This is a genomic window from Pseudaestuariivita rosea, assembly GCF_017592335.1.
In the GTDB taxonomy this organism is placed as follows: Bacteria; Pseudomonadota; Alphaproteobacteria; order Rhodobacterales; family Rhodobacteraceae; genus Parasulfitobacter; species Parasulfitobacter rosea.
Window position 1 is genome coordinate 1 of sequence record NZ_JACNMP010000019.1, and the last position, 55,873, is coordinate 55,873.

59 protein-coding genes and 1 tRNA gene (1 of these 60 cut by a window edge) are annotated in these 55,873 nt (G+C 55.6%); 29 read left to right on the forward strand and 31 right to left on the reverse strand.

What is annotated here, in order from left to right:
* Positions 1 to 124 precede the first annotated feature (124 nt).
* The 4 genes from H7848_RS12955 to H7848_RS12970 form a co-directional block, all read right to left on the reverse strand.
* Entirely contained in the window at positions 125 to 1,018 is an 894-nt protein-coding gene (locus H7848_RS12955; protein WP_208352199.1) for a calcium-binding protein, read from the reverse strand.
* Positions 1,019 to 1,136: 118 nt separating this feature from the next.
* Positions 1,137 to 1,643: a DUF1643 domain-containing protein gene (locus H7848_RS12960; RefSeq protein WP_208352200.1), complete on the reverse strand. Its 507-nt coding sequence runs from the start codon at positions 1,641 to 1,643 to the stop codon at positions 1,137 to 1,139.
* Between the two features lie 36 nt (positions 1,644 to 1,679).
* Positions 1,680 to 2,021, reverse strand: coding sequence for a DUF2794 domain-containing protein (locus H7848_RS12965; RefSeq protein ID WP_208352201.1), 342 nt, complete (start codon positions 2,019 to 2,021; stop codon positions 1,680 to 1,682).
* A gap of 235 nt (positions 2,022 to 2,256) precedes the next feature.
* Positions 2,257 to 2,532 (reverse strand): I78 family peptidase inhibitor, encoded by a 276-nt coding sequence (locus H7848_RS12970; RefSeq protein ID WP_208352202.1) that lies wholly within the window; start codon positions 2,530 to 2,532, stop codon positions 2,257 to 2,259.
* A 96-nt stretch (positions 2,533 to 2,628) separates the two neighbouring features.
* Here H7848_RS12970 and H7848_RS12975 point away from each other — a divergent pair, with 96 nt between their 5' ends.
* Positions 2,629 to 3,741 carry an S-(hydroxymethyl)glutathione dehydrogenase/class III alcohol dehydrogenase gene (locus H7848_RS12975; protein ID WP_208352205.1) on the forward strand — a complete coding sequence of 371 codons (1,113 nt, stop codon included), beginning with the start codon at positions 2,629 to 2,631 and terminating at the stop codon, positions 3,739 to 3,741.
* A 55-nt stretch (positions 3,742 to 3,796) separates the two neighbouring features.
* Here H7848_RS12975 and H7848_RS12980 read toward each other — a convergent pair whose 3' ends face one another.
* The 4 genes from H7848_RS12980 to H7848_RS12995 all read right to left on the reverse strand — a co-directional run bounded on the left by H7848_RS12980 (position 3,797) and on the right by H7848_RS12995 (position 6,985).
* A complete protein-coding gene (locus H7848_RS12980) occupies positions 3,797 to 4,924 on the reverse strand; it encodes a saccharopine dehydrogenase family protein (protein ID WP_208352208.1) in 1,128 nt (375 codons plus the stop codon).
* Positions 4,921 to 5,982, reverse strand: a complete 1,062-nt coding sequence (locus H7848_RS12985) for a saccharopine dehydrogenase (RefSeq protein WP_208352209.1) — start codon at positions 5,980 to 5,982, stop codon at positions 4,921 to 4,923. The genes H7848_RS12980 and H7848_RS12985 overlap by 4 nt, the downstream gene beginning before the upstream one ends.
* Before the next feature lie 12 nt (positions 5,983 to 5,994).
* A complete protein-coding gene (locus tag H7848_RS12990) occupies positions 5,995 to 6,654 on the reverse strand; it encodes a histidine phosphatase family protein (RefSeq protein WP_208352210.1) in 660 nt (219 codons plus the stop codon).
* Positions 6,655 to 6,718: 64 nt separating this feature from the next.
* On the reverse strand, positions 6,719 to 6,985 hold the full coding sequence (locus H7848_RS12995; RefSeq protein ID WP_208352211.1) for a hypothetical protein: 267 nt from the start codon (positions 6,983 to 6,985) through the stop codon (positions 6,719 to 6,721).
* A gap of 210 nt (positions 6,986 to 7,195) precedes the next feature.
* Here H7848_RS12995 and H7848_RS13000 point away from each other — a divergent pair, with 210 nt between their 5' ends.
* The 4 genes from H7848_RS13000 (at position 7,196) to H7848_RS13015 (ending at position 10,603) form a co-directional block, all read left to right on the forward strand.
* Positions 7,196 to 7,603 (forward strand): universal stress protein, encoded by a 408-nt coding sequence (locus tag H7848_RS13000; RefSeq protein WP_208352212.1) that lies wholly within the window; start codon positions 7,196 to 7,198, stop codon positions 7,601 to 7,603.
* A 74-nt stretch (positions 7,604 to 7,677) separates the two neighbouring features.
* Positions 7,678 to 8,304 (forward strand): DUF1007 family protein, encoded by a 627-nt coding sequence (locus tag H7848_RS13005; protein WP_208352213.1) that lies wholly within the window; start codon positions 7,678 to 7,680, stop codon positions 8,302 to 8,304.
* A complete protein-coding gene (locus H7848_RS13010; RefSeq protein WP_208352215.1) occupies positions 8,292 to 9,212 on the forward strand; it encodes a nickel/cobalt transporter in 921 nt (306 codons plus the stop codon). The genes H7848_RS13005 and H7848_RS13010 overlap by 13 nt, the downstream gene beginning before the upstream one ends.
* A gap of 38 nt (positions 9,213 to 9,250) precedes the next feature.
* Entirely contained in the window at positions 9,251 to 10,603 is a 1,353-nt protein-coding gene (locus H7848_RS13015) for an MATE family efflux transporter (protein WP_208352218.1), read from the forward strand.
* A gap of 171 nt (positions 10,604 to 10,774) precedes the next feature.
* Here the strand turns inward: H7848_RS13015 and H7848_RS13020 are convergent, their stop codons facing one another.
* The 16 genes from H7848_RS13020 to bchF form a co-directional block, all read right to left on the reverse strand.
* Entirely contained in the window at positions 10,775 to 11,881 is a 1,107-nt protein-coding gene (locus H7848_RS13020; protein WP_208352220.1) for a glycosyltransferase 61 family protein, read from the reverse strand.
* Positions 11,882 to 11,994: 113 nt separating this feature from the next.
* Positions 11,995 to 12,480: a c-type cytochrome gene (locus tag H7848_RS13025; RefSeq protein WP_208352221.1), complete on the reverse strand. Its 486-nt coding sequence runs from the start codon at positions 12,478 to 12,480 to the stop codon at positions 11,995 to 11,997.
* A 97-nt stretch (positions 12,481 to 12,577) separates the two neighbouring features.
* Positions 12,578 to 13,792 carry a 5-aminolevulinate synthase gene (hemA, locus tag H7848_RS13030; protein WP_208352222.1) on the reverse strand — a complete coding sequence of 405 codons (1,215 nt, stop codon included), beginning with the start codon at positions 13,790 to 13,792 and terminating at the stop codon, positions 12,578 to 12,580.
* Entirely contained in the window at positions 13,789 to 14,595 is an 807-nt protein-coding gene (gene puhE, locus H7848_RS13035) for a putative photosynthetic complex assembly protein PuhE (RefSeq protein WP_208352224.1), read from the reverse strand. Before puhE ends, hemA begins: the two co-directional genes overlap by 4 nt.
* Positions 14,595 to 15,716: a magnesium-protoporphyrin IX monomethyl ester (oxidative) cyclase gene (acsF, locus tag H7848_RS13040; protein ID WP_208352226.1), complete on the reverse strand. Its 1,122-nt coding sequence runs from the start codon at positions 15,714 to 15,716 to the stop codon at positions 14,595 to 14,597. Before acsF ends, puhE begins: the two co-directional genes overlap by 1 nt.
* Entirely contained in the window at positions 15,713 to 16,009 is a 297-nt protein-coding gene (locus H7848_RS13045) for a hypothetical protein (protein ID WP_208352227.1), read from the reverse strand. Before H7848_RS13045 ends, acsF begins: the two co-directional genes overlap by 4 nt.
* 15 nt (positions 16,010 to 16,024) lie before the next feature.
* Positions 16,025 to 16,489: a photosynthetic complex assembly protein PuhC gene (gene puhC, locus H7848_RS13050; protein WP_208352228.1), complete on the reverse strand. Its 465-nt coding sequence runs from the start codon at positions 16,487 to 16,489 to the stop codon at positions 16,025 to 16,027.
* Positions 16,490 to 16,494: 5 nt separating this feature from the next.
* A complete protein-coding gene (gene puhB, locus H7848_RS13055) occupies positions 16,495 to 17,127 on the reverse strand; it encodes a photosynthetic complex putative assembly protein PuhB (protein WP_208352229.1) in 633 nt (210 codons plus the stop codon).
* A gap of 12 nt (positions 17,128 to 17,139) precedes the next feature.
* A complete protein-coding gene (puhA, locus tag H7848_RS13060; RefSeq protein ID WP_208352230.1) occupies positions 17,140 to 17,910 on the reverse strand; it encodes a photosynthetic reaction center subunit H in 771 nt (256 codons plus the stop codon).
* Between the two features lie 21 nt (positions 17,911 to 17,931).
* Positions 17,932 to 19,368, reverse strand: coding sequence for a PucC family protein (locus H7848_RS13065; RefSeq protein ID WP_208352231.1), 1,437 nt, complete (start codon positions 19,366 to 19,368; stop codon positions 17,932 to 17,934).
* Entirely contained in the window at positions 19,365 to 20,048 is a 684-nt protein-coding gene (gene bchM / locus H7848_RS13070; RefSeq protein ID WP_208352233.1) for a magnesium protoporphyrin IX methyltransferase, read from the reverse strand. Before bchM ends, H7848_RS13065 begins: the two co-directional genes overlap by 4 nt.
* A complete protein-coding gene (gene bchL, locus H7848_RS13075; RefSeq protein ID WP_208352235.1) occupies positions 20,048 to 20,944 on the reverse strand; it encodes a ferredoxin:protochlorophyllide reductase (ATP-dependent) iron-sulfur ATP-binding protein in 897 nt (298 codons plus the stop codon). Before bchL ends, bchM begins: the two co-directional genes overlap by 1 nt.
* A gap of 17 nt (positions 20,945 to 20,961) precedes the next feature.
* Positions 20,962 to 24,513, reverse strand: coding sequence for a magnesium chelatase subunit H (locus tag H7848_RS13080; protein WP_208352238.1), 3,552 nt, complete (start codon positions 24,511 to 24,513; stop codon positions 20,962 to 20,964).
* Positions 24,503 to 26,032 (reverse strand): ferredoxin:protochlorophyllide reductase (ATP-dependent) subunit B, encoded by a 1,530-nt coding sequence (bchB, locus tag H7848_RS13085; RefSeq protein WP_208352242.1) that lies wholly within the window; start codon positions 26,030 to 26,032, stop codon positions 24,503 to 24,505. Before bchB ends, H7848_RS13080 begins: the two co-directional genes overlap by 11 nt.
* On the reverse strand, positions 26,029 to 27,321 hold the full coding sequence (locus H7848_RS13090) for a ferredoxin:protochlorophyllide reductase (ATP-dependent) subunit N (RefSeq protein WP_208352243.1): 1,293 nt from the start codon (positions 27,319 to 27,321) through the stop codon (positions 26,029 to 26,031). The genes bchB and H7848_RS13090 overlap by 4 nt, the downstream gene beginning before the upstream one ends.
* Positions 27,318 to 27,797: a 2-vinyl bacteriochlorophyllide hydratase gene (gene bchF / locus H7848_RS13095; protein WP_208352246.1), complete on the reverse strand. Its 480-nt coding sequence runs from the start codon at positions 27,795 to 27,797 to the stop codon at positions 27,318 to 27,320. The genes H7848_RS13090 and bchF overlap by 4 nt, the downstream gene beginning before the upstream one ends.
* Before the next feature lie 286 nt (positions 27,798 to 28,083).
* Between bchF and H7848_RS13100 the strand changes: the two genes are divergently transcribed.
* The 3 genes from H7848_RS13100 (at position 28,084) to H7848_RS13110 (ending at position 31,827) form a co-directional block, all read left to right on the forward strand.
* Positions 28,084 to 28,884: a cobalamin B12-binding domain-containing protein gene (locus H7848_RS13100; RefSeq protein WP_208352248.1), complete on the forward strand. Its 801-nt coding sequence runs from the start codon at positions 28,084 to 28,086 to the stop codon at positions 28,882 to 28,884.
* Positions 28,885 to 28,919: 35 nt separating this feature from the next.
* The gene (gene ppsR, locus H7848_RS13105) at positions 28,920 to 30,332 is read left to right on the forward strand and encodes a transcriptional regulator PpsR (protein ID WP_208352252.1); all 1,413 of its coding nucleotides are present in this window, start codon (positions 28,920 to 28,922) and stop codon (positions 30,330 to 30,332) included.
* A gap of 79 nt (positions 30,333 to 30,411) precedes the next feature.
* Positions 30,412 to 31,827, forward strand: coding sequence for a GntP family permease (locus H7848_RS13110; RefSeq protein ID WP_237072740.1), 1,416 nt, complete (start codon positions 30,412 to 30,414; stop codon positions 31,825 to 31,827).
* On the opposite strand, the gene H7848_RS13115 is transcribed toward H7848_RS13110, so the two are convergent.
* Positions 31,824 to 32,564 carry a DUF1013 domain-containing protein gene (locus H7848_RS13115; protein WP_208352254.1) on the reverse strand — a complete coding sequence of 247 codons (741 nt, stop codon included), beginning with the start codon at positions 32,562 to 32,564 and terminating at the stop codon, positions 31,824 to 31,826. The two genes, H7848_RS13110 and H7848_RS13115, sit on opposite strands and share 4 nt — an antisense overlap.
* Positions 32,565 to 32,688: 124 nt before the next feature.
* Between H7848_RS13115 and H7848_RS13120 the strand changes: the two genes are divergently transcribed.
* The 5 genes from H7848_RS13120 to H7848_RS13140 all read left to right on the forward strand — a co-directional run bounded on the left by H7848_RS13120 (position 32,689) and on the right by H7848_RS13140 (position 37,446).
* Entirely contained in the window at positions 32,689 to 33,318 is a 630-nt protein-coding gene (locus H7848_RS13120) for a ribonuclease T2 family protein (RefSeq protein ID WP_208352256.1), read from the forward strand.
* A 49-nt stretch (positions 33,319 to 33,367) separates the two neighbouring features.
* Positions 33,368 to 33,904, forward strand: a complete 537-nt coding sequence (locus tag H7848_RS13125; protein ID WP_208352258.1) for an RNA polymerase sigma factor — start codon at positions 33,368 to 33,370, stop codon at positions 33,902 to 33,904.
* Complete coding sequence (locus tag H7848_RS13130) at positions 33,901 to 36,180, forward strand: vWA domain-containing protein (RefSeq protein ID WP_237072741.1); 2,280 nt, start codon at positions 33,901 to 33,903, stop codon at positions 36,178 to 36,180. The genes H7848_RS13125 and H7848_RS13130 overlap by 4 nt, the downstream gene beginning before the upstream one ends.
* Before the next feature lie 680 nt (positions 36,181 to 36,860).
* Entirely contained in the window at positions 36,861 to 37,223 is a 363-nt protein-coding gene (locus H7848_RS13135; RefSeq protein WP_208352261.1) for a hypothetical protein, read from the forward strand.
* Positions 37,224 to 37,305: 82 nt separating this feature from the next.
* A complete protein-coding gene (locus H7848_RS13140; protein ID WP_208352264.1) occupies positions 37,306 to 37,446 on the forward strand; it encodes a hypothetical protein in 141 nt (46 codons plus the stop codon).
* Between the two features lie 234 nt (positions 37,447 to 37,680).
* Here H7848_RS13140 and rlmN read toward each other — a convergent pair whose 3' ends face one another.
* A complete protein-coding gene (gene rlmN, locus H7848_RS13145) occupies positions 37,681 to 38,859 on the reverse strand; it encodes a dual-specificity RNA methyltransferase RlmN (RefSeq protein ID WP_208352267.1) in 1,179 nt (392 codons plus the stop codon).
* 146 nt (positions 38,860 to 39,005) lie between these two features.
* Here rlmN and H7848_RS13150 point away from each other — a divergent pair, with 146 nt between their 5' ends.
* Positions 39,006 to 40,655: an ABC transporter permease gene (locus H7848_RS13150; RefSeq protein ID WP_208352270.1), complete on the forward strand. Its 1,650-nt coding sequence runs from the start codon at positions 39,006 to 39,008 to the stop codon at positions 40,653 to 40,655.
* A 324-nt stretch (positions 40,656 to 40,979) separates the two neighbouring features.
* Here the strand turns inward: H7848_RS13150 and ykgO are convergent, their stop codons facing one another.
* Together ykgO and H7848_RS13160 are read right to left on the reverse strand one after the other, a co-directional pair.
* Entirely contained in the window at positions 40,980 to 41,105 is a 126-nt protein-coding gene (ykgO, locus tag H7848_RS13155) for a type B 50S ribosomal protein L36 (protein WP_010141322.1), read from the reverse strand.
* A 52-nt stretch (positions 41,106 to 41,157) separates the two neighbouring features.
* A tRNA-Val gene (locus H7848_RS13160) sits at positions 41,158 to 41,232 on the reverse strand.
* Between the two features lie 154 nt (positions 41,233 to 41,386).
* Here H7848_RS13160 and H7848_RS13165 point away from each other — a divergent pair.
* A complete protein-coding gene (locus H7848_RS13165; RefSeq protein WP_208352273.1) occupies positions 41,387 to 42,247 on the forward strand; it encodes an N-formylglutamate amidohydrolase in 861 nt (286 codons plus the stop codon).
* A 70-nt stretch (positions 42,248 to 42,317) separates the two neighbouring features.
* Here the strand turns inward: H7848_RS13165 and tldD are convergent, their stop codons facing one another.
* Entirely contained in the window at positions 42,318 to 43,739 is a 1,422-nt protein-coding gene (gene tldD / locus H7848_RS13170; RefSeq protein WP_208352275.1) for a metalloprotease TldD, read from the reverse strand.
* A 185-nt stretch (positions 43,740 to 43,924) separates the two neighbouring features.
* On the opposite strand from tldD, the gene coxB reads away from it, so the two are divergent.
* From coxB to H7848_RS13230, 12 genes are all read left to right on the forward strand, one after another.
* The gene (gene coxB, locus H7848_RS13175; protein WP_208352278.1) at positions 43,925 to 44,842 is read left to right on the forward strand and encodes a cytochrome c oxidase subunit II; all 918 of its coding nucleotides are present in this window, start codon (positions 43,925 to 43,927) and stop codon (positions 44,840 to 44,842) included.
* A gap of 44 nt (positions 44,843 to 44,886) precedes the next feature.
* Positions 44,887 to 45,825, forward strand: coding sequence for a heme o synthase (gene cyoE, locus H7848_RS13180; protein ID WP_208352280.1), 939 nt, complete (start codon positions 44,887 to 44,889; stop codon positions 45,823 to 45,825).
* Positions 45,822 to 46,010: a hypothetical protein gene (locus tag H7848_RS13185; RefSeq protein ID WP_208352283.1), complete on the forward strand. Its 189-nt coding sequence runs from the start codon at positions 45,822 to 45,824 to the stop codon at positions 46,008 to 46,010. The genes cyoE and H7848_RS13185 overlap by 4 nt, the downstream gene beginning before the upstream one ends.
* The gene (locus H7848_RS13190; RefSeq protein ID WP_208352338.1) at positions 46,010 to 46,579 is read left to right on the forward strand and encodes a cytochrome c oxidase assembly protein; all 570 of its coding nucleotides are present in this window, start codon (positions 46,010 to 46,012) and stop codon (positions 46,577 to 46,579) included. Before H7848_RS13185 ends, H7848_RS13190 begins: the two co-directional genes overlap by 1 nt.
* Before the next feature lie 18 nt (positions 46,580 to 46,597).
* Positions 46,598 to 47,401, forward strand: coding sequence for a cytochrome c oxidase subunit 3 (locus H7848_RS13195; RefSeq protein WP_208352286.1), 804 nt, complete (start codon positions 46,598 to 46,600; stop codon positions 47,399 to 47,401).
* 99 nt (positions 47,402 to 47,500) lie between these two features.
* Positions 47,501 to 48,502: a hypothetical protein gene (locus tag H7848_RS13200; RefSeq protein ID WP_208352288.1), complete on the forward strand. Its 1,002-nt coding sequence runs from the start codon at positions 47,501 to 47,503 to the stop codon at positions 48,500 to 48,502.
* An 85-nt stretch (positions 48,503 to 48,587) separates the two neighbouring features.
* Positions 48,588 to 49,505 carry a manganese-dependent inorganic pyrophosphatase gene (locus H7848_RS13205; RefSeq protein ID WP_208352290.1) on the forward strand — a complete coding sequence of 306 codons (918 nt, stop codon included), beginning with the start codon at positions 48,588 to 48,590 and terminating at the stop codon, positions 49,503 to 49,505.
* 104 nt (positions 49,506 to 49,609) lie between these two features.
* Positions 49,610 to 50,479, forward strand: coding sequence for a TIGR01459 family HAD-type hydrolase (locus H7848_RS13210; RefSeq protein WP_208352292.1), 870 nt, complete (start codon positions 49,610 to 49,612; stop codon positions 50,477 to 50,479).
* 93 nt (positions 50,480 to 50,572) lie between these two features.
* On the forward strand, positions 50,573 to 51,016 hold the full coding sequence (locus H7848_RS13215) for a MaoC family dehydratase (RefSeq protein WP_208352294.1): 444 nt from the start codon (positions 50,573 to 50,575) through the stop codon (positions 51,014 to 51,016).
* A gap of 38 nt (positions 51,017 to 51,054) precedes the next feature.
* Positions 51,055 to 51,993 (forward strand): bifunctional riboflavin kinase/FAD synthetase, encoded by a 939-nt coding sequence (locus tag H7848_RS13220; protein WP_208352297.1) that lies wholly within the window; start codon positions 51,055 to 51,057, stop codon positions 51,991 to 51,993.
* Entirely contained in the window at positions 51,986 to 52,459 is a 474-nt protein-coding gene (locus H7848_RS13225) for a YcgN family cysteine cluster protein (RefSeq protein ID WP_208352300.1), read from the forward strand. The genes H7848_RS13220 and H7848_RS13225 overlap by 8 nt, the downstream gene beginning before the upstream one ends.
* Positions 52,459 to 53,508, forward strand: a complete 1,050-nt coding sequence (locus H7848_RS13230) for a threonine aldolase family protein (protein WP_208352304.1) — start codon at positions 52,459 to 52,461, stop codon at positions 53,506 to 53,508. The genes H7848_RS13225 and H7848_RS13230 overlap by 1 nt, the downstream gene beginning before the upstream one ends.
* A 16-nt stretch (positions 53,509 to 53,524) precedes the next feature.
* Here the strand turns inward: H7848_RS13230 and H7848_RS13235 are convergent, their stop codons facing one another.
* A complete protein-coding gene (locus H7848_RS13235) occupies positions 53,525 to 54,127 on the reverse strand; it encodes a thymidine kinase (RefSeq protein ID WP_208352306.1) in 603 nt (200 codons plus the stop codon).
* Between the two features lie 274 nt (positions 54,128 to 54,401).
* Here H7848_RS13235 and H7848_RS13240 point away from each other — a divergent pair, with 274 nt between their 5' ends.
* Together H7848_RS13240 and arsH are read left to right on the forward strand one after the other, a co-directional pair.
* Positions 54,402 to 54,863: a hypothetical protein gene (locus H7848_RS13240; protein ID WP_208352308.1), complete on the forward strand. Its 462-nt coding sequence runs from the start codon at positions 54,402 to 54,404 to the stop codon at positions 54,861 to 54,863.
* 18 nt (positions 54,864 to 54,881) lie between these two features.
* Positions 54,882 to 55,592, forward strand: a complete 711-nt coding sequence (arsH, locus tag H7848_RS13245) for an arsenical resistance protein ArsH (protein WP_208352311.1) — start codon at positions 54,882 to 54,884, stop codon at positions 55,590 to 55,592.
* Here arsH and H7848_RS13250 read toward each other — a convergent pair.
* Positions 55,589 to 55,873: the final stretch of a beta-ketoacyl-ACP synthase III gene (locus H7848_RS13250; RefSeq protein ID WP_208352313.1), read on the reverse strand. It continues 834 nt past the right edge of the window; only the last 285 of its 1,119 coding nucleotides appear in the window; its start codon lies off the right edge, out of view; its stop codon occupies positions 55,589 to 55,591. The genes arsH and H7848_RS13250 overlap by 4 nt on opposite strands.

The window sequence follows — 55,873 nt, forward strand, 5'->3', positions numbered from 1 at the left end:
TCTCCCGAAGGTCCATCGAAAGTGCCTTACCCACTGCTCGCCCTCCATCTTGTGGTCGGCGACAGTGAATCAGCAAAATAAGCCTATGTGAATCCCCCTTGATTCAGGTCGATTTCATCACGCTCTAGCTCATAAGTGACCCAGCGGAAGTATCCATCTGCGACTGTGCAACCAAAGTAATATCATCAATGGATACATCATTGCCCAGAACCGATGCGATCACGGTGCCGTTTAAAATGATATCAGTCGCGCCGTCTTCGTGGATGCTATCTGCTAATGTGATCTGAGGTTCACCTTGGGTTTCATCGTAAACGACTGTTATTTGATCTTCGCCCGCCGAATAATCGCTAAGACGCGCCACATCGCCGTCCTGATCTTGACCAGCGTCTAAAACAAAATGATCGCGGCCCAGACCGCCGGTACCTGTATCGCTGCGCCCCAGAATTAACGTATCGTCGCCGATACCACCGTCCAGCGTGTCCACACCAGCGTCACCGATCAATGTATCGTCACCTTCTTGGCCCAAAAGCAGGTCGTTCCCTGTGCCACCCGAGAGAGCATCATCACCTGTTGAACCGGCCAGTACATCAGCGCCAGATCCGCCAAAAATCGTATCTTCGCCTTCGCCGCCATGCAATTCATCGTTGCCAGCGGCACCTGCAAGCATGTCGTCGCCTTGATTGCCAGCCACAAAGTCATCACCGTCACCGGCATAAATCAGATCATCGCCTTCATAGCCGAAAATACTGTCATCACCATCCGCGCCATCGACAGCATCATCACTTTCAGATCCGTAGATCAGATCACCATCCTGGCCGCCATGTGTTTCGGTCAGGCTTTCCCTAGCCTCACCGGTGGCAATCAGTTCATCAATAGAGCCAACAATATCCATTTCTTCATCAGGTGCTTGCGGTTCGTCGGAGGATTGATCGTCTTCGACATCATCCGGGTTGACCGACATAACCATGGCTGCGGTCCCGGCCGCAAAGATACCCACTAAACCAAGAATACCAAACATGAACGTTTCACCCCTATGACAGTCGACTGATACTGCACCGAAACATAAAGGCAACGAAAAGCTGGATAAGTGGTTAATTTAATAGCCAAACGTTTTGGATTTTTTGTTACATTTTGTCTTAAAACCAAATCTGAGGGCGCTGGCTGTAAGCGATGTAAAGCGGATGCTTGGGGTGACCTTCTTTGGACAGCCCCAAGTGAAACACCGGAAAGCCTGAGCGCCTTAGAAGCTGTTCGACTTTCGCGCCACGGGACAGATGCCTGCCGTGTGTTCCCCATGCGGCGATGATGCAGTTGGCCCAATCACAGCCTTCCAGAATGGCCTGATCGTTAAAATCCCCAACTGGATCTTTGGCGTTCCTCATCTTTTGTGGGTCGGTGTCGCGCCAGGCAAAGATATTTGTAACGCGAAATGCGCCGTAGCCCAACGCACGCGCACGTCTTTCGCAGCGTTCAACGGTTGGGTCATTCTGAACTTCGGTTGCTGTCGATGGATTCAGCATAACAAACATGACCTTCCGGCCAGTCACATCCCATGTTCGTGTCAGCAGATAGCGATATTTTTCACAGTCGGAATACACCGCGACGGACGGTGCATCGCCTTTCAGATGTTCGCGTGTAATCATGCAGGCTCAGTCACAGAAAATACCAGCAACGGCAAGTCAATCGATCGCACGGATCAACTTGCGTTCTAAAACTCTTAGAACTGTTTTCAGATCGTGTCCGCGTTTCAGAATCTGTCCGTCCATCCCAATCACTGCATACATGCCTTGTTTAGCCTGCAATTTCGGTCGCTTTTCGATACGGTAGAGCGGATTTTCAGCAGTGCGCCGGAAAACCGAAAAAACGGCAACGTCACGCAGGCTTGAAATACCGTAATCGCGCCACTCGCCCGCGGCGACCATCCGTCCGTAAAGCGATAGAATGATACTCAACTCAGTCCTATGAAAGCTGACTTGGCGATGGTTGACGTGCTGGCTGGATATGAGCGGCTGAACTGTCATAGCAGATACAGTTGCGTCAAATCTCGTGTAAATCAAGCCCGCCTTATTTTCGGCGCAAAATAGACCCGGGTTTTGCAAATGGACACCGCAGCAAAGTCGCCTTTTACGTGTATTATTGTTTCAGTAAGCCAAACAATTAGCAAAGTTTTGAACAACTCCCTCGTTCTTATGGCTTTTGGCTTGCAACTACTGTCAGGAGAGACCTTGACCCCCGATTAAACCTCGGGGGTCCTTTTTATCCGCAGCTTAGACGCGTGACCGTTCCCGCGTTATTGACATGAATGTTCATACGCTGAGGCAAGTAATCCTGTGTGACGATAGCACCGGGACGAATGATTCTGACCGGCTGAAGTATCTTCGTTTCTTCAAGATCATCAGTGGTTTGACCAATCAAAAAGGGAAATTCGTCAGCTTTGCAGCTGGCCAGATCCTCGGGCGTTTCTGGCTCGGGCACAGGGGTGCAGGCAGCCAGTGTCATCAAAAGCAAATACCGTTTCATGATGCTGTTCATGTCGACTTTCCCAGTGCAGCGCAAGTGCGGGGTAATCGGATTGTTGTATTCCCGCCGACTTTGCGGCACGTTCGGATGAAACGATAGGGGATGATCATGCGGACAAAAGCTGCTGTTGCGGTCGCGGCAGGTAAGCCATTGGAAATAATGGATGTAAATCTGGACGGACCAAAGGCCGGCGAAGTCCTGGTCGAGATCAAGGCAACAGGCATTTGTCACACAGACGAATTTACCCTGTCGGGCGCTGATCCAGAAGGATTGTTTCCAGCCATTCTGGGTCATGAGGGCGCAGGTGTCGTGCTGGAGGTGGGCGAGGGCGTGACAACGCTGAAGCCCGGTGATCACGTGATACCACTTTACACACCCGAATGCCGCCAGTGTGAATATTGTCTGAACCCCAAGACAAACCTCTGCCAGTCGATTCGCAGTACACAAGGCCAGGGACTGATGCCTGATGGCACGTCACGCTTCACGACGCTGGATGGTGATCCGATCCTGCATTACATGGGCTGTTCGACCTTTGCCAACCATACCGTCGTACCTGAAATTGCGCTGGCCAAAGTGCGTCAGGACGCACCTTTCGACAAGATTTGCTATATCGGCTGCGGTGTCACCACGGGGATCGGTGCAGTGATCAATACGGCCAAGGTTGAACCGGGAAGTAGTGCCATTGTATTTGGTCTGGGCGGAATTGGTCTGAACGTGATCCAGGGGCTTAGACTGGTCGGGGCAGATCAGATCGTGGGTGTGGATGTAAATCCCGGTAAAGTACCGATGGCAGAACGGTTTGGCATGACCCATTATGTCAATCCCAATGAAGTTGATGTGGATCTGGTGCCATATCTGGTCGACCTGACAGGCGGCGGTGCCGATTATACATTTGATGCCACAGGCAATGTCGAGGTGATGCGAACGGCCCTTGAAGCCTGTCACAAGGGCTGGGGTGAAAGCATTATCATCGGTGTGGCCCCCGCCGGGGCCGAGATTGCGACGCGCCCCTTCCAACTGGTCACCGGACGCGTCTGGCGCGGCACGGCCTTTGGTGGCGCCCGTGGCCGGACTGACGTGCCCAAGATCGTCGATTGGTATATGGACGGGAAAATTGAGATCGACCCGATGATCACACACACCTTGGCACTGGATGAGATCAATCAGGGTTTCGATCTGATGCATCAGGGCAAATCGATCAGATCTGTCGTTGTTTATTAGAGCGTGTTGCGCAAAAGTGTGTACCGGTTTTTGCGTAAAAAAATACGCGATCACTTTATAGATGATCGACGATCTGCAGATGTTGTGACATGCGGTCGACTTCGGCCATCCATCGCTGAACAAGACGCAGGTCATTCGGGGCGGGATGAACGCCTGCGCCGATTTCATGCAGTAGTACCGCCTCGACGGCCAAGGACACAGGCACCGATACCAGCCGCGCCATTGCTGATCCTCGCATGTCACCCCAGGCGTCCAGCACATAGGTCTTGTGATAAACCGGAACGCCCTGCTTTTCCGCCAGAAGCGAGACGCACAGAACGACCCGGTCAGGCTCATTTTCTTCATAAGCGTTCGCGGCCCACAGCTGATCCGACAGTTCTTTCAAACGCGCGTCGTCCGCTTGACCGACTTCGGTAAAAATATCTGACCAGGCTTCGGCCCAGCCGTTCAGCCGCAGCGTTCCCCGGACAAATTCCTTGATCGTCCAACCTGGGTCAAAATGATACTGTGCGATGAACGGCAGGCTGTCGCGGTTTGGATAGACCTCAAACGTTTCGGGAACGGGCAGGGGGGCGCTGTAGTCATGCATGGCGTCCCACGGCTGGTGCACCTCAAGTTCCGAATAGGCGCGGATGGACTTTGACGGTGATCGCAAGGCCTTCAGTACCCCGACAGGCGACCAGCTGAATTTATAGCGAAAACTGTTGGGGTGTTTGGGGATACCACCGCAATAGCTGATAAAACTGATATGATTGCCCTGGTGGTAACTGGGTGAGGCACGGTAATCGGCCACAAGGTGGTGCGCCATCAGATGATCGATACCGGGATCAAGGCCGACCTCATTCACCAGCGCGACCCCTACGATTTCGGCGTCGCGGTGCAGCGCTTGCATTTCGGGCGAGATATAGCTGGACGACACAAAATGCGCGTGCGCGTCGATACACATCTTGGCCAGAGGCACGTGCCAATCTGCGGGCAACATTGACACAACGACATCACCAGGCTGCAGACGTTGTTTTAGGGCATCGGGATCGAAGGCCTCAATCTGATCAGTCAGATCGCCTACAACGGCTTGCGCCTTTTCAATCGTGCGGTTCCAGACCACAATGTCCTGTCCGTTTTCGATCAGCCGCCTTAGACCGGGGGCTGTCGATAAGCCGGTTCCGCACCAATGCACTGTCATATCGTAACCCCCGCAACATGCGTATCGAACACGTCTTTCGCCCGCGCCCATACGCCCTGATCCAGGGTGCCGAGCGTCTGAAGCGATGGCAATAGCTGTTCTGCATAATCCTCAGACGACTCGACCGGCAGCATCGATGGCAGATTATCGATAGCCGTGACATCCAGCGGTGGCACGTCATGCACCCGCAAGGCCGGTTCATCCCACGTTGTGACGCGGTTATAGACCTTGATTGGGGAAAAATCGCTGTCAGGGTCGCAGGCAATATCGCCTATAACCGTCAAACGGCGTGGTGCCGTCGTCGCGGATTTAGGCACAAAGACGGGTGCTCCGGGCCGGGCCAGAATGCAATTCAGAAAAATCTCATGACCCAGGATTTCCGGGAAAGGCCCGCCGCTTGCGGTTTCAGCCATGTCCCATTTGGTCGTGGGAACGCCCATATGCGTGCAGAGATCTGCAGCACCAGTACCAACACGCCCCAAAGCACCGATGATGATCGCCGTAGGTCGCGTGAAACCGGCCTGGGTCAAATCCACTTGCAGATCAGCCAGAAGCGCCTTTGAGCTGTCAAAGACCTGAACCGGCCCGGCGATTGTGCCGCGCTGTTGTGCCGCCCAACAACGCAGCGCGACAGCCGCACCAGCGTATCCCGCCCAATATCCAAAAGCGGCGACACGACGGCCGCTTTCATCGACCAGATACTCAAGATCATAAAGCGTGCCGCCGCCCGCCTTAAACCTTGCCAGCAGCCGCTGACCTGCAGGTTGCCCCTTATAAGCGTGGCCAAACATGATATGGCGGTGCTTCAGGGGGCTGCCATCTTCGGGCAGTTCTTTCAGGCCAAAGATAATGGCGTCAGCGGGTGCGGTGCGCCAACTGCCTGCGGCTGCAATCTGACATCCTGTGTCACGATATCCATCAATCGAGATAGCACGTGCGGCACTGTCTTCGACTGTGACCTGATAGCCCTGTGCCAGCAAGGCCGCAGCACCATCGGGCATCAGACCAATACGTTGTTCATTTGGGCGTTCTTCGGCGCGGACCCATAGATGCGTCATGAATATGCCCCCTTAAATATGTGTGCGGGCATGGGCGCGATCCGCCCGTTCCAGGTGTGGAATGGCGTTAAATGCATCCAAGACCAGATTATCGCCCGCTTTCACATAGCGATGGACCGAGGTGTTATGTATCTGAAGCAGAACATTCGCATAGCTTTTGATTTCAAGCTGCAACAGGATCCGCATCGCCATGCCGATGAACCCGCCGGATGTCACGAACAGCACCCGCCCGCCCAGCTGTTCGGCCAGATCGATGATCGCCTTTGTACGGCCTTCGAATTCATCGAATGTTTCAAGATGGCTGGCCAGTTGCCCGGCCTTCCACGCGGTCAGAACTTGCGGCACATGGGCGATAAAGCTTTCCCGGTCCGTCGGAAAGGGCAGGGCATGCGTTTCCTCAAGCGACTTCGCCAGACCGAAGTAATCCCATTCATTCAGCCGGGCGTCCTGGCGCACCTCAAGCCCCAGATGTTCATTCATCGCCTCAGCGGTTGAGATATGGCGGCGCAACGTTCCGCATATCATGTGATCGAAATGATGTTGGTTTACGCTGAAATGTTCGCCCAGCCATCGGGCCTGCTGCCAGCCCAGATCACTTAGATGATCATAGCTGTCTTCGTCTTTGGCACCGGTTTGCGCTTGACCATGGCGCACCAGAGTAATCTCGACCATTCACGTCCCCATGCTTTTTCATGGGCGTACTGGATCGTATAGACCAAGGCAATGGTTGGCAGTGTCAGAAGGCGAAGGCGGTGCCTATGGCTATTGTCAGTTCGTTCATGTCATGCAGGTCATGCTGTGTGCCGACAGTCAAGGTCATTTTGTCGCCAGCTGACCAAAGGATCGATGATGAAAACCGCATATTTTCCAGATCTGATTGCATCGTTTCAATGTCCAACTGCAGGGCGAAGGTGTCGATGGTATCATGCGTGACAACAAGGGTTGTTTTTTGTGCATCTTCAACTGCAGAAACGCCTGTGTCAAAGGCGGATGGCTGCATCAAGCTTACAATATCAAAGCCAGAATCCGCAACTGCGAGGGACGCTGCAGAAATACAGGATAAACAACATATTAGAACGATTCTTCTCATGCATACTCAATGCACTGAAATTGTTTAATTGACGGTTAAGTACGCCGCCCCCATGTGACATAAATCAAATCGCCAAAGCGTGATCACACCTATTGTAAAGGCGAACCAAAGTGGGAGAGGGCAATGTACAAAAATATTCTGGTGCCAATCGTTTTTGATAAAGAACGCGATACCAACCCGGCAATCGAAGTCGCACAGGCTTTGGCTGAAGACGGCGCGCGCATCACCTTGTTGCATGTCATGGATGAAGTTCCGCCTTATGCATTGTCGTATCTGTCCGAAGAATATCTGACAGAGGCCCGCAAAGCGATTGTGACCGAGATGGAGCAGATGGTCAGTGGCGTGCAGAACGCTCATGCTGATGTTGTCTCGGGTCATTCGGGCCGGACAATTTTGGAATATGCAGGTGAAAAGGGTATGGATTGCATTGTTATCACCTCGCACCAGCCGGGTATGCAGGACTATCTTTTGGGCAGTACGGCCGCGCGTGTTGTAAGACACGCAAAATGTGCAGTGCATGTGATCCGATAGCGGATCGGCAAAAACAGGGTATTCTGCCTAACCGTCTCTTGTGGCGCCAAGGGCTGCGCCTTATGTTCAGATCGATGTTTCGTATCGTCTTGATGTTTTCCCTGTCACTTCCGGTAAGCGCCATGGCGCATCCGCATGTCTTTGTCGAAACCAGACTGGGTCTGATTTACAATGACGCCGGTCAGCTGGAAGCCGTGAGGGTAGGTTGGGTCTATGACGAATTCTATTCCTTGCTTATCATGGAAGAAATGCGGCTTGATCCTGATTATGACGGTGTTCTCACGGATGACGAGCTGACCCAGTTGAAAGGTTTCGATCTGAACTGGATCGAAGGCTTCGAAGGCGATCTTTACATCGACGGTGTCGAATTTGCGGGCCCTGTTGCGGATGATATTGCCTTGGAAGACGGGCGCATTGTCAGCACGCATGTCCGACCTTTGGCCAAGCCGTTAAGCGCGGATCAGTCGGTCACAATCAAGGCTTTCGATCCGACATATTACACAGCCTATGAAGTCGCAGGTGACATCCCTGTCGAGGGCCGACAGGACTGCGCCCCGCGATTGCAAAAGGCGGATATCGCTGCGGCCACTGACCTTTTGGAAGAGCTGCTTTTTGCCGCGCCACAATCCGAGCTTGAAGAAAACTTCCCCGCTGTGGGCGAAGCTTTTGCAGATAGTGTGACGGTCAAATGCTCCGCTTGAGTATCGCCATCGCCGCCCTTCTATCCATTGGCCTTTTGACGCTGTGGTTGACGGGCGGATTTGATCAAATGGCGATCTGGGCGGCAGAACAACAGCGCGATATACAAAACACAATGGCGGGCATCCTGCGTCAATTGCGGGCAGGCGAACCGGGCGCGACCATAGCCCTACTAAGCGTTTGCTTTGCCTATGGCTTTTTCCACGCCATAGGTCCCGGGCATGGTAAAATTCTGATCGGCGGATATGGAGCGGCGCGTCAGGTCACCGCCGTTCGTCTGTCTGTTCTTGCGTTGCTCTCAAGTCTTGCACAGGCCGCAACGGCGGTTCTTCTGGTCTATGCGGGCGTGCTGGTCTTGGGGTGGTCGCGACAATATATGCAGGACATCGCTGACAATATCATGGCACCAGCTAGTTATGGCGCGATTGTGTTGATTGGCCTGTGGCTGCTGTGGCGCGGTGCATCCAGATTAAGAAACCAGCTACAGCTTGACAGACAACAGCATCACCACGACCATCATGATCATCATCACGACCACGAGGAAAGCTGCGGGTGCGGGCACAAACACGCCCCCACCGTGGCCGAGGCCGAGAAGGTCAAATCAGTCAAAGACGCTGTCTTGCTGATCGGCACGATTGCCATTCGTCCCTGCACAGGCGCCCTGTTCCTGCTGATCCTGACATGGCGCATTGGGATCGAAGGTGCGGGTATCGCTGGCGCATTTACCATGGGACTGGGCACCGCCAGTGTGACGATCATGGTCGCTATAGCTTCGGTTACGATGCGGACAGGGTTTCTGGCATCTATGGGGTCCAGTCCTGTTGCCGCCAAAGCGGTCCCTGTGATTGAACTGCTGGTCGGCGGGATCGTCGCCGTTGTTGCCGTGAATTTGCTGATCCGCACTATCTGACACTTGCCGCGCCCCCTGCAATCGGCCAAAGGGATATCATGGCCGCACAGCAGACATACCCCGAACACGCCCGTTCGATCCTGATCCTAGGATTGCCTTTGGTGGGCAGCCACCTGGCGCAGTTTGCAATCCACATGGTCGACGCGATCATGCTGGGATGGTATTCGGTCGAGGCCCTGGCCGCTGTCACATTGGCAAGTGCCACCTTCTTTGTCCTGTTTATCGTGGGCACCGGGTTTGCCTGGGCTGTGATGCCCATGGTCGCGCAAGCGTCTGAAATCGGGGATGAGGTACAAATCCGCCGGACTACGCGCATGGGCATGTGGCTGGCGGCGATCTATGGCGTCATCATGATGCTGCCGCTCTGGATATCGGGTACAATATTCCTTGCCATTGGTCAGGACCCGCTGGTGTCACAACTGGCCCAGGACTACCTGAGGATTGCGGCCTTTGGCTTTGTTCCTGCGTTGCTGGTTATGGTTCTGAAAAGCTATCTGTCGGCGCTGGAACAGATCAGGGTCGTGCTATGGGTCACTGTTGCCGCAGCGATAATGAACATCGGGCTGAACTATGCGCTGATCTTTGGAAACCTTGGGATGCCTGAATTGGGGATGCGCGGCGCGGCCGTCGCTTCGGTCATTCTGCAGATATTCTCGATTGTCGTGCTTATGCTTTATGCGGATTTCAAAAACCCTGAACACGCGCTGTTTCAACGGATATGGAAAAGTGACCCAGACGCATTCCGCAGTGTGTTTCGCCTGGGCTGGCCCATCGGCCTGACCAATCTGGCCGAAAGCGGGTTGTTTTCAGCAGCCTCTGTCATGATGGGTTGGATCGGAACTGTCGAACTGGCGGCACATGGCATCGCGCTGCAGCTGGCATCAGCCATGTTCATGGTGCATCTGGGCCTAAGCCAGACGGCAACGGTTCGCGCCGGGCGTGCTGTGGGGCGCGCCGATGACCAGTCCTTGAAAGACGGTGCTCAGGTCATCATTGTCGTTTCAATGATCTTTGCTGTATTGACGATCATCCTGTTTCTGACCGTCCCCGAGTTTCTGATCAACCTGTTCATGCGCCCGGATGAGGAAAACCGCGCAGCGGTTCTGGCTGTTGGGGTTAGCCTGCTGGCCGTTGCGGCGATATTCCAACTGGCTGATGGACTGCAGGTTCTGGCGCTTGGTCTTCTGCGCGGCGTTCAGGATACGCGGCAGCCTATGGTCATGGCGGCTATAAGTTATTGGATCGTCGGGGCACCCTGCAGTTATATATTGGCCTTCGTGCTGGGAATGGAGGGTATCGGTGTCTGGTTGGGGCTTGTGATCGGGCTGGCAGTCGCGGCTTTGCTGCTGATTGTGCGTTTTTGGTCACGACATATTCTAAAGCCAGCCTGACACTGTTCTGAAAATCTAAAACGCTCCTGCTCAACCAACCGCCCCCATGGGCAGGCGTTTCACGCCCACCCGCGGATGGTTACTGCCTTTCTTATCTTAACTTCTGTGTTGCAGACTTTCTGGACGATGCTTTGACGACACTGTCGCATTCATCAAATGGCAAGTGTCTTTCTAAGACGGATTTTCGATCTCTGCATAGGTATCGCGCCCTTTCTGCCCTGCCCGTTCAAGGCGTTTCAGAATACGTTTTAGGGGTGGATTTTTCCAACCTGGGTTCTCTGCCAGGAAGCCGTTTGTGATCAACTGATGTGCCAACCTGTCGAAATCTGTCTGGCACAACGCCTTAAATTCAAAAGACCGATCCTGAAACGATGATCGGGGTGCATAGGCAGTATCATAAACTTTCATTGCGACCGCTTCTGCCTCCGAAAATGCCTTGATCTGATCGATAAAGGCATCCGCATAGAACCCGCGACGGCTGAGAATGCCAATTCTGGTGTCCTTTTGCGCCGCAAAGGCAACAAGATGCAGGGCCGATCCATCAACTGTCACAATGCGCCGCGCGCTTTTGTAAACGTTGATCTGGTGATCAAGTGTATGATCCTGCGGGTGAAAGATATGATACCCCGCCTTGGCAAAACCTTCCTGTATGCGGTCTTCGAACATCAGACCAGCTTTGTGAAACCCTAATTTCCGACGGGACACATAAACATCCCCATATAGCGATGTTGCGGCTTTTTTGTCGATGATCCGGCGGATATATTGGCGGTATCGGTCTGTTCCTCGGAAGAGGCTCGCATGAGTCGAGATGCCTTGATCCGGGACCAAAAGCGTCTCGACAACCTCAGGCTGGCTGATCGTCCAGACAGGTAGCTCGACACCCAGAAAATCAAGCTGAGCTTGCAGATGACGCGTCGTGCCGACACGCGTTTGATTGCCCACGCCACGGTCAATAAAGACTATACCATCCGGGGAGTGATCAAGATGATCCAGAGCCCAAAGGCGTGCCGTCGAAAATATCAGTGCATGACCAAAATGATGAAAGCCAATACCACCATAAAGCCACCGGCCCTGTCGGTGGGGTAAATCACTGGGATCGGGGCATGACCCTGTCATGGACAATGGACCAATCCTGCCCAGAACCATCGCCTTGGGCACGATTTGCCCGTTGTTTTGAAAGACCCCGCAAATCTGACGGATTCCCATTTTTTCGCCCGCAGATGAGGGCCTGACGATCGCATTGTCGACACTGCGAATACCTGATCCAATATCATCCACGGGTTAGTTGCCCCCAAATCGGTTCTACGGACCATACATAAAATAGGCAGATGAAATAAGAAAACCCCGGACCGAAGCCGGGGTTTCGCCCTTGAACCGCTTATGCAAGGTTATTAGTTGGTTGTGGCCGCGTCGCCTTCCATCTCTTCCTTGGGTGCCAGTGACACCAGGTAGGCATAAAGATTGACTGCGTCTTCTTCGCGGCGGACACGGAACGCCATACTGCCACGAGCACTGCTGTCGTCAAGAACTTCGCGCAGATAACCTGTCGGATCTTGAACATAGGCCACAAATGCCTCTTCGTCCCAAACCAGACCCTGTTCGCCCGCTGCCGTCATTGCGCTGGAATACCGAAACCCTTCGACGCTGCCAGCCGTACGACCAGAAACCTGGTAAAGATTAGGCCCGGCCTGTGCGCGACGACCAGCCAGAGTTTCGCCTTCTTCGTTTTGCACGATATGGCATGCCACGCATTGTCTAAAGGCCGCTTCCCCGGCTTCTGCATCACCTGTGGGTGCAGCCATGCCACCATGGGCATCTGCAAAAACTGGTCCAGCCAGCAGTGTCGCAGCCGCGAACGCAATCCATTTGAACTTCATTGGGTATCTCCCTCGAGTTTTGGTTTGTCTGACACTAATACGCTTTGCCCGAAGGTAAAGTTCAAATGCTGTCACTTTTTCATGCAAATTGGTATATTTATGCGACAGCATGGGCCAAGGCGCATTGTTTCCATAAGGTAGCCAGCGCCTTGACCAGATGATTTATGTCAGCGTCAGTGTGCAATGGTCCGGGTGTAAACCGCAGTCTTTCGGTGCCTTTCGGCACGGTCGGATAATTAATAGGCTGCACGTAGACGCCGTAGTCCTGCATCAGGATATCGGCGATTTGGCGGCATTTGACCGGGTCTTTGATCATCACCGGAATGATATGACTGTCGTTGGGCAGATGCGGGATGCCATGTGCATCAAGCCGGGCGCGCAGTTTGGCGACCTGTTGACGCTGCCGGGCGCGTTCCATGTCTGACGTTTTCAGGTGGGCGACGGACACCTTGGCCGCCGCGGCAACGGCCGGGGGTAGGGCGGTGGTGAAGATAAAGCCGCTGGCAAAACTGCGGATAAAATCACAGAGTGCTGTTGAGCCTGAGATATAGCCGCCAACAACGCCATATGCCTTACCAAGCGTTCCCTCGATCAGGGTGATGCGATCGGCCAGCCCTTCGCGTTCAGAAATGCCGCCGCCGCGCGGGCCGTAAAGACCCACCGCGTGGACCTCATCCAGATAGGTCATCGCGCCGTGTTTTTCGGCAACCTCGACGATTTCGGCCATGGGGCAGATGTCGCCATCCATGGAATAAACGGATTCAAACGCGACGATCTTGGTTGCATTGGCGGGCAAGGCGGCCAGTTTGCGGTCAAGATCTTCGACATCGTTGTGTTTCCAGATCACCTTATTGGCGCGGGAATGGCGGATGCCTTCGATCATGCTGGCGTGGTTTTCGCTGTCCGACAGGATCACAGCATTGGGCAATCGTGCGCCAAGCGTCGACAGGGCCGCCCAGTTCGACACATAGCCTGAGGTAAACAGTAGTGCCGCCTCTTTGCCATGCAGATCGGCCAGTTCGGCCTCTAGCCGCAAATGATGAATATTCGTGCCCGAGATGTTGCGCGTGCCGCCCGCGCCGGTGCCACAGGCCTCAACCGTCTGCACCATCGCCTCGATCACAGCAGGGTGGTGGCCCATACCCAGATAGTCGTTTGAACACCAGACCGTGACGTCCTTGGGCGCGCCATCGGTGTGATCGGCGGCGCGTGGAAACCGACCGCATTGCCGTTCCAATTCGGCAAAGATGCGATAGTTTCCTTCCTGTTTCAGTTGATCAAGTTGGGCGTTAAAGATGGCATCAAACGTCATTGAGCTGTCCTTTGGGTCGTCAGAGTGTTTTTGTTTGTTTTTGGCAACATCCATTGCCACAGCTTTTCGTCTGGCAAGGGAAGCACCATGAGCCAGTGTTCAAAAAGCGCAAGCGCGGTTATTGCGGAAAGCAGTGCAAATCCGGCAATGTCATGGGCGGTAGAGGCTGAGTAAAGTCGTTCCAGCCAACAGGCCACGGCAAAAGTCAGCCCGGTTACCGAAATCGGGAACAGCCAGTTCAGCCGCGCGATACGGAAATGGCTGGGCAGATGGCCAAGGGGTTTGGGCAGAAACTCGGTATTGATCTTGCGTACACCCAGATACAGGTTCAGCTTGGCCGAGATGCGCGCAAAAAACAGCACGGCAAAGGTCCAGAAACCGAACCCGTTTGCAGCGTCATAGGCGGCCCATGCCATGGCAAGAAGTGCTGCAATCAACAACATCTCGTGATAGGCGATGGTGCCCCATGCCCTGATAAAGCGTTGCCATTCGGGGATGTCATCGGGGCAATCCATGGTATTGGGGCCTGTTATGACACCCGTTAGAAATGCCAGTTCGATCCAGCCCCAAACAGCCAGAGCCGAGATAAAGCCAAGATAGGACCCCCAGACGGTTTCCAGGCCAAGGCTGGCCCAGAACCCGACGATACCCGCGGCCAAAACCGGCAGACCAAACAGCACGACTGCCAGATGCGCCGGTTCGTTACGCCGGTCGGCATGTTTGACAACGCACAGGATCGCCCCGGTGGAAAACCACCAGAGAAACAGCGCGGACAGCGCGGCGATCCAGGGCGACGCGAACATCAGTAGGCGGGCTCCAACCGTGTATTGGCAGGCACTGCGTTTGGCACCGACGGAATGGTGTAAAGCGCAATGAACGCGCGGGCGGCCCTGGCCATGCCAGCTGTCCGCTTCAGCATACCGCCAATTCCGCCCTGCGCCTTGCCTTCGGCGATTTGCACATTGGCGTCCTGCAGGCGTTCAAGGTTCGGGATCCAGCGCGGGTGATCGATATCCAATGTGATCGGAAAGACCTGTTTGCTGATCTCGGATGTCTTGCGGAAGACTTCTTGCCCGTACCAGGCCGGATCAACACCAAGGGCCTGATGGAACACCGGGCGCTGATGATCGCGTACCCACATGGTGGAATAAACCGCGGTCAGGAAAAACTTGATCCACCACACATTCCCGCCACTTGTCAGCTTGGGATCGGTCTTCATCAACAGGGCAAAAGCCTCGCCATGGCGGAACTCATCGTTGCACCATTCCTCAAACCACTTGAAAATCGGGTGGAACCGCTGATCAGGATTGGCCTGCAGGTGACGGAAGATCGTGATATAGCGGGCATAGCCGATCTTTTCGGACAGGTATGTGGCGTAATAGATGAACTTGGGCCGGAAATAGGTATACTTCTTCTTTTGCGTCAGAAAGCCCAGGTTCACCGCGATCCCGGCTTCGCGCAGGGCGTCGTTGATGAAACCGGCATGGCGCGCCTCGTCCCGCGCCATAAGCTGGAACAGCTGCGTGATATCCTTGTTTGACCCGCGCCGCTTCATTTCCTTGTACAGCACACAGCCCGAAAATTCAGCCGTGCAGGAACTGATCAGGAAGTCGATGAACTCTTTTTTCAGTTCGGGTTCCATCCCGTCCCAGTCGACATGATCCCAATCGTCATTCTTTTTGAAGTGGCCCTTGTTCGGATCGCTGACCATTTCGTCGATCAATTCATCCCAGTCTTTGCGCACCGGACTGACGTCGATGGCATCCATCTCGTCAAAATCGGTTGTGTAAAAGCGCGGTGTCAGCAGGGTATCCTGCATCGCGATATCGGTTGCGGCCTCGGATGAGAGGACGTCTTCGGTCGTGCCGTGGCGCGAAAGGTCGGAATGGTTGCCGTTGAGTTTTTCAGGGGTCTGGACGTTCATAGCGTGACCTCCTCACTAAAGGAAAATTCGCAAAGTTCCATGAATTCGAAATCACCAGTCATGCGTGTCCAAAGGCGTTCAATGCCACTGGCCCGGGTGATCGTTGCGGTGCGGTCCTCGCTGACGATTTCGCCATAGGGCGCCATGATCTCGGGTCCGTGTACCAGCACTTCGTCACCAGGGTAAATTACGGCCCCGTTGTTAAAGCGGACGTGTGCATGAAGGCTGTCGAACTTATGGCTTATCTCGACGGTGCAAGGTGCTGTCTCTTTTTCTCGGGTCAATAGTCCCATCGCGGTTCCCTTTCGTTACTGGACCAGCAGCTTGGCGAAGGCTGCGTGGTTGTCTGCGCCAAACCCCATCAGGTCTGCACGCCAATTGGTGGTGTCATCAAAGATCATCAGACGACCGTTTTCGAAACGAACCAGTCTGACAGGTGCATCCAGCGCGACGCGATGTTTTGTGCGTTCTCGTTCCAGAACACGGTAAACACCTGACACAAAGCCGCCTTGCGCTGGATCAAGGTCGGCGATCAAATTTCCTTCGGTATCCGTGACTTTGGCCGCGCCCGACATATCGCCCTGCAGCACGATCACCCGTTCCTGCACAAGGGCCGATTCTGGTGGCATTGCTTCAAGCGGGCGATCCGTCAGTCGGGCGTAAACCACGATCAGAAGGCACAGAAGGGTCAGCCCGAACATCGCCCGTACCAATACAGTCGGGATCATTTCCTTGTCGCGCTGAACCAGTTTTTGTTCGGGTGTCAGTTCCATATCATTTACTCCGCTGCGACAACGTCTGGCATGGGCATGCGTGTGATTTCGGGAAGTGCCACCCGCGCTTCGGCTGCATTGGCCAGCAGTTTTGCAACATTGGCCGCGTCAGGGATGCAGCGAAGCGCGGGTTCAGTACGGGCCATCCGCCACGGGCGGACGTGGGGCCAGCACATCAGGTAAGACAGTCGCGTATCGCCCAGGGTCTGCATGGCAATTGTACCAGTGCCGGATTTTCGCAAGTCCAGCTGCATTGCACCGATGCAGCGATAAGGAAGGTTCAATGTGATCGTCAGCGCGGCGCCAATTCGCATGGCAACACGCTTGTTGGTGATGGTGTAAACGGTGGCCTTGGCCTGGACCCAGGCAATCAGGGTCAGCAAGCCACAGGCGATCGCGCCCAGCACCAGAAATGGAACAGAGGTCTGGATGGCACGGCCCAAGGGCATCAGATCAACCACGACAACAAACCGCCAAAGCGCAAGGAACACGAAATACCCCGCCACCCATTTCAGGCTGAGGCTTTCCCTGGCCAGCGCCCACCAGTTCGGGCTGCCCTGCCAAAGGATTTCCTCATCCTGGGGCGGGCGTTCCGGCAGGCCCTTTACGGGTTCAAAGGCGAAATCGTCGTGTGGCATGGTACCCTCCGTTTACAGCTGTGGCCCCAGCCGCGCGTCAGAGGCATAAAGAGTACCACCGGCGTAGTAGCCCATGATCTTTTCTTCCTCTAACATCGTGACCTGAGTGGGTGATTTGATCATCGGAATATTCGCGAAATGCTTGCCGAAGATAGACCGGATCTTGATGCGGTCTTTCTTGATCCGCACCATCTGAATGGGCACCAGCCGTTTGCCTTCGCCCCATGCGGGGTCAAGTTCGAATTCCAGAAACCGGACCAGTTGTTCCGGTTCGTCCACCCACATATCGGTCACGCGTCCCACGATTTCCAGGTCACCGGCCTGTACCGGTAGTCCACGTGGATCACGACCTGCTGAAACACCAAAACTTGGGATGCTGGCCATGGGTACGATCTTGGGGTGGCCTTTGCCGTCAAGCTCGGGCGCGTCCTGACGATTGGCCCATGACGCAGGGCCGACGCCGTCCAGCATCGGATCGCCTGTTGGGACAAAGGGGAACCCGTTGGCCTGCGACGTCCGCTCAAGCGCCAGATCATGGCGCGCCTGACGGTCTGGCCCAGGTAAAGTGACATCTTCACGACCGTGGTTCATTTTGAAAGTCTTGGGCGATGGGACAGGGAACGGACCCTGATTGGCGGCCTCATTTCCGTCGTCATCTTCCAACGGATAGCCTTCGCGCATGTTTTCGGTTTGCAGATAATAGATCAGCAGGGCAAAGAAGCCCCAGAATAGCCAGATCGCAAGACTGGCAAGGTCGAATTCACCGAAGAAAGTCTGTTCCATTTTATCCTCCTTATCCGGTGGTCATGTTGGAAAATCCGCCAGCCCGATCTGATGGTTTCCTTTGGTGTGTGGTTTGGTTTCCCCGCTGCGCACCAAGGGGCCCAGTGCGATCAGGGTAATGAAGATAAGGCCCAATTCGGTATGATAGACGACCGAATAGCCTGTGGCGGGTGTGGCCATTGCCTCGCCCAGTGACCCGTTCAAAGCAGCGGTGTTGATCACATCGCGGATTGTGCCGCCAATCGCGATCGACAGGCCGGCTGCTGTGGCCTGCGCCGCACCCCAGGCGCCCAGGGCCAGTCCGCGGCCCGCTTTCCCTGTGGCGGGCATTGTCATGGCAGCGGTCAGGGTGGCCACGGCGAACAGCCCGCCGCCAAAGCCGATCCCACCGCTGCCTGCAAAGAACAAGGCAGGCGACATCATGGGCGCCGCAAAAATGACAGCCGAAAAGGCGGCAAGTCCTGCCAGCAAGCCTCGGCCTGCCATCCGATAGGGGTTCATACCTTTTGACAGCCACCGCGCGGCAAGGCCAAAGCCAATCAAAGCCCCCCCGGCCCACATGGCCGTCAGCAATGTAGTCGTGCTGACCGACAGCCCCAGAATTTCGCCGCCGTAAGGTTCCAGCAGCACGTCCTGCATGTTAAAGGCCATCGTGCCGATAAAGACGACAAAGATCAGTCGACCGGCTGATCCGCCCGCCATGAAATCAGCCCAGGCATCACGAAACTTGGGGCGCGGCTCTTCGCGCTGTGCCTTGGTCATGGGGGCCAGTTTTTCTTGTTTCCATAGGGCCACAAGGTTCAGCAAAATCCCGACCAAAGCCGCGCTTTGCACAACGCGCACCAGACGGAATGGCCCGAAGTCGCGCAGAAAGTATCCCATGACCAGTGCGCTGATCCCCATGCCGATCAGGAACATGACATAAAGCAGCGCCACGACGCGCGGGCGGGTTTCATCATCAGCCCGATCTGCGGCCAGCGCCAGGCCTGCCGTTTGCGTCATATGCATCCCAAGACCTGTCATCAGGAACGCAAGCGCGGCCAGAACTTCGCCCGCCCAGGTGGGTCCAACCTGTTGTTGGCCGGACAAAACCAGCAAGGAAAACGGCATGATCGCCAACCCGCCAAATTGCCAAAGCGAACCGAACCACAGGTAGGGGATGCGTTTCCATCCCAAAGCACTGCGATGTGTATCCGAACGGAAGCCAAGCAGCGCGCGGAAAGGGGCGACCAGAACCGGGATGGCGATCATGAAGGCCACGATCATCGCCGGGACCGACAGTTCGACGATCATCACGCGGTTCAGCGTGCCAAGAAGCAGAACCGCAGCCATGCCGACAGACACCTGAAACAGTGACAGGCGCAACAACTGTCCCATTGGCAGACCTTTGGACGCAGCATCAGCAAAAGGCAGAATACTGGTCGTCATGCGCACAAACGGGGACAGAGGTTTTGTCATACGGCGACCTCCATCGCTTGCGAGATATAGAAGCCGCGGCTGACGCGCGTGACTTTGCGGGGTTGGTCGGAAATTTTGGCGGCTTTCATGGCTTTGGCCAGCCCGGTTTCGGAATGCGGGACGATTTGGGGTGACCGATCTTTGCGTGGAAAGGCCTGACCCATCAGCCAGAACGCTGTCAGGAACGGCGTCTTGGGGGCAATCGTGAAAACCAGTTTTTCACGGGTGCGCGGCGCGAGTTTTGCCAATGCATTCGCAATATCATCGGCGCGATAATGGATCAGGCTGTCCATCGCGATGACATAGTCAAATGACCCATAATCCGGGTCCAGCATATCGCCGGCTGTGAATCTGATCTGCGATTTAAGTGTGTCGGGCGTCCGGGCGCGCGCCACATCAAGTAGAGATGGCGAAATATCGACGGCCAGAACATCCGCGCCACGTTTGGCCAGTTCAAAGGACATCGGCCCGGCCCCACAACCGGCATCCAGCACACGTGCGCCGTTCAAATCGTCGGGCAATTGCGCCAACATCGCTGCACGCATGGTATCGCGGCCTTCGCGGACCGTCTGGCGGATCTTGGACACGGGCGCGTCTGACGTCAGTGCCTCCCATGTTTTTGCGGCGGTGCGATCAAAATAGGTCTCAAGCCGGTTGCGCGTCTGATCATAGCTTGCCATCAGTCAAACCCCAGCAATTCAAAGATTTCGCGGTCTGGCAGTGGGGCGGGTGCCAAAGGCTCAGTCCCGTTCCACAATGTTTCGGCCAGCCGCACGTATTCCTTGCGCACCTGCACGATGTCTTCTTCATCAGGCATCTCGAACAGGGTCTTTTTCTTCAGCCGTGACCGGCGGATTGCGTCCAGATCAGGCATGTGAGCAATGCGGTTGAAGCCCACAGTCTTGCAATAACGGTCGACTTCGTCCGTTTCGCGACTGCGGTTCGCGACGCAGCCCGCAAGTCGCACGTTATAATTCTTGGACTTCGCCTGAACGGCTGCAATGATCCGATTCATCGCATAGATACTGTCAAAATCATTGGCCGTCACGATTAGCGCGCGGTCAGCATGTTGTAGCGGGGCCGCAAAGCCACCACAGACTACGTCGCCCAACACGTCGAATATCACCACATCGGTGTCTTCCAGCATATGGTGCTGTTTCAGCAGCTTGACGGTCTGACCCACGACATATCCACCACAGCCGGTGCCCGCAGGGGGCCCGCCCGCCTCGACACATTGGACGCCGCCGAAACCTTCAAACATGAAATCTTCGGGGCGCAGTTCCTCGGCGTGAAAATCGACCTCTTTCAATATATCGATCACCGTGGGCACCAAGGTTCCGGTCAGGGTGAACGTGCTATCGTGTTTCGGATCACAGCCGATCTGCAACACGCGCTTGCCCAGAACAGAAAAGGCCGCGGACAGATTGGACGAGGTCGTCGATTTCCCGATGCCGCCCTTGCCATAGACCGAAAAGACCTTGGCCCCTTCGATTTTCATCGAGGCATCCTGATGCACCTGCACGGACCCCTCGCCGTCTTCGCCGCGAAGCATGGGGGGTATTTTATCAAGTGCCATCGTTCCTCCTTGCGCGGCTATTCGGCCGCGATCCCTTCCAAATGGTCTTCCAGCGCGTCGGCTGCGTTTTGCAGTGCCTCAAGCGTGCCTTCGTCCGGGGTCCAATAATTGCGATCACTGGCCTCAAGCAGACGGTTCGCCATGCGGCTTGAGGCCTGCGGGTTCAGATCGGCCAGCCGTTGCCGCATCTCGTCATCCAGAACGAATGTCTCCGACAGGCGTTGATAGACCCACGGATCAACCTGACCCGTGGTAGCCGACCAGCCGACTGTATTGGTGACATGCGCCTCGATCTGGCGAACGCCTTCGGGGCCATGCTTCAGCAGGCTTTCGTAGAATTTCGGGTTCAGGCTGCGGCTGCGGGTTTCCAGCGCCACTTGTTCCTGCAGTGTCCGCACCTTGCCGCTGCCACGGGTCTGATCGCCAATAAAGACTGCAGGTTCAACGCCACCCTTAGCCCGCTTCACGGCGCGCGCAATGCCACCCAGAGTGTCAAAATAATGATCAACCGAGGTTACACCCAGTTCTACGCTTTCCAGATTCTGATAGGCCACATCGACGTCTTTCAACGCCTTTTGCAGAAGTGCGGCGTTCTTGCTGGACTTGCCGTTTACGCCATAGGCAAAGCTTTTGCGGGCCTCATAGGCGTCGGCCAATTCGTCTTCGTCCCCAAAGGCCGAGCTATCGATCAGATGATTGACGTTCGACCCATAGGCCCCTTCGGCATTGGAAAACACACGCAGACTGGCGGTTTCCAGATCGACGCCCATTTGATCGGCATAGGCCAATGTGTGTGCGCGAACGAAATTTTGGTCTGTTGGTTCATCGGCGGTGGCACATTTATAAGCGGCCTCGGCCAGCATCCGGGTTTGCAACGGTAACAGATCGCGGAAGATACCAGACAGGGTCATCACCACATCAATGCGCGGGCGGCCCAATTCAGCTAACGGGATCAGATCCGCGCCCGCCAGCCGACCGAAATTGTCAAACCGGGGCTTAGCGCCCATCAGGGCCAAGGCTTGTGCAATCGGCCCGCCGTCGGACTTGATGTTGTCGCTGCCCCAAAGCACAAGCGCGATGGTCCGCGGCAGCGTCTCTTGCGCGTCCAGCAACAGTTGCGCCTGTTTCGCGCCGTCTTGCAGGGCAAAGGCCGTGGGCATCCGGAATGGATCAAAAGCATGGATGTTGCGCCCCGCAGGCAGAACCTGGGGCGAGCGGATCAGGTCGCCGCCTGGCACAGGTGGCGTGAAATGCCCGCCCAAAGCGCGCATCAGGCCGGTCAACTCGGCGTCACCTTGCAGATGGGCTCGCACCTCTTCACGGGTGGCATCGTCGGTATCCGCCATGACCCGCAGATGTTCTTCAACCTCGTCATCACTGATCTGGCGACCCACCACATGCAGCCCGTCAGGGATCAGCGCATCTTCTGTTTCCAGCAAGGTCAGCCACAGCTTGTCGGGGTCATGTTCATCAATATCCACAGCCGTCGCCTGATCTGCGATCAGCGCTGCAAGATCATCGCGTTCCGTGGCACCCGGTGCCAGTGCGCGCCATCGTGTCAGGCTGTCTTTCAGCTCAGCAAGCCCTTTGTACAGACCCGAGGCCGCCAGCGGAGGCGTCACATGCGTCACCGTCACGGCATTGCTGCGACGCTTGGCCAATGTCGCCTCGGAGGGGTTGTTTGAGGCATAAAGATACACATTCGGCATGTCGCCGATCAGCCGGTCGGGCCAATCACGGCCATTCAGGCCCGACTGTTTGCCCGGCATGAATTCCAGCGCGCCGTGCATCCCGAAATGCAGCAGAACATCGGCCTTCAGCGTGTTTTTCAGCCACAGGTAAAAGGCTGTAAAAGCATGTGTCGGCGCGAAACCTTTGTCAAACAGCAGCCGCATCGGATCACCTTCGTAGCCAAAGGCGGGCTGGACGCCGACGAAGACCTTGCCGAACTGCGCGCCCAGAACAAAGACGCCGCGACCGTCGGTCTGGACGCGACCGGGTGCGGGGCCCCATTGCGCCTCGACCTCATCCAGCCAAGGGGTACCTGAGACGATCTGATCGGCGCTGACGTGGGCGGCCACGTTAGCCTCTTGCCCCAGGGTCTCGGCGTTGCCTTTCAGGACCGCGGCGCGCAGATCCTCGACCGTTTCTGGGGGATCAACGTCGTATCCTTCGGCTTTCATTCGGTGCAGGGTGTTGTGAAGGGACTCAAATACGCTCAGATAAGCCGCCGTTCCCGCGGCCCCGGCGTTAGGCGGGAACCCGAACAGGACGATTCCAACGGTCCGATCTGCGACTTTCGACTTACGCAGCCGTGCCAGCTTTTCGGTTTTTGCCGCCAGCATCTCGATCCGCTCAATACAAGGTGCCATGGCTTTATTGTGTGCGACCGCTTCGCATTTCCGGTCGCAGCCTTGGCAAATGTCAGCGCCATGGCGACCCGCAAACACAGTGGGGTTTGTCGCGCCGTCGATCTCAGGCAGGGCGATCAGCATCGTCGTTTCGACCGGCCCCAGTCCCCCATCGCTGGCGGCCCATTGCGCAAGGGTCTGAAACTCAAGCGGGTGGGCTGCGATATAGGGCACATCCAGCATCTTCAGCGTATCGACCGCCGCGTCGCTGTCATTATAGGCCGGGCCACCCACCAGTGAAAACCCGGTCAGCGAAACCACAGCATCGACTTGGCCTTGCAGGAAGGTCTCAATCGCGGGCCGACCATCCAGCCCGCCAGCAAAGGCGGGGATCACACGTAGCCCACGCGCCTCAAATGCAGCGATCACCGCATCGTAATGGGCGCAGTCGGATGACAGGATGTAAGACCGCAGCATCAGCAAACCAACCGTGGCGATGTGGTTGTCCGGGACGGGCAGTTCGGCCAGATCGGTCGTGATGTGATGGTCAGGCAGGCTGGGGTGATAGAGCCCAACCTCAGGGTAATCAATTGGCGCTTTGGCCTCGGCCTTGCGCCACGTCGCATCGCTGGAATAGCGCGACACCAGAAAACGGATCATCTGTTCGACATTATCGTCGGACCCGCCCAGCCAGTATTGCATCGTCAGGAACCAGGCGCGCAGATCCTGGGCCTTACCAGGCAAGAATTTCAGAATTTTCGGCAAGCGGCGTAGCATCTTCATCTGCTTTTCGCCGGAACTGGCCGAGGGCTTGGCCGATCCACGTAGCTTTTTCAGCAGTTGCATCGCACCCGAGGCCGGCTTCGACATATCCAGATCGCCCATCTTCGTCAGTTCGACGATCTGGCGGTCGGCGATCATTCCGATCACGGCGTCACACGCATCGCGCCGGGCCTTCAGGTCAGGCAGGATGGCGTTGATATGCTCTTCGATAAACAGCAGGTTACAGATGATGACATCGGCATGCGCAACCGCCGATTTCGCCTCGGCCAAGGCTGCGGGGGCCTCCGCCCATTCGGCGGCGGCATGGATCGAAATGGACAGCCCCGGAAAATCTTCGGCCAGTTTCGGCATCACACGCGCCGCAGGGCCAGCGGCGTGACTGTCAAGCGTGACGATCACGATGCGATATCCGATATGATCCAAACTATCGCGCATAATGGGCCTTTGCTTCGTAAAGTGTCTCGACCGAGATCTGATTAACGCCTTTTTCTGATGCGAATTTCTCAGTATTGCGTTTGGCTTTACCGCGGACAAAGAATGGAATTTTCTTCAGTTCCCGTTCTGCCGCATCCAGCCAAATGACGTTTCCATCCTCCAGCAGAACTGTTTTCTGCGGGTCAGCTGCAGCTGCGATATCTTTTGGCATATGCCCGCCGTGATGGCTTGGACCTGCCTCATCATGAAATTCAAAATCATCGCGGAACATGTGCAGCAAGTGTTCTTCCAGCCCCATGACTAACGGATGTATCCAGGTGTCAAAGATCACATTCGCGCCTTCGAAACCGACTTGCGGGGAGTACCGCGCAGGAAAATCCTGCACATGAACCGGCGCAGAAATCACAGCGCAGGGAATGCCCAGGCGTTTGCCGATGTGGCGTTCCATCTGCGTGCCCAGGATCATTTCGGGTTGCAGTTCTTCGATCACGCGTTCGACTTCCAGATAATCGTCGCTGATCAGAGAATCGACGCCCAATTCTTTGCCCAAAGCGCGTATATCGCGGGCGAATTCGCGATTGTAACAGCCAATGCCTGCGACCTCGAACCCCATTTCATCACGGGCAATGCGTGCGCTGGCTTTTACATGGGTGGCGTCGCCAAAGATAAAGACGCGCTTGCCGGTCAGATATGTGCTGTCCACTGAACTGGACCACCACGGCAAACGTAGGCGGCTGTCATCGACCTGTGGGCTTAGACTTGTGATCGCGGCGACTTCGGCCAGAAAATCGCGGGTCGCGCCGACGCCAATTGGCACAGTCTTAGTAAACGGTTGACCCAATTCGCGTTCCATCCAACGCGCGGCGGCCTCAGCGGTTTCGGGGTACAGTAGCACATTGAAATGCGCCTGACCCATGCGCGCGATATCCGATGGGGACGCACCCATTGGGGCCACGACATTGACCTGCACACCCATATCGAACAGCAGCGCGGTCAGTTCCTGAATATCATCGCGGTGACGAAAGCCAAGCGCCGTGGGGCCAATGATATTGCAGCTGACCTGCGCCGTTTTTTCCATCGGACGGGCCAGATGACGGACGATCTGAAAGAACGTCTCATCCGCGCCGAAATTTTCCTTGCGCTGATAGCTTGGCAGTTCCAGCGGGATCACCGGGATCGGCAGGCCAAGCGTTTCAGCCAGACCGCCGGGGTCGTCCTGGATCAACTCGGCGGTGCAAGAGGCGCCGACGATGATCGCCTCGGGCTTGAACCGGTCATAGGCTTGCTGGCAAGCGTCCTTGAACAAATGCGCGGTGTCACTGCCCAAATCGCGCGCCTGAAAGGTGGTGTAGGTGACAGGTGGCCGGTGATCGCGCCGTTCGATCATGGTGAACAGCAGATCGGCATAAGTGTCGCCCTGCGGTGCGTGCAGCACATAATGCAGGCCTTTCATGCCGGTTGCGACACGCATCGCGCCAACGTGGGGCGGGCCTTCGTATGTCCAGACGGTCAACTTCATTCTGCGGCCTGCATGTTGGGATGAAAGCCAGTCAGCAGAGATTTGCGGCGTAAGGGGCGCGCAAAAAGGCCCGCCAGATCGCCGGCTTGCTCATAAAAGTGTACGGGCGTGAAAACCAGTTCGATCGCCCACTTGGTGGACAGACCTTCGCCTTCAAGCGGGTTGGCCAGACCAAGACCGCAGACGGTAAGATCGGGGTGCGCAGCACGGCAGCGATCCAGCTGCATATCGACGTCCTGGCCTTCGCTGATGACGGGACCGGCGGGTAGCAAATCAAGATCGTGGCCAACCAGATCACGGTGAATATAGGGGGCACCGACCTCAAGCGCCTGCATTCCGCATTCGCGTGTCAGAAAGCGGGCCAGTGGTATTTCCAACTGGCTGTCAGGAAAGAAAAAGATCGACTTGCCATTCAGGACCGCCGCTTGGGCCTGAATGGCTTTGCGTGCCCGGGCGCGAGGCGCTGCAGTGACACGGTCGAAGGTGTCCTGATCCACGTCGAACTCATCGGCGATGGCGCGCAGCCAGGCGGTTGTGCCCTCTTCCCCGAATGGAAAAGGCGCCGCGATATGGCGGGCCCCACGGCGGATCAGCGCGGCATGGGTGTCACCCAGAAACGGCTGTGTCAGTGCGAAAACCGTGTTCGGACCAACGGCGGTTTCGTCGGTCACGCGGCCCGCGGGCAGCACGCGTATATTGTTTAGCCTCATGTCGGACAAAAGCTGCATCGCCTGGTCTTCGACAACATCGGGCAGCGCGCCGACCAGCAACAGTTCGCGGGCATCGGTGGCGGGCAGTTGCGGGACAAGCGCTGCCAGACAGGCATCTTCGCCTTGGGTGAAGGTCGTCTCGATCCCCGAGCCCGAAAAATTGATCACACGCACATCAGGCGCATGGATTTCACTAAGCCTTTCAGCCGCGCGGGCCAGATCCAGTTTGATCACCTCAGAAGGGCAAGACCCCACCAGAAAAAGCTGTTTGATATCAGGGCGACGCGCCAATAACCGAGCAACTTCGCGGTCCAGTTCGTCATTCGCGTCAACCAGTCCGGCCAGATCTTTTTCTTCCAAAATGGCGGTGCCAAAGCGTGGTTCGGCAAAAATCATCACACCGGCCGCACTTTGCAAAAGGTGCGCGCAGGTGCGGCTGCCAACGACCAGAAAAAACGCATCCTGCATCTTGCGGTGAAGCCAGATAATACCGGTCAGACCGCAAAACACCTCTCGTTGGCCGCGTTCTTTCAGAACGGGTGTATCGGCGCAACCGGTGATGGGGGCTTGATCGTTCATGCTGCCTCCAACCGCGCCATGCGCAGCTTCAGCAGGAATTGTCCGGCGTTGATGACATATGCGGCATAAGCAGCCAGCGCGAGGATCATCAGTTGCACCGGGTCTAAACTGCCCCCCCAAAGCGCCCAGAGATAGGCAGTGTGCAGAGCGATAACGACAAAACTGAACACATCTTCCCAAAAGAAGGGGCGCGCGAACAGATATTGGCCAAAGACGACTTTTTCCCAGATCGCGCCTGTGACCATGATCAGATAGAGAAACCCGGTTTTGATGACGATCGAGATGGTCGCGGCCTCGTATCCCGCCCCGGCCCAAAGGTAACGCACCACCAAGATAAGCGAGATAATAAAGGCAATGAACTGAAGTGGGGCCAAGACACCCTGCACCACGGTCCAAACGGTTCCATCACGTCGGATGCGTTCTTCTGCGGTGTAAAGACTGGCGCCCGTGCCACCCGTAGTTTGGCGCTGCTGCATAACCGACTCCCTGACAAGCGGTATAATTGCAGCGTGGCGGGATTTAACAAAAGTGTCAATTAAAACTTACACATTGAATCTGACAGTTCTAATGGCAAATCAGTGATTGCACAGAAAGTCTAATGAAAACTCTTATTTTACTGATTGAACTGCGTATTATTGCCGCGGACGGGCACATGTCAATTTTCTTTGACATATTGTAACTGGTCTGGAAGACTTGGTTAACGAGTCTTCTTCTGGCCCCATGGCCATTGCCGGGACTCGGCCTGGGGAAAGGAACCCAATCATGCCTGACAGTCTGCGTAAAAGATGGATCGACCAAAGCCAGTTTGAGGGCGGTAATGTCGATGTTCTGGCGACCACGGCCCTCTCATTTCTGGCGCAGCGCCAAGAGGCTGAAAAGAAATTTTTTCCGCAGATCATGTTCAGCAAGCGTGTGCAGTCACTGATTATGGCTGCGTCTCACAAACCCACTGCTGAAATTCTGGATGAGATATATCAATGGGACATTTCGCCTGAGATGCTGATTGATTATTACATTCCCGAAGCGGCCCGCTTTTTCGGAGAGCAATGGTGCAATGACAAGATGAGCTTTGCCGATGTCACCATCAATGTCGCAAGACTGCAGAATATTGTGCGGGATATCACGGCAAATCAAGACACAAGGGTCGATTTTTCGAAACGGCGCTGCAGTCTTTTGATGATCGTTCCAAAGGATGAGGATCATACTTTGGGTGCTATGGTTGCAACGACGCAGTTGCGCCGCATTGGTTGTTCGGTCCGCCTGGCCTTGGGTCAGGAAAACAGCCAAATGATGGAAACTGTTGCAAATGAGCATTTTGACGGAATTTTGATTTCTACATCACGTAAGGAAAGTCTTGAGTTGATTCGTGAATTTTCGGACTTATGTAAGAGTATATCGACATGCCTACCTGTCATCTTGGGTGGATATCTGGTCGATACTGAACATAATTTGAAATCACTGACCGGTGTTGACTATGTCACCAACGATCCACACGAGGCAATTCGACTTTGCGGGCTGAAGACACATCATCGAAGCGGCGCGTCACAAGAGATTTGGAGATAAAGGCAGATGGTCTGCATAATCCAGAATTTCAGTCCATGAGTACCGGCGGCTCAAAATATTGGGGCAGCGGATCGGTACCGGTTGTTTCGACGGATGTTCTTCGCAATGTCATTCTGGCCGCAACTGATATTGCTATTGTCATATCGCATGAAGGCCAGATTTTATCTGTTATTCTGGATAGTAAAAAAGCACCCTTTGGCAAGCTGGACCACTGGGAGGGTTTGAATATCCGTGATGTTCTAACGTCTGAATGCATCCCAAAACTTGATGATCGTTTGTTTGAGTTGCTGAAAGGCGGCGCAAGCATGTCCAGTGTTGAACTGAACCACCTCGAAAAAGACCAGGAATTTCCCATACGATATTCTCTGCAAGAACTTAGCGCTGACGATGCCATTTTGATGTTGGGGCGCGATCTTAGCCCTATTGCCGAATTGCAGCAGCAGTTGGTTCGCACGCAGATCACGCTTGAGCAGGATTATGAAACGCAGCGCGAATTCGACACGCGGTATCGCGTTTTGATGGAAACGCTTGAAGATGCTGTGATTTTCGTATCGGCGCGGAATAATGAAATTATTGATCTGAACAAGGCTGCTGCAAATCTTTTGGGTGTTGATCGCGATAGTCTTTCAGGGTTGAGTTTCGCGCATGAGTTTACCGGCCTTGATGGTAAAGCGATTGACGATAGCCTGAAAGTCGCCGCCGAAAGTGACACTGCTGCATCCATTGAGTTGAAATCAGTACGGACCGACAGGCATCTCAAGCTGGTGCCGACAGCTTTCCGGGCTGCGGGTGCGCAGATGTTGCTTTGCCGGATCAGACCGTCAGATCAAGCGCAGGTTGTTTCTGATGATCTGACGCAGCATCTTTCGTCGTTTTACACGATCGGTGTCGAACCGATGGTTTTTACAGACAGCAACGGCATCATTACAACCGCAAATGAGGCCTTCCTGAACCTGGTCGAGGTCGCAAATACCCCGAAAGTCAAAGGCCGGTCATTGGCCGATTTCATGGCGCGTGGTTTGGTCGATTTGAAAGTGATGATTGAAAACGCCTCGCGTAATGGACATATGCGGACCTATTCGACAAAGTTGTCCAGCGAGTATGACAATCAGGTTTCGATTGAGGTATCGGTTACCTATCTGAACGATACCCAACATCCCGCTTTTGTATTCCTGATGCGCGATGTCAGCCGGGCCGAAGCTGTGCGTACAGCACCTGCGGCAGCCGGTGGTGGTGATATCGCGGCGAAATCGGTGATGGAACTGGTTGGCAGTGCTACGCTGAAGGAAATCGTGGCCGACACGACGGATGTCGTCGAAAAAATGTGCATCGAAACCGCGGTTGAGCTGACACGGAACAACCGCGTTGCAGCAGCTGAAATGCTGGGTCTATCGCGCCAGTCGCTTTACGTTAAGCTGCGGAAATACGGGCTTTTGGCGAAAGATTAGGCGTAACGCCGCATCGCAGCAATTTCTGACTTACAATTTGTGACCATATCACCATCTTAGGGATGACGTATTCCTTGGGATGGCTGATGTGATAGCATTATCGGGCATTATTCTGGCGCTGTCGGGCCTGATCTGGCTGGCTTATCGCGGTTATTCGGTCATCATTCTTGCACCCATCATGGCGGCTCTTGCTGCGTCCTTTTCTGCAGCACCCCTTTTCGCGACATATACTCAGGTTTTCATGCCCTCGGCGGGTGGTTTTATTGTAACCTATTTCCCACTATTCTTGCTAGGCGCGATCTTCGGGCGCTTGATGGATGAAACCGGAATGGCCCGCGCTATCGCCGATGGAATTGTACGTGCCATGGGTACGGCGCGGGCCATTCCGGCGGTGGTTCTGGCCTGTGCCTTACTGACCTACGGCGGCGTTTCTTTGTTCGTTGTCGTATTCGCGATGTATCCGATTGCGGCTGCGTTGTTTCGTGCAGCTGACATCCCCAAGCGGCTGATGCCTGCGGCCATTGCCCTTGGGGCTTTTACTTTTACGATGACCGCTTTGCCCGGAACGCCGGCGATCCAAAATGCAATCCCCATGCCGGTCTTTGGCACGACACCTTTCGCGGCGCCGGGACTGGGTATTCTGGCGGCGGCAATCATGGGTTTTGGTGGCCTTGCATGGTTGTTTTTGCGCGAAAGGCAGTTGGCACACCTTGGCTATGGCTCAAGCGTCGAAGCGGATCAGACTGTAACGATGATGGTTGATGTTGATCAAGCTGCGCTGACCGACACACGGCACCGGTCGTTTTTCCTGGCGTGTATGCCAATCGTTGTTGTTATCACACTGAATTATATCTTTAGTGTGCAGATTCTGCCGCAGATCGACACGGGCTATCTTGCACAAGAGCTTTACGGTCAATCAACACTTGATGACGTTCGCGGAATATGGGCGATTATCGCCGCGCTGATCGCCGGTATTACTTTCCTGCTGATCGCAAATATCAAAACCGTGGAATATCCGGGGCAAACTGTTGGAAAAGGGGCCGAAGCATCGCTGCTACCGATCTTCAACACGGCCAGTCTTGTTGGGTTTGGCGCGGTCGTGGCGGCCCTGCCTGCCTTTGCGCTGGTTCAGAATGCCGTCGAAAGTGTGGGCGGCGGGCCGGTGATCTCGCTTGCCCTTTCGACGTCCGTGCTTGCGGGTTTGACGGGGTCGGCCAGCGGTGGGATGTCAATCGCACTGGACGCTGTTGGCCCAACCTATCTGGCTCAGGCAGCGGCACTGGGCATATCACCTGAGCTGCTGCACCGCGTCACGACAATCGCCACCGGCGGGCTGGATGCACTGCCACATAATGGCGCCGTTGTAACTCTTTTGTCGATTTGCGGCTTAAGCCACCGGGAAAGTTACGGCGACATTTTCGTTGTCGCCGTATTAATCCCGATCATAGCCTTGATCGCCGTACTGGCGCTTGGCCTGACATTCGGCAGCTTTTAGGGTTGTTCGTCTTCGTCGTTATCGCCGCTGGGCAGGTTGAAGAAGCTATCGGCATCCACGATATCGTCTTCCTTTTCTTCTTCCTCGGTCAGTGTAAAGGTCTCAAGGCCTGAGATCGAGGCAGGCATCTTTGGTTCCGGATCCATCGCCAGAGACTGTTCGGTGCTGACCAGCTTGCGGCGTTCGTCATCCGTCATCACCCCGCCTTCCTTGGCTTTGCGCGCATTTGCCTTTTGTACGGCCAGGTCCAGTTCGGACTGTTTGCAAAGCCCCAGGGCCACAGGATCAATCGGCTGAATGTTCGAGATATTCCAATGCGTACGTTCACGAATGGACTGGATCGTCGGCTTTGTCGTGCCAACCAGCTTGCTGATCTGACCATCTGTCAACTCGGGGTGAAACTTCACAAGCCAAAGGATCGACGCCGGACGGTCCTGACGTTTTGACAGGGGCGTATAACGCGGTCCGCGACGCTTTTCCTCACCAACCGAGGCAGGATTGAACTTTAGTTTCAGTTTGTGTACCGGGTCTTTTTCGGCCGCATCGATTTCGTCCTGGGTCAGCTGGTTGTTCGCAATCGGATCAAACCCTTTGACGCCGGTTGCAACATCACCATCCGCGATTCCCTGAACCTCTAGCTCATGTAAACCGCAAAAATCGGCAATCTGCTTGAAGCTGAGTGTCGTGTTATCAACAAGCCAGACAGCGGTGGCTTTCGCCATAAGGGGTTTGCCCATCGTATCTCTCCTCGTGCATATCTTCCCCGCGGCCCGGGAAGGGCGGCCCGGTTCCGGGCAGGTTCTCGTTGTCGGGGAACTTGGCTGTTATATAATGGCGAAAAACGCAAAGGGAAAGATCAAAATGCGTTGGTTTTTAGGGCTTTTGATGATGGCGGGCCTTGCCCATGCGGAAGGCGATCGTGCAGGTCAGTTCGATTACTATGTCCTGTCGCTCAGCTGGACGCCGAACTGGTGCGCGTTGGAAGGCGATGCGCGCGGGTCAGATCAATGCGACGCGCGCCATGATTTCGGCTGGACGTTGCACGGCCTTTGGCCACAATACCACCGCGGTTGGCCCAGTTTTTGCCAAACCGCCGAACGCCCCCCATCGCGCAGCCAAACCGCCGCAATGGCCGATATTATGGGTACATCAGGGCTGGCCTGGCACCAGTGGAAAAAACACGGGACGTGCAGTGGCTTGTCATCATTCGATTATTTCGCGCTGTCGCGGCAAGCCTATGATCAGGTCAATCGCCCCGATGTTCTACGCCGTTTAAAGGACCCGGTGCGCTTGCCGGCGTCGGTCATTCAGGACGCCTTCCTGCAAGCCAACCCCGATTGGGATCCCGACATGATCACCATCACCTGCCGCGCAGATCATATACAAGAAGCACGGATTTGCCTGTCTAAGGACCTTAGCCCCGTGCCCTGCGGACAGGATGTTGTTCGGGGTTGTGCGCTGGATCGGGCGCTTCTTCATCCGATACGATAATTTTTTCCAAGGATTGACCAATGGCGCACGTCCCATAGAAGTGATGCGCATGACAGTCAGTGACGAAGACTTGGCCCAGGCCGCCGCGAATGGCGACAAGCAGGCGTTCAGCAGCCTGCTGAATCGCCATTATGACCGGCTGTTTCGGCTGGCGTTTCGCCTGACCGGGCAACAGGCCGAGGCCGAAGATCTGACGCAGGACATCTGCGCCGCCTTGCCCGCAAAACTGCGCAATTACAGGGGTGAGGCGAAGTTTTCGACATGGGTCTATCGCGTGACCGTGAACGCCGCCCATGATCGCAGACGCAGACGCGCGACCTATATGAAGGCCAGTGATGGCTGGGGCGATTGGGAGGTCAACCGTCAGGCCGCGCTTAGCGAAAGTGCCGCGCAACTGGACTGGTTGCAGCGTGCGATGAACAGTCTGTCCGACGATCTGCGCGACACACTCGCGCTGATTTTGGACGATGTCACACACGCAGAAGCCGCTGAAATCCTTGGGATTTCTGCCGGCACAATCAGTTGGCGAATATCCGAGGCAAAGAAACATCTGCGCCAACTGAAGGAAGAGGAAGAACAGGTATGACCGACGATCTGAACGACCTCAAAGCGGCCCTGGATGCTGCAACCCCCGCACCTGACCCGGACAAACGGGCGGCCCATCTGCGGTTGGCCGAAGAAAATTTCGACAAGCTCCAAGAAAGCGCCAGGCCTGCGCGTCCCACCTCTGGAAGATTTCAGAAAGGGATGCAGATGATATTCAAAGGTTTGACAACACGCGGCGCACTGACGCTGACAACGGCTTTCGTGGCCGTGGGGGTTGTGGTGGCAACGCCCTTTGGTCAGGATTTGTTGTTTCGGGATAATGGGTTAACCCAGCCCGAGGGCGTCGAGCTAAGCAGCGTACCCAGCAAAACCGCAGCAGCAGATGTGGTGGTCGACTCCGTGGTAGAGGATGCTGCACAGGCGATAGATTCATCAATCCGACCACGAAGTCGAGATGACGAGATTATCGCTGAGGCACCACCAGAGCCTGAGGTTTCAAGCTTAGTGGCCGAAGCAGTCGATGACAGTGTACCTGAAGAGTTTCAGCAAAGTACTGCGCCCAACGGATCTTTTGTAGGAGCTGAGTCGGAAGTTTCATCTGGCGGTGGTATTCAGATTACCGGTTCAGCTGAAATGGGCTTGGCTGGTGGTCGTAGGACTTATGACAGTACATCTCAGCAGCCCAGTGGTGCAAATTCTCATTCGGAATTCAATAGCTTAACATCTTCGCATGATGGCGCTTTAGATTGGGCAATGACTCAAGATGATCAAATTGCACCTACGGCAGACAGTGGTGCTGACGCGCCACCTCCAAACATTTATGCGCGGCCATTTGAATTGGATGAAAACGTCATTGTTTCCCCTGCGCCATCACCAGCACCCCCTCCCTTTATTCCTTTGGGTGAACTGGAGTCGGTACCAGAAGTTGTGGACACCGAAGCCTTTCCGGAAGCTATACCCAGTGATCTGAAAATCACGGCCGAGGAACCGGTTTCGACCTTTTCCATCGATGTTGATACGGCGGGTTATTCGGTTGTTCGGTCGTCCTTGATGGCGGGGCGGATGCCACCCAAGGGGGCCGTGCGGGTGGAAGAGATGATCAATTACTTCCCCTATGACTACGCCGCGCCTGAAGGGGATGCGCCGTTTTTGACCAGCATTCAGGTGGGGGTAAGTCCTTGGAATAGCGATAGAAAACTGGTTCACATCGGGCTGCAGGGTGCGCAAGTCACCGATCGTCCGCCGCTGAATCTGGTATTTCTGATCGACACCTCCGGGTCGATGAACAGCGCCAATAAATTGCCGCTGCTCAAACAGAGCTTCCGGCTGATGCTGTCGGAATTGCGGCCCCAAGATCAGGTGTCCATCGTGACCTATGCGGGCAGTGCGGGGCAGGTTCTGGAAGCCACCTCTGCCAGCGAACGGGGCACCATTCTGACGGCGCTGGATAAGCTGTCGGCGGGGGGATCGACCGCCGGGCAGGCGGGGTTGCAGCAGGCGTATTCTGTTGCAGAATCAATGGCTTCGGAAGGTGAGGTGACCCGTGTGATCCTGGCCACGGACGGGGATTTCAACGTCGGTATTTCGAACCCCGACGCGTTGAAAAATTATATCGCGGATAAGCGCGAGACGGGGGTTTACCTGTCGGTTCTGGGCTTTGGTCGCGGCAATCTGGACGATGCCACAATGCAGGCGCTGGCGCAGAACGGCAATGGGCAGGCGGCCTATATCGACACCCTGTCCGAGGCGCAAAAAGTGCTTGTAGATCAACTGACTGGCGCGCTTTTCCCGATTGCGAATGACGTGAAAATACAGGTTGAATTTAACCCTGCCGAGGTCGCTGAATATCGTCTGCTGGGCTACGAAACCCGTGCGCTGCGGCGTAAGGATTTTAATAACGACAAGGTCGACGCGGGTGAGATTGGGGCGGGTCATACGGTGACGGCGATCTATGAAGTCACGCCGGTTGGATCACCCGCGGTGCTGAATGATCCCTTGCGATATCAACAGGTTAGCCGGGATGAAGGCAGCGAAGAGCTGGGCTTTCTGAAGCTGCGCTACAAGGCGCCGGGGCAGGATGTCAGCCAGTTGATCCAGACGCCGCTGGTCGATGGCGAAGCGTTGGATAGTGAGGCGCGCTTTGCCGCGGCGATAGCGGGGTTTGCGCAACTGCTGCGGGACGAAGATGCGTATCTGGGCGACTGGGGGTATGATCAGGCGATCGAACTGGCGCTTGGGGCGCGGGGGGATGACCCCTTTGGCTATCGCAGTGAGGCGATCAAGCTGATGCGTTTGGCGCAGAGTTTAGATCAATAAAAACAGGACTTTATCCGGCGGCCCGTGCTGAAGATACGGGCCGCGGGATATTCCGACGCAACGTCATGAAAGTTAACCGACCGTGCGTATCGATTTTGAGCCAAAAATAAATGTGCAGATTGCACATTTCTGGCCTTTTTGATCACCCGCATAACCCCGTTTGTGACAAATCGTACGTTTCGTACGCAGGTTTTGTACGATTCCAGGATGTACAAAACTAGCTGTCAACGCGCCCTGTGCCATCAGACATCCTTAACGAACCGGCCGAATTAACCATTTTCCGGGGCCGTTAACGCATTATAAATCGCACCGTATGGTGCCAAAGTTTGCAACTTTGCAAGCAGGCTTTGCAGACTTTGCAACGTAGTTAAGGTTTGGGTAACACAAAGTGGATGCTGGCAGTAAGGCTGTGGCAATGGCCGCAATGGAAGCAGGGCGAGCGCCTGCCCGTGGGATGGCGCACCGGACAGATCGACGCACTTTATGGTCGCCGTACCTCCCTCAGGTAGCTTTACTTGCGGTTTGCCAAAGCGCCAGCCCGGCGGAACGGGCAGGCGCTCGCCCTGCGCCTTCGGCGCGCACCGGGCGGTTTAGATGCTTTTAAGGGTGAGACGTTTGAAAACAGTATCGGCCATGCGCTGACCTGTTAAATTTTCAAAATCCTATGCTATATTAACCATATGAAAGCATTTCGCACCGCAGTTTTGATCAGCGCGCTTGGGGTTGGGCGGGTCTTGGCTCAGGACACCCCTGAAGCCGATCAGGGTATGTCGCTGATGGAGCGCGGGATGCAGATGTTCATGGAAGGGCTGATGCAAGAGATGGAGCCCGCCATGGATGAGATGCGCAATTTTGCCGGTGAGATTGAGCCAGCCTTGCGTGGGTTCGTGCAAGAGATGGGTCCGGCTTTGCAGCAGTTATCGGATTTGATTGATGATTTTTCGAATTATGAGGCGCCGGTGATTTTGCCGAATGGCGATATCATCATCCGCCGCAAACCCGACGCGCCGCTGCCGGATGTCGAGGACGGGATCGAGATTTAGGCGGGATCGAGATTTAGGATAGTGTTGGGGTTTCAGCGTCTACTGACGCTTTGTGCCCTGTCAACGCCCGTGCGGTGCCTCGGTGATCCAGATCGCGCGCGATTGCGGCTCGGACGACCTGGCCGATGTCAGTGCCATCATCGGACGCAATCTGTCGAAGGGTGTTCAATGTGTGTTCAGGCAATCTGAACATGACGGTGATCTGTTCCATACCCTGTCGTAGCGGGAACAGGGTAAAGGTTGGGTTAACCGGTAGGGTGAGAGCATCTTTCTAAAAACATGCAATGTATTTGATGAGAGCCGAGGGCAGCGACCGGCCCGAGGGTGGGTGCGAGACAAGCGCCCGCCGTCGTGCTGCAAGCACGCCTTCGGCGTGACGGGGGCGGGTCGGGCGCTGCCCGGTGGTGGCCACCGGGCGGGATGTTTAGAACTCTGCCCTAGATCCCGTTTTCGTTGTTCAAAGACCAGCTTCGGCCGCGATTTCTTTGCGGGATTTTCGAGCGCGTTCTGTTGCGGATTTCAGCTGGCCACAGGCGGCCATGATGTCTTCTCCGCGCGGGGTGCGGATCGGGCTGGCGTAGCCTGCTTTGTAGATGCTGTCCGCGAAGGCCTCGATCCGGTCCCAGTCGGACCGCTGATAGGGCGCACCGGGCCATTCATTGAAGGGGATCAGGTTGATCTTGGCCGGTATCCCTTTGATCAGTTTGATCAGGCGGCGGGCGTCCTCATCGGTGTCATTGACGTCTTTCAGCATGACATATTCAAAGGTGATGCGTTCGGAATTGCTGGCCTTGGGATAGGCGCGCAGGGCGTCGAGCAGTTCGGCAATGGGCCAGCGTTTGTTGATGGGGACCAGCTTATCGCGGACCTCATCCGTGGTGGCGTGGAAGGACACGGCCAGCATACAGCCGATTTCATCCGCGGTGCGAGCGATTTCGGGTACGACGCCGCTGGTCGATAATGTAATCCGACGACGGCTGAGCGAGATACCTTCGGCGTCCATCGCGATCTTCATCGCATCGCGCACGGCCTCAAAATTATACAGCGGCTCGCCCATGCCCATCAGCACGATGTTCGACAAAAGGCGTGTTTCGTCCTTGGGGTGCTTGCCGGGTTCGGGCCATTCGCCCAGATCATCGCGGGCGATCATGACCTGGCCTATGATCTCGGCAGCGGTCAGGTTGCGCACCAGCTTTTGCGTGCCGGTGTGGCAGAAGGAACAGGTCAGCGTGCAGCCGACTTGGGACGAAATGCACAGCGTCCCGCGCCCCTCTTCCGGGATATAGACTGTCTCAACCTCATGCCCGCCGGCGATGCGGACCAGATATTTCCGCGTGCCGTCATCCGAGACCTGTTTCGACACGACCTCGGGCACGGCGATGACAAAGCGTTCGGCCAGTTCAGCGCGATAGGTTTTGGACAGGTTCGTCATTTCGTCAAAGGACCGCACGCCTTTTTGATAGATCCACTGCCAGATCTGGCCCACACGCATTTTCGCCTGCTTTTCAGGCGTTCCGGCGGCAATCAGGGTGTCGCGCAGCTGATCGCGCGTTAGCCCGACCAGATTGGCGGGGCCATCCGGCAGCTTGCGCGGGATCGTCATGACGTCCTGAGTGATCGGTGCGGTGGCCGACATCTGAGGGTACTCCTGAAAAAGAACAGACGCTGCACATATAGGATTCGAGGCCAGTTTAAAAGTAAAGCCGGATACGACAGTGATATATTTGCATTTGGCCCGAAAACGCGATTTATGCGGATAACTTTGTCAAATACAGGGTCTCGATGATCGCCACAGTGCTCAGATCACGGCAACGTATTGGTGTGCTAGGGCTTTTGGCCTGGCTGGCGGCGGGTCTGTGTCTGGTGCCGATGGTCGCTGTTTTGTTGGCGGCGTTTAGTGGTGGGACCGATTTGCTGCAGCATTTGCTGCAAACGGTTCTGTGGGGCTACACTGCGAACACGCTGTTGCTGGTTGTGATCGTTGCGATCAGTACGGCCGCGATCGGGACGGGCACCGCGTGGCTGGTGACGATGACACGGTTTCCCGGTGTTCGGCTGCTGGAGATTGCGTTGGTGCTGCCGCTGGCGTTTCCGGCTTATGTGCTGGCCTATGCCTATACCCATGTTCTGGATCATCCGGGCATCGTTCAGGCCACGCTGCGCGATATGATGGGGTGGGGGCCGCGCGATTACTGGTTTCCTGAAATCCGGTCGCTGGGTGGGGCGGCGATTATGCTGTCGCTGGTGCTGTACCCTTATGTGTATCTTTTGGCGCGGGCGGCTTTCCTGCAGCAAAGCGCGGGGGCCTTTCTGGCGGCCAGGTCGCTGGGGGCATCGGGGGTCGGGGCGTTTTTCAAGGTCAGCTTGCCGATGGCGCGACCGGCCATTGCAGGCGGAGTGCTGTTGGCCGTGATGGAAACCATCGCTGATTTCGGTACTGTTGCGTATTTCGGTGTGCAGACATTTGCGACGGGTATCTATTCAAGCTGGATTTCATTCGAAAACCGCGCGACAGCAGCGCAACTGGCGTTCTGCCTGTTGCTGTTTGCCCTGTTTTTGGCAACGTTAGAGCGCACGCAAAGGGGCCGGGCAAAATTTCATTCCACCGGCAAACACCATGCCGCTTTGCCGCGCAAAACCCTGTCGGGGTGGCGCAGCTTTGGGGCCTTCGTGCTTTGCGCGTTGCCGGTGACGTTTGGGGCGCTGTTGCCGATTGTCATTCTGTTTGAAATGGGATTGCGGTCTGAGCAGAACCTGTTCAGCCCCCGTTATATCGATTTCATAGTGAACTCGCTGACGTTGGCATCGATTGCGGCCCTGGTGACGGTCATGGCGGCGATTGTCATCGGCTATTACCAGCGGCTGATGCCGGGGGGGGCGTCTAATGTTGCTGGCTATATCGCACGGCTGGGCTATGCGGTTCCGGGTGGGGTCATCGCCGTTGGCCTTCTGGTGCCGATCGCGGCTTTTGACAACCGCCTTGATGCCTGGATGCGGGCGACGTTTGACATCTCAACAGGGCTTTTGATCAGCGGGTCGATCTGGATACTGGTTGCAGCTTATGTCGTGCGGTTCATGGCGGCTGCCCTGAACGCCTATGAAGGTGGTCAAAGTACGTTGCATGCCAACATGGACGCGGCCGCCCGAACGCTGGGTGAGACGCGTTTCGGAACACTGCGCCGGGTGCACCTGCCCATCCTGCGGCCCAGCCTGTTCACGGCTTTGCTGATCGTTTTTGTGGATGTGATGAAGGAGCTGCCCGCAACACTGATCATGCGTCCGTTCGACTTCGACACACTGGCCGTGCAGGCCTATCGCCTGGCCGCGGACGAACGCCTGACCGGCGCCGCCGTGCCCAGCCTTGTGATCGTGGCAGTTGGGCTGATCCCCGTCATCCTGCTGTGCCACAGGATTGGACGGCACAAAAACTGAAATAGATTGGATAACTTGGGTCGTGTTCCAGTCTTCGCACCGGGCGGAATAGGCAAGCCGAGTGTTTCAGGTCAGGTTTTGGTTCCGCGCGCTTTCCTCTGAGGGAAGATGTATGTGGCTGCCATAAAGTACGCCGCACGACTGTTGGATCGCAACCCCGCGGTCTGGCAATGAATGGCGCCATTGTCAGACAAGATAATCAGCGGCGATTGCATCCCGAATAGCAGATCTGCGACCTTACACTTGGCCACGCTGCCGAAATAAAAAAAGCACCGCCTGAAGATCAGACGATGCCTTGCAAGCATTCTGATTTTCGCTTGTCGCTTAGCCCTGGCGGGCTTTGAAGCGGCGCTGTGTTTTGTTGATCACATAAACACGGCCCTTGCGGCGCACAACGCGGCAGTCGCGGTGACGCTGCTTGAGCGAGCGGAGCGAGTTTCTGACCTTCATGGCCCTCTCCTTCATGTCGCGGCGCGTCCCTGCGCCTTTTGGTTTCCATTCATGGTGGGCACGACTGGGATCGAACCAGTGACCCCTTCGATGTCAACGAAGTGCTCTACCGCTGAGCTACGCGCCCATGACCCGTTGCAAGAACCCTGCGCCCAAAATAAATCGGACGCGGATGATCCGCGCCGGGTGAACGGGTCTATAAAAGGAGTCGTCGCAAGGATCAAGAGGGCTTTTGGAATTCTGCAAAACTGGTCTATGTATGCGGAAGTGAAGGAGTGCCGATGCCAAACGCAGCATATACCCTGAAGGAACCAAAGGTCAGGTCGACCAGCATCGTTTTTGCGTCGCCACACAGTGGGCGGGATTATCCTGCGTCTTTCCTGACACGGTCTTTGCTGGACAAACGGACGATACGTAGTTCCGAAGATGCCTTTGTGGACGAATTGTTCACCGCGGCGCCCCGGTTTGGTGCGCCGTTGCTGCTGGCGGGTGTTCCCCGCGCTTATGTCGATCTGAACCGCAGCGCCGAGGAACTTGATCCGGCGCTGATCCAGGGCATCACAAAATCAGGCCATAATCCACGGGTCGCTTCGGGGCTGGGGGTTATTCCGCGGGTCGTTGCCAATGGCCGGGCGATTTATAGCGGCAAGCTGAGTTGGTCTGAGGTTGAGGTGCGCCTTAACGACTATTGGCATCCTTATCACGCGTGTTTGCAGAGACTGCTTAATGAAAGTCATCAGCAATTTGGCGAAGCTGTTCTGATTGACTGCCATTCAATGCCGCATGAGGCGATCGCGTCGATCGCGCGATCGGCTGTCCGCAAGCCAGAGGTTGTGTTGGGCGACAGATTTGGGGCCTCGGCCAACGCCGAAGTGGTCGACCGGATTGAAGAGGCCTTTCAGCATGCCGGGTTCAACGTGGTGCGCAATACGCCATTTGCGGGGGCCTATATCGCGCAGGCCTATGGGCGCCCGTCGCGCAGGCAGCATGTTGTTCAGATCGAAATCGACCGTGCGCTTTATATGGACGAAAAGCGTGTTTTACCCCGAAAGGACTTTCCCGAGTTCCGCCAGAAACTGACCGATGTGATTGCCGAAATCACTCAGATTGGCCAGGCCAGATTGCCGATGGCGGCTGAATGACGGGCGCTGCCCGGTGGTTCCCACCGGGCGGATTGGGTTGAGCCAAGCGTTTCATTTTCAGGATGGCGCCCTATGCCGCTGATCCGCCCACGGTCAATCCACCAATCAGCAGTGTCGGTTGTCCGACGCCGACGGGTACGGATTGCCCCTGCTTGCCGCAGTTTCCGATGCCTGGATCCAGCGCCATGTCATTGCCGATAGCTTTGATCTGTTTCATTGCCGTTGCGCCGTCGCCGATTAGCGTCGCCCCTTTGACCGGCGCGCCAATTTTGCCGTTTTGTACGCGATAGGCTTCGGTGCAGTTGAAGACGAATTTGCCGTTTGTGATATCAACCTGCCCGCCACTGAATCCAATGGCATATATACCGTCTTTCAGATCGGCGACGATGTCGTCCGGCGTGGCATCACCGCCCAGCATATATGTATTGGTCATGCGAGGCATGGGGATATGGGCAAAGCTTTGGCGTCGACCGTTGCCTGTCGGTTTGACACCCATCAGACGGGCATTCTGACGATCCTGCATGTAGCCGACTAGGATACCATCCTCGATCAGAGTGTTTTTGCCCGATGGCGTGCCCTCGTCGTCGATCGTCAGTGATCCGCGACGGTCGGGGATTGTGCCGTCGTCCAGAACCGTGACGCCTTTGGCGGAGACCTGTTGGCCCATGAGGCCCGCAAAAGCCGATGCGCCCTTGCGATTGAAATCGCCTTCCAGTCCATGACCCACGGCCTCGTGCAGAAGCACGCCGGGCCAACCGGGGCCAAGCGCCACGTCCATCATGCCTGCGGGGGCCGGGACGGCGTCAAGGTTCACCAAGGCAATGCGCAGCGCCTCTTTCGCGGTGGCCTGCCAGTGATCGCAGGTCAGCAGCTGGTTCAGACCATGTCGCCCGCCGCCGCCATAAGACCCGCTTTCGCGCCGTCCGTTTTGTTCGACAATGACCGAGATATTCAGTCGCGCCATGGGCCGGACGTCCCGCATCAAGGTGCCTTCGGGGCGCAGGATTTCGATTTGCTGATGGGATGCGGCGATCGTGGCCGATACCTGGATCACACGCTTGTCCAGCGCGCGGGTGTAGTCGTCGATTTCTTTAAGTGTTTCAATCTTCAGCGGAAATTCAGAAGACTCAATCGGATCTTCGTCTGAATAAAGCCGCCGATTGGTGGGCTGAGGTCCAACGGCCAGATTTGCCCCGCCTTCGCCCACGGCCAGGCGCGTTGTCGCAATCGCGCGTTTCAGCGCCGTTTCGCTGATGTCTGTTGAATGGGCATAGCCCGCGACCTCACCCCTTACGGCGCGCAGGCCAAAGCCCTCGGACGCATCGTAACTGGCATTTTTCACACGGCCATCGTCAAAGGTCAGCACCTCGCTTTGGGTGCGTTCCAGAAACAGTTCGCCGTCATCGGCCCCCGCCACGGCGGCCTGCAGATGACGCAATGCGGACTGCTGATCCAGCATGTCCTCGAACGGGCGAAAGGGGGCGGTGGACATATCTGTAGATCCTTCCTGTCCTTGAGCGAAATCAAAAAGCGTCTGTTTGCCGCAACGCTCTGACTTGAGATACTTGTCAGGATATGGTTTTAACCGCCTGCAAGACAATGGGGATTCCGTCAATGCGCGTCATCCCCGGCATGAGGCAGCGCAAAACTGCCCGCAGATCGAACGGGAAACGATACATGCGATTTTGGACGTTTTTGGCAAGCCTGACGGCTTATTTTACTGCAACAGCGGCTTTTGCGCAGGACAGACCGGATGGTCTGGATGTGATCGGCGTGCCGACGGATGCCGGTATGGGATTTCAGCCCGCCGCGACCGAGCTTGCGCGTGATCTTCAATGGCTGGACGGTATGATTCTGGTGATCATCACGGCGATTGTGATTTTTGTCGTGGGTTTATTGGCAGCTATCATCGTTCTTTATAATCGCCATCGTAACCCGAACCCCGCGACATTTACCCATAATTCACCGCTTGAGATCACCTGGACGGTCGTTCCGATCATCATTCTGGTCTTTATTGGCGCGTTTTCTTTGCCCGTTCTGTTCAAACAGCAGGAAATTCCCGAAGCTGACATCACCATCAAGGTGACAGGTCTGCAGTGGTACTGGAATTATGAATATGTCGATCACGACTTCAATTTTGACAGCTATATGATCGGCCACCCGGCGACGTTGACCGCCGAAGATGGTGATGACATCGAACCCTATGTTCTGAATGACGCCATGGAAGCCAAGCTGGAACGTGCTGGATACAGCCGCGATGAATGGCTGTTGGCAACCGATACGGCCGTTGTCGTGCCTGTTGGCAAAACTGTCGTGATGCAGGTCACTGGCGGCGATGTGATCCATTCCTGGACAATCCCCGCTTTCGGCGTGAAGCAAGATGGTATTCCCGGGCGTCTGGCCGAACTTTGGTTCAGCGCAGAGCAGGAAGGCGTATATTTTGGTCAATGCTCGGAACTGTGCGGGTTCTATCATGCCTATATGCCGATCACGGTGCATGTGGTCAGCGAAGAGGCCTATGAGCAGTGGCTTGACGGCGCTATTCAGGAATACGCGGGAACACCGCGCACGCTTGAAGTTGCGTCAAGCGACTAAGGATACCGCCCGCAAAGGGGTTTTCGAACGGATCAGGGGTGTCAATGAGCGACGCGAGCTTTGAAAATACGAGCACAGGTGAAGCCAGCTTTGGCGATTACTTTGCCCTGCTGAAACCACGTGTCATGTCGCTGGTTGTTTTCACAGCTTTGGTCGGGTTGCTGGTAGCACCTGTGTCTGTTCATCCCTTTGTCGGATTTTGCGCGATATTATTTATCGCCATCGGGGCAGGGGCCTCGGGCGCTCTGAATATGTGGTGGGACGCCGATATCGACCAGGTCATGCGGCGCACGCAAAAGCGCCCGATCCCGGCCGGCAAAGTCGCACCTGAAGAAGCGCTGGCCATTGGTCTGGCACTGTCGGGCTTTTCGGTCATCTTTCTGGCTTTGGCGACGAACCTGTTTGCGGCTTTTCTTCTGGCCTTCACGATCTTTTTCTATGCCGTGGTTTATTCCGTCTGGTTGAAGCGGTCGACACCGCAGAACATCGTGATCGGCGGCGCGGCGGGGGCATTCCCCCCGATGATTGGCTGGGCGGCTGCGACCGGGGGCGTGTCTTTGGAAAGCGTTCTGATGTTTGCGCTGATCTTCATGTGGACGCCGCCGCATTTCTGGGCGTTGGCGCTGTTCATGAAGTCCGATTATGACGACGCTGGCGTGCCGATGTTGACCGTCACGCATGGCCGTAAAACAACACGCGCGCATATTCTGATCTATACCCTGCTGTTGGCACCAGTGGCGATCGGGGCCGGGCTGACGTCGATCGGGGGACCCGTTTATCTAGCAGCGGCTGTTGTGATGAACGCATGGTTCGTCAAAGGCGCTTTCGATATCTGGCGGCGGGATGAAGATATCGCGACGGATGACGGCTATGCGGTTGAAAAGTCGTTCTTCAAATTCTCACTACTGTACCTGTTCCTACATTTTGGGGCACTGTTGGCTGAAGCCGCGCTACGGTCCTTTGGATTGGGTGGCTGGGGATGAGCTATTTTCGCAAAGACCACGAAATACATGATCGTCGTCTTGGGCGTAACCTGGGTGTTTTAGGGGTGCTGGCGGCGTTGATTGCCATCGTTTTTGGACTGACTGTTGTCAAAATAACCTCGGGCCAGCCGGTGCAGGGTTTCGACCATGTTGTGCGCCCGGAACTGATGGAGACTGCGGAATGATGGGGTTACAAGGCAAGAGCAAGACACTGGCACAGACCTTGGCGGTTGTCGTGTTCATGGGCGGATTGGCTTGGGCGTCGGTGCCGCTTTATGACTGGTTCTGCCGGGTCACGGGGTATGGCGGTACGACAAATGTGTCGGCCGGCAATACGGATGAAATCCTGGATCAGACTATCAAGATACGTTTCGACGCTAGTACAGAACGACACATGCCGTGGGAGTTTCGCCCCGTTGAACGCCAGATGGAAATCCGTATCGGTGAAACGGGTTTGGCCTTTTACGAGGCCTATAATCCGACCGACCGACCCATTGCAGGCACAGCCACATACAACGTCACGCCTTTTGCCGCTGGCAGCTATTTTTCCAAGATCGAGTGTTTCTGTTTTCAGGAACAGGTTTTGCAGCCCGGCGAACGCGTCGAGATGCCAGTGACCTTTTATGTGGATCCGGACATCGTCAACGACCGCGAAGGCAAGTTTGTGCATACGATCACGCTTAGCTATACCTTCTATGAAATCGAACTGCCTGAAACACAGGCGGCTTTAAGCACTGACACCAGTTTTAACTAGAAGCCCAAGGGATACGACATGGCCCACGCCAAGAACCACGATTATCACATCCTGCCCCCGTCGATCTGGCCGCTTATGGCGTCGGTCGGGGCGTTTTTTATGTTGTTCGGGGCCGTGCTTTGGATGCATGACGGTGGACCTTGGATGTTCCTGATCGGTTTGACGGCCGTTCTTTATGTGATGTTCGGCTGGTGGTCCGATGTGATCCGCGAAAGCGTTGCGGGCGATCATACGCCGGTTGTCCGCATCGGGCTGCGCTATGGCTTTATCATGTTCATAATGTCCGAGGTGATGTTCTTCGCCGCATGGTTCTGGAGCTTTTTCAAACATGCCATGTACCCGATGGATACCTATGAGGGCTCAACCTATATCCCGCCCGAGATGTATCAGGTCGATCCGTTTCACCTGCCCTTGATCAACACGCTGATCCTGTTGTGTTCAGGCGCCGCAGTCACTTGGGCACACCACGCGCTGGTTCACAACGAAAGCCGCAAGGACGTCGAAAACGGACTTCTGCTGGGGATCGCTCTGGGCGTGCTGTTCACATTCCTGCAGGGGTACGAATACTGGTATCTTCTGTCTGCGCAGGACTGGACATTCGGGGGCGACAAGTTCTTTTCGAATTTCTTCATGGCGACCGGCTTCCACGGTGCCCATGTGATCATCGGGACGATCTTCCTGTTTGTCTGCTATCTGCGTGTGCGGGCTGGTCACTTCACGGCGGAAAAGCACATCGGGTTTGAGGCCGCTGCGTGGTACTGGCACTTTGTTGATGTTGTCTGGCTGTTCCTGTTCGCCGTTGTTTACATCTGGGGATCATGATCGTCTGACGCCAATGTCATGACCTGAAAAGCGGCAAGGGTTTCCCTTGCCGTTTGCTTTTTTGGGGATATGCTAAAGCCCAACTTGTCCGAGGGTGAGATGCCGAAAACATCCAGGCCGACCGATTTCAATATCGCCATCGTCGGGCAACGCGGTCGGTTGATGTATGAGGCGGTTTTGTTTGCGGCCTCGCTTCGGGCGAAATCGTCTGGTTTCAAAGGCAAGCTGTTTGTGATGGAACCCCAGCCCAACGGCCTTTGGGACTATGACCCGCGTATTCAGGATGACGCCGTATTAAGCGCGCTGGATATGCTGGGTGCGCAGATTGTTTCGTTTGAAAGTCAGCATTTCGGGCAGGCCTATCCCTATGGCAACAAGATCGAGGGTCTGCAGGCGTTGCCCAAAGGCGAACCCTTTGTTTTCTTTGATACCGATACACTGATTTTGTCTGAGCTGACGTGGGTGCCCTTTGACTTTGATCGACCGACGGCGTCGACCAGATGCGAGGGAACATGGCCCAAGATCGAGCTTTACGGGCCAGGATATACGGCCATCTGGAAGTCGCTTTACGATCAGTTTGGGTTGGATTTTGAAAGCTCGCTGGATATGGATCAGCCCGATGAATACTGGCGCAGATATCTATATTTCAACGCCGGTTGGTTTTTCTTCCGGTGTCCGCAGGAATTTGGTGCGCGGTTTGCGGAATATGCCGTTGCGATCCGGGATAACTCGCCGGAAGAACTGGTTTGCCAATCGCTTGATCCCTGGCTTGATCAGATTGCACTGCCGCTTGTCATTCATTCCTTTGGGGGCGGGCGTGGGACGATACCCGATGGTCTTTTGGACGGTGCAGTCAGTTGCCATTATCGTGTCTTCCCGCTGATGTATGCGCGTGAGGATGATCGGGTGATCGACACGCTGGAGGAGGTTGCCGCACCCAATAAAATCAAGAAAGTGTTGAAAGGGTATGAGCCGATAAAGCGCATGGTTTATCAGGGGCGTGGTCAAAAAGTGCGGGCGCTTTTTGATCAGGATAACCTGCCCCGCCGCGAACAGATGATCCGTAACAAGATCAAGCGCGAAGGGTTCTGGATGCGCTAGGCGGTTTGCGGGAAACGAAGGGTGACATCGCCCAAAGCGCCCGTTAGAAGGCAGATGACTTGTCCAACTGAACGAGATGTCATCGATGATCAAAGTATTTGGCCACAAATCCCCTGACACCGACTCAACCGGGTCGCCCATCATCTGGGCCTGGTATCTGAATGAGGTCCGCAAAACCCCTGCTGAGGCGAAGCTGTTGGGGGAACCCAACACTGAAGCTGCCTTTGTTTTGCAGCGGTGGAGGTTGGAAAAGCCCGAGATTATTGAGGATGTCAGCGAAGATGATTGCTGTGTGGTTGTCGATACGAACAATCCAGCTGAATTGCCGTCATCGATCAATGACGCAAATGTATTTGAAATCATCGATCATCATAAACTGACCGGTGGGCTGGAAACCAAAGGGCCGATTGATATCACGATCCGCCCCCTGGCCTGCACGGCGACGATTATGTACGACATGATGGGCGCGGATGCGGCCCGGATGCCGGATGCGATCAAGGGTGCGATGTTGTCGTGTATTTTGTCCGACACGCTTGAATTCCGCAGCCCGACGACGACGCCCCATGACCAGCATGTGGCTGAAACACTGGCGGGCGAGCTGGGTGTTTCGATCCCGGATTACGCATCCGAGTTGTTTGCGGCAAAGTCTGATGTTTCGGCTTTTTCCGATGCGGAACTCTTGCGGATGGATTCGAAGGAATATGAGGTTGGCGGCACGAAGTTTCGTGTCTCAGTCCTGGAAACCACAGCGCCGCAGATGATCCTTGATCGCAAAGACAGTCTGTTGGACGCGATGCCCGCGGTCGCATTGGAAGATGGTGTGGATCAGGTGTTGCTGTTCATTGTCGATATTCTGAACGAAGAAGCGACGATGTTGATCCCGAACGATCTGACGAAAGCCGTTGCGGAAAAATCCTTCGGCGCCAGTGTTTCGGGCGATAGCGTCGTTCTGCCGGGGATTATGAGCCGCAAAAAGCAGATCATTCCCAATCTGAAAGTCTGATCCAAAGGTGAGCGCTGGTCGCGCTCATTCCGCCCGCGCGTGCCGCGCGATTTTTTCGCCTTCGGCGAGAGTATTTATGGAACAATAATGACTGAGGGGCCTTAATGCGGATCATCGAAAGCCTGGGTGAGATATCGCAAGACTATGATGCACTGTTTTGTGATCTGTGGGGCTGTGTTCATAACGGAATAGCGCCGTTCCCCGAGGCAGTGACTGCGCTGCGAGCGTTTAAGGCGCAGGGTGGGATTGTCGTACTGGTGACCAATGCGCCGCGGCCCCATGCCAGCGTTGAGGCGCAGTTGAACCGGATGGGTCTGCCCACGGATTGCTGGGATGCGATTGCCAGTTCGGGTGACAGTGCGAGGGCGGCGATGTTCCGTGGTGTTGTCGGGCAGAAGGTCTTCTTTATCGGTGAAGATCACGATCAAAGCTTTTTTGCCCCGATGCAGATTGTCGACGATCCGGTTGAGATTGAGCAGGTGCCGTTGGATCAGGCCGAGGGTATCGTCTGTTGTGGGCCTTTTGACCCGCATGCGGACCCGTCTGTCATGCGCCCGGAGTTTCTTTATGCCAAGCAGAAGGGGCTGAAACTGCTGTGTGCCAACCCTGATATCGTTGTCGATCGCGGTGAGACCCGTGAATGGTGTGCCGGTGCGCTGGCGCAGCTTTATACCGAGATGGGCGGCGAGAGCCTTTATTTTGGCAAACCGCATCCGCCGATTTATGATCTGGCGCGGCGGCGGTTGGTGGCGCTTGGGCATGATATTCCTGACCAGCGCATCCTGGCGATTGGCGATGGGATTGGTACCGACATCAGGGGTGCGATGGGAGAAGAGATCGATTCTGTTTTCATCACCGGCGGCCTGGCTGCGGCTGAGACAAAAACGCGCAGCCAGCCTGACGCGCAAGCGCTAAGTGCCTTTTTAGATAAGGAAATGTCTGCGCCGACCTATGCGATCGGGTTTTTGCGATAGATCGTTTGCCCTTGATTTTTCTGCAGTTGAAAAGTAATCATATTTCAACATGGCGTCTTTTGTTGCCATATTATTACTTTTGGGATGCGCAGTATGTTGGACAATATGCCCCGCGGGACGATCTGTATCGAAGACATCGAAATCGGGATGAAACGCCATCTGCGCAAGGTTGTGACCGACCGCGATATTGAAATGTTTGCTGAGGTTTCAACAGACCATAACCCTGTGCATCTGGATGATGACTATGCCCAGGATACGATTTTCGAAGGCCGGATTGCCCATGGTATGCTCACGGCCGGTCTGATTTCCGCCGTTATTGGTGAACAGCTGCCCGGTCACGGCACAGTTTATTTGGGCCAGTCGCTGAAATTCCTGGCCCCGGTTCGCCCCGGCGACATGGTTCTGGCCGAGGTTGAGGTCACCGAGATCGATCATTCCAAGCGCCGTGTCACCATGAATACCCATTGTGAGGTGGATGGAAAGAAAGTGCTTAAAGGCGAAGCTGTCGTTTTGGCGCCGTCACGGAAATTCGACTGACCTTGCACCGCGCTTAAGGCCGCGATAACTGCGGTTCTATGCGGATTGTCCGGGATACCCAGTTCATCGACAAAGGTGACCAAGGCGCGAGTGCTGCCATTGGCAACTTTGATGGTGTCCATCTGGGCCATCAGGCCGTCATCGATATCGCACGTAGGCAGGCCGCTGAGCTTGGGTGCCCGTTGGGTGTCATGACGTTTGAGCCGCACCCCCGCGAATTCTTTGCCCCGGACACGCCCGCCTTTCGTCTGATGAACGCCGAGGCCAAAGCGCACAGGTTGGAAAAGCTTGGCGTGGATATTTTGTATCAATTGCCGTTTAACGCAGCTTTGGCTGGTCTTGAGGCGCATGATTTTGCGCAAAAGATCATCGCAGAGGCCCTTGGTTTGCGCCATGTCGTGGTTGGCCAGGATTTTTGCTTTGGGCGGGGGCGAAAAGGTACCGCAGATGATCTGAAGCGTTTTGGTGCGGCCATGGGTTTTGGCGTGACGGTCGTGCAGATGGTCGAAACGGGTGTTGGCGAAGTGTCATCGACCAATATCCGCGCCGCGCTTAGCGACGGGCGACCGCGCGATGCGGCTGCGATGCTTGGGCACTGGCACAGGATCGAAGGCCGTGTCATTCAGGGTGATCAGCGGGGGCGTCAGTTGGGCTATCCGACTGCGAATATGTCCATTGCCGGGCTGCATCCGCCGAAATTCGGTGTTTATGCGGTGAAGGTCGACGTTCTGAACGGACCCAATGCAGGCAGTTACCATGCTGCGGCCTCGATCGGTGTGCGTCCGATGTTCGGGGAAAATCAGGCCAATTGCGAAACCTTTCTGTTCGATTTCACGGGTGATCTCTACGGCGCCGATCTATCAGTTGGGCTGGTCGAGTTTCTGAGGCCAGAGATGAAATTTGACAGTGTCGAGGCCTTGATCAACCAGATGGATATCGATTGCGAACAGGCACGGGGCATTTTGAACGATGTCTGATGATCCCATTGACCGCAGCGGGGTGCGCCCGCAGTTCTGGAAGACGGTACCTATGGCGCGAATGTCCCAGACGGAATGGGAAGCGCTTTGCGATGGCTGCGGCAAATGCTGCCTGAACAAGCTGGAAGATGAAGAAACGGGCGAGGTTGTCCTGACCCGTGTCGCGTGTCGTTTGCTGGATGACAGCACATGTCGCTGTGCGCAATATGACATCCGAAAACAGTTTGTGCCCGAATGCATCGTGCTGACACCTGATACTATTGAAAGCCATCTGTACTGGATACCCGATACCTGCGCCTATCGGTTGGTGTATGAGGGACGGCCGCTTTATGACTGGCATCCGCTGATATCCGGCACACCCGATACGGTCCACGGCGCGGGGGTTTCGGTTCAGGGCTTGACTGTGCCCGAATTCGATGTTCCCGAGGAAGAGTGGGAAGATCATATTATTGAGGAGCCACGCTGATGTTTTTCGCCTCTGACAACACAGGGCCGGTGCACCCAAAGGTGATGGAGGCGCTGGTGCGTGCGAATGCCGATTATGTCAGTTCCTACGGCGCGGACCCCATCATGGACACCGTGCGTCAGCAGGTGCGCGATATATTTGAGGCGCCGCAGGCCGCGATCTATCTGGTCGCGACGGGGACGGCGGCGAACTCGATCATTCTGGCGACAATGGCCAAGCCTTGGGAAACGGTGTTTTGTTCGCGTGTGGCCCACATTCACGAAGACGAATGCGGCTGTCCCGAATTCTTTACGGGCGGGTCAAAGCTGACGCTGATCGACGAATATGGGGGCAAGATGGCCCCGGATGCGCTGAAAGTGGCGATTGAGGCGGAAGAAACGCGCGGCGTTCATGGCATGCAGCGCGGGCCGGTTTCGATCACTCAGGCGACAGAGCGGGGTGTGATTTATACGCTGGACGAATTGCGGGCGCTGACGGATATTGCCCGGTCTTATGGCATGAAAACACATATGGATGGGGCGCGGTTTACGAATGCTATGGTGGCGCTTGGGTGTGCACCAGCCGATATGACGTGGAAGGCGGGCATCGATGCGGTCAGCTTTGGCGGAACCAAGAACGGCCTGATGGGGGTCGAAGCGGTCATTCTATTTGATCCTGAACAGGCCTGGGAATTTGAGCTGCGCCGCAAAAGGTCAGCGCATCTATTTTCGAAGCACCGTTATTTATCGGCGCAAATGCAGGCCTATCTGACGAATGATTTATGGATTGATCTTGCAAAGCAGGCCAATGGTGCATGCGCGCGTTTGACAAGCGGATTGAAGCAGATCCCCGACGTCGGATTTCACTATGAGCCGGACGTCAATATGATCTTTGCGGAATGGTCGCGGGCCAAGCATCAGGCGCTGCATGATGCAGGTGCGCAGTATTACGTCTGGTCAGGCACGCTAGAGGGCGATGATCCGGACGAAAAACTGACCGCGCGCCTTGTGTGCGACTGGTCGACCAGTGATGCGAATACAGATCGGTTTTTGGAAGTAATACGCGCCTGATCTGAGCAGCTATTTGCTAGCTCTCTTCAATATCGGCGGGCATGTCACCCATGGATATGCGCCAGTGCTTGCGACACAGCGAAACATAGGTTTCGTTCCCGCCGATCTGAACCTGTGCGCCCTCTGTAATCACCTGTCCGTTTTCATCCTGTCGGACGACCATTGTCGCCTTTTTCCCGCACCAGCAGATGGTTCGAACCTCTCGCATCTCATCGGCCAAGGCCAAAAGCGCGGCTGACCCCGGAAATAGATGCCCCTGAAAATCAACGCGCAATCCGTAACACATCACAGGCACTTTCAGATCATCCACAGCGCGGGCCAGTTGCCAGACCTGTTCTTCTTCAAGAAACTGCGCCTCATCCACAAAAATGCAGGCACAGGGTCCTTGCGCCAGTCTGGTGCGCAGTTTTTCGAACAGGTTGTCACCCTTGGCAAATGTATCGGCGTCAGCCCCGATACCGATACGCGACGCGATGCGACCGTCACCGGCGCGATGATCGAACTGCGCCGTCAGCAGATAGGTCTGCATGCCGCGTTCATGATAGTTATAGGATGCCTGCAAAAGCACGGTGGATTTGCCTGCATTCATGGTGGAATAGTGAAAATAAAGTTTAGCCATAGCCTGCAGGTAAAGCGCAAAACCGCTGAATGCAAAACCCCTTTATCGCAACGTTCATGACGTGTCAGATTTGCCTGAACTCTTTACCTTTGGCACCAAGCCCACCCCCGTCTGGGTCATATTCAGCAAATCTTCAAACCATCCAATGTCGGGATCATTGGCACTTGGTCATTCCCAAAAACACGGGATAGGGTAAAGATGGCATTCAGATATGCAGAATATCAGTGGGAGAATTCGTGCAATTTTCCCCGCCTGACCCGGGAGTTGCGCAAAAATGGATGACACCGCCAGTTATCTGAAGAAACATACGGAAGCCTTGGTGAAGGATATCGGTATCGAAAAGGCTGGCCAGATTTGCGGAAAATCGAAAGCCACCCTAGGCCGATACTATTCGACAGACGCAGATCATGCAGGGCGCTTTATGCCGATTGATGTTGTCGCAGCGCTTGAGGGGGCAGCCGGTTTTCCCCATGTCACGGCGGCCCTGGCTGACTTGCGGGGCATCACGCTGAGCTATGATGAAAACCGTAAGAATGACGATGACAAGGGCGGCGTGAATTCGGATGTTATCATGCTAAGTCAAAGGTTCGGCATGCTGATGGGCGAATATCACCAGTCAATTTCCGACGGTGTGATTACAGTGAATGAGGCCAAAAGACTGCTGAATGAAACACTTGTGCTGCAACAGGTTCTGATCGAAATGAAGCTGCACCTTGAAGAAGAAGTGCCGGACTGAACAGGGTAGGGCAGAACAATGGATCTAAGCGATCTTCCAAATATTGATCCTGATCGGTTCAATGGTCCTGACGTTGATTTTCTAAAGCTGTCAGGTGCTGCTGATCACGCCCCGCGCATCTTGTTGTTGTATGGGTCGTTGCGGGACAACAGCTATTCCAGATTTGCAGCAGAAGAGGCCGGGCGCCTGTTGAATGCCATGGGGTGTGAGACGCGGTTTTATAATCCCCGTGGGCTGCCGCAGCCCGACGACGATGACGGTAGCCATGAGAAGGTGACAGAGCTGCGCGACCTTGCCACTTGGTCCGAAGGCATGGTCTGGTCAAGCCCCGAACGTCACGGTGCGATGACAGGTATCATGAAATCGCAGATTGACTGGTTGCCCTTGAAGATGGGCGGTGTGCGACCTACCCAGGGCAAAACGCTGGCGCTGATGCAGGTATCAGGTGGGTCACAGTCCTTTAACGCAGTCAATCAGATGCGCATTCTGGGGCGCTGGATGCGGATGGCGACAATTCCCAACCAGTCAAGCGTTCCAAAGGCGTGGTCAGAGTTCGAAAATGGCCGTATGAAACCGGGTCCGCTTTACAGCCGTATCGTTGATGTGATGGAGGAACTGGTGAAATTCACCTATCTGATGCGCGGCCGAACGGACTATATGCTTGACCGGTACTCGGAACGTGTCGAAACCGCGGCTCAGGTTCGGGCGCGGGTCAACAAAACCGACTAGTTGCGCCGTACGATGACCGAACCTGCCGAGTAACCTGCGCCGAACGAACAGATAATACCAACATCGCCTGACGCCAAGTCATTGGAATATTTCGAAAAAGCGATGATCGAGCCCGCCGATGACGTATTGGCATAGTCTTGCAGGATATTCGGTTGTTCGTGCGGTTCAGGAACGCGGCCCAAGACTTTGCGACCAATGAAATCGTTCATCGACTTGTTGGCCTGATGCAGCCAAAGCCGTTTCAATTGATCCGCGGCCAAGCCTTCATCCTCGACATGATC

Bases quoted from the DNA above. Each gene is read 5' to 3' on its own strand.
- H7848_RS12955 (WP_208352199.1), bottom strand. From the start codon at position 1,018: ATGTTTGGTATTCTTGGTTTAGTGGGTATCTTTGCGGCCGGGACCGCA.
- H7848_RS12960 (WP_208352200.1), bottom strand. From the start codon at position 1,643: ATGATTACACGCGAACATCTGAAAGGCGATGCACCGTCCGTCGCGGTG.
- H7848_RS12965 (WP_208352201.1), bottom strand. From the start codon at position 2,021: ATGACAGTTCAGCCGCTCATATCCAGCCAGCACGTCAACCATCGCCAA.
- H7848_RS12970 (WP_208352202.1), bottom strand. From the start codon at position 2,532: ATGAACAGCATCATGAAACGGTATTTGCTTTTGATGACACTGGCTGCC.
- H7848_RS12975 (WP_208352205.1), top strand. From the start codon at position 2,629: ATGCGGACAAAAGCTGCTGTTGCGGTCGCGGCAGGTAAGCCATTGGAA.
- H7848_RS12980 (WP_208352208.1), bottom strand. From the start codon at position 4,924: ATGACAGTGCATTGGTGCGGAACCGGCTTATCGACAGCCCCCGGTCTA.
- H7848_RS12985 (WP_208352209.1), bottom strand. From the start codon at position 5,982: ATGACGCATCTATGGGTCCGCGCCGAAGAACGCCCAAATGAACAACGT.
- H7848_RS12990 (WP_208352210.1), bottom strand. From the start codon at position 6,654: ATGGTCGAGATTACTCTGGTGCGCCATGGTCAAGCGCAAACCGGTGCC.
- H7848_RS13000 (WP_208352212.1), top strand. From the start codon at position 7,196: ATGTACAAAAATATTCTGGTGCCAATCGTTTTTGATAAAGAACGCGAT.
- H7848_RS13005 (WP_208352213.1), top strand. From the start codon at position 7,678: ATGTTTCGTATCGTCTTGATGTTTTCCCTGTCACTTCCGGTAAGCGCC.
- H7848_RS13010 (WP_208352215.1), top strand. From the start codon at position 8,292: ATGCTCCGCTTGAGTATCGCCATCGCCGCCCTTCTATCCATTGGCCTT.
- H7848_RS13015 (WP_208352218.1), top strand. From the start codon at position 9,251: ATGGCCGCACAGCAGACATACCCCGAACACGCCCGTTCGATCCTGATC.
- H7848_RS13025 (WP_208352221.1), bottom strand. From the start codon at position 12,480: ATGAAGTTCAAATGGATTGCGTTCGCGGCTGCGACACTGCTGGCTGGA.
- hemA (WP_208352222.1), bottom strand. From the start codon at position 13,792: ATGACGTTTGATGCCATCTTTAACGCCCAACTTGATCAACTGAAACAG.
- puhE (WP_208352224.1), bottom strand. From the start codon at position 14,595: ATGTTCGCGTCGCCCTGGATCGCCGCGCTGTCCGCGCTGTTTCTCTGG.
- acsF (WP_208352226.1), bottom strand. From the start codon at position 15,716: ATGAACGTCCAGACCCCTGAAAAACTCAACGGCAACCATTCCGACCTT.
- H7848_RS13045 (WP_208352227.1), bottom strand. From the start codon at position 16,009: ATGGGACTATTGACCCGAGAAAAAGAGACAGCACCTTGCACCGTCGAG.
- puhC (WP_208352228.1), bottom strand. From the start codon at position 16,489: ATGGAACTGACACCCGAACAAAAACTGGTTCAGCGCGACAAGGAAATG.
- puhB (WP_208352229.1), bottom strand. From the start codon at position 17,127: ATGCCACACGACGATTTCGCCTTTGAACCCGTAAAGGGCCTGCCGGAA.
- puhA (WP_208352230.1), bottom strand. From the start codon at position 17,910: ATGGAACAGACTTTCTTCGGTGAATTCGACCTTGCCAGTCTTGCGATC.
- H7848_RS13065 (WP_208352231.1), bottom strand. From the start codon at position 19,368: ATGACAAAACCTCTGTCCCCGTTTGTGCGCATGACGACCAGTATTCTG.
- bchM (WP_208352233.1), bottom strand. From the start codon at position 20,048: ATGGCAAGCTATGATCAGACGCGCAACCGGCTTGAGACCTATTTTGAT.
- bchL (WP_208352235.1), bottom strand. From the start codon at position 20,944: ATGGCACTTGATAAAATACCCCCCATGCTTCGCGGCGAAGACGGCGAG.
- H7848_RS13080 (WP_208352238.1), bottom strand. From the start codon at position 24,513: ATGCGCGATAGTTTGGATCATATCGGATATCGCATCGTGATCGTCACG.
- bchB (WP_208352242.1), bottom strand. From the start codon at position 26,032: ATGAAGTTGACCGTCTGGACATACGAAGGCCCGCCCCACGTTGGCGCG.
- H7848_RS13090 (WP_208352243.1), bottom strand. From the start codon at position 27,321: ATGAACGATCAAGCCCCCATCACCGGTTGCGCCGATACACCCGTTCTG.
- bchF (WP_208352246.1), bottom strand. From the start codon at position 27,797: ATGCAGCAGCGCCAAACTACGGGTGGCACGGGCGCCAGTCTTTACACC.
- H7848_RS13100 (WP_208352248.1), top strand. From the start codon at position 28,084: ATGCCTGACAGTCTGCGTAAAAGATGGATCGACCAAAGCCAGTTTGAG.
- ppsR (WP_208352252.1), top strand. From the start codon at position 28,920: ATGAGTACCGGCGGCTCAAAATATTGGGGCAGCGGATCGGTACCGGTT.
- H7848_RS13110 (WP_237072740.1), top strand. From the start codon at position 30,412: ATGGCTGATGTGATAGCATTATCGGGCATTATTCTGGCGCTGTCGGGC.
- H7848_RS13115 (WP_208352254.1), bottom strand. From the start codon at position 32,564: ATGGGCAAACCCCTTATGGCGAAAGCCACCGCTGTCTGGCTTGTTGAT.
- H7848_RS13120 (WP_208352256.1), top strand. From the start codon at position 32,689: ATGCGTTGGTTTTTAGGGCTTTTGATGATGGCGGGCCTTGCCCATGCG.
- H7848_RS13125 (WP_208352258.1), top strand. From the start codon at position 33,368: ATGACAGTCAGTGACGAAGACTTGGCCCAGGCCGCCGCGAATGGCGAC.
- H7848_RS13130 (WP_237072741.1), top strand. From the start codon at position 33,901: ATGACCGACGATCTGAACGACCTCAAAGCGGCCCTGGATGCTGCAACC.
- H7848_RS13135 (WP_208352261.1), top strand. From the start codon at position 36,861: ATGAAAGCATTTCGCACCGCAGTTTTGATCAGCGCGCTTGGGGTTGGG.
- rlmN (WP_208352267.1), bottom strand. From the start codon at position 38,859: ATGTCGGCCACCGCACCGATCACTCAGGACGTCATGACGATCCCGCGC.
- H7848_RS13150 (WP_208352270.1), top strand. From the start codon at position 39,006: ATGATCGCCACAGTGCTCAGATCACGGCAACGTATTGGTGTGCTAGGG.
- ykgO (WP_010141322.1), bottom strand. From the start codon at position 41,105: ATGAAGGTCAGAAACTCGCTCCGCTCGCTCAAGCAGCGTCACCGCGAC.
- H7848_RS13165 (WP_208352273.1), top strand. From the start codon at position 41,387: ATGCCAAACGCAGCATATACCCTGAAGGAACCAAAGGTCAGGTCGACC.
- tldD (WP_208352275.1), bottom strand. From the start codon at position 43,739: ATGTCCACCGCCCCCTTTCGCCCGTTCGAGGACATGCTGGATCAGCAG.
- coxB (WP_208352278.1), top strand. From the start codon at position 43,925: ATGCGATTTTGGACGTTTTTGGCAAGCCTGACGGCTTATTTTACTGCA.
- cyoE (WP_208352280.1), top strand. From the start codon at position 44,887: ATGAGCGACGCGAGCTTTGAAAATACGAGCACAGGTGAAGCCAGCTTT.
- H7848_RS13185 (WP_208352283.1), top strand. From the start codon at position 45,822: ATGAGCTATTTTCGCAAAGACCACGAAATACATGATCGTCGTCTTGGG.
- H7848_RS13190 (WP_208352338.1), top strand. From the start codon at position 46,010: ATGGGGTTACAAGGCAAGAGCAAGACACTGGCACAGACCTTGGCGGTT.
- H7848_RS13195 (WP_208352286.1), top strand. From the start codon at position 46,598: ATGGCCCACGCCAAGAACCACGATTATCACATCCTGCCCCCGTCGATC.
- H7848_RS13200 (WP_208352288.1), top strand. From the start codon at position 47,501: ATGCCGAAAACATCCAGGCCGACCGATTTCAATATCGCCATCGTCGGG.
- H7848_RS13205 (WP_208352290.1), top strand. From the start codon at position 48,588: ATGATCAAAGTATTTGGCCACAAATCCCCTGACACCGACTCAACCGGG.
- H7848_RS13210 (WP_208352292.1), top strand. From the start codon at position 49,610: ATGCGGATCATCGAAAGCCTGGGTGAGATATCGCAAGACTATGATGCA.
- H7848_RS13215 (WP_208352294.1), top strand. From the start codon at position 50,573: ATGTTGGACAATATGCCCCGCGGGACGATCTGTATCGAAGACATCGAA.
- H7848_RS13220 (WP_208352297.1), top strand. From the start codon at position 51,055: ATGCGGATTGTCCGGGATACCCAGTTCATCGACAAAGGTGACCAAGGC.
- H7848_RS13225 (WP_208352300.1), top strand. From the start codon at position 51,986: ATGTCTGATGATCCCATTGACCGCAGCGGGGTGCGCCCGCAGTTCTGG.
- H7848_RS13230 (WP_208352304.1), top strand. From the start codon at position 52,459: ATGTTTTTCGCCTCTGACAACACAGGGCCGGTGCACCCAAAGGTGATG.
- H7848_RS13235 (WP_208352306.1), bottom strand. From the start codon at position 54,127: ATGGCTAAACTTTATTTTCACTATTCCACCATGAATGCAGGCAAATCC.
- H7848_RS13240 (WP_208352308.1), top strand. From the start codon at position 54,402: ATGGATGACACCGCCAGTTATCTGAAGAAACATACGGAAGCCTTGGTG.
- arsH (WP_208352311.1), top strand. From the start codon at position 54,882: ATGGATCTAAGCGATCTTCCAAATATTGATCCTGATCGGTTCAATGGT.